General features: G+C 62.8%; 58 protein-coding genes (2 of these 58 running past the window's edge). 35 read left to right on the forward strand and 23 right to left on the reverse strand.

Annotated elements, in window-relative coordinates:
* From NKI95_RS10690 to add, 4 genes are all read right to left on the reverse strand, one after another.
* On the reverse strand, positions 1–398 hold the beginning of the coding sequence (locus tag NKI95_RS10690) for an ABC transporter permease (RefSeq protein WP_502909145.1). The gene continues 655 nt to the left of window position 1, outside the view; 398 of the gene's 1,053 nt are visible here — the first part of the coding sequence; the start codon lies at positions 396–398; its stop codon lies off the left edge, out of view.
* Positions 399–400: 2 nt separating this feature from the next.
* On the reverse strand, positions 401–2,005 hold the full coding sequence (locus tag NKI95_RS10695; RefSeq protein ID WP_352716760.1) for an ABC transporter ATP-binding protein: 1,605 nt from the start codon (positions 2,003–2,005) through the stop codon (positions 401–403).
* A gap of 115 nt (positions 2,006–2,120) precedes the next feature.
* The gene (locus NKI95_RS10700) at positions 2,121–3,242 is read right to left on the reverse strand and encodes a BMP family ABC transporter substrate-binding protein (RefSeq protein WP_352716550.1); all 1,122 of its coding nucleotides are present in this window, start codon (positions 3,240–3,242) and stop codon (positions 2,121–2,123) included.
* Positions 3,243–3,269: 27 nt separating this feature from the next.
* The gene (add, locus tag NKI95_RS10705) at positions 3,270–4,310 is read right to left on the reverse strand and encodes an adenosine deaminase (protein WP_352716551.1); all 1,041 of its coding nucleotides are present in this window, start codon (positions 4,308–4,310) and stop codon (positions 3,270–3,272) included.
* A 223-nt stretch (positions 4,311–4,533) separates the two neighbouring features.
* On the opposite strand from add, the gene NKI95_RS10710 reads away from it, so the two are divergent.
* From NKI95_RS10710 to NKI95_RS10810, 21 genes are all read left to right on the forward strand, one after another.
* The gene (locus NKI95_RS10710; RefSeq protein WP_352716553.1) at positions 4,534–4,836 is read left to right on the forward strand and encodes a hypothetical protein; all 303 of its coding nucleotides are present in this window, start codon (positions 4,534–4,536) and stop codon (positions 4,834–4,836) included.
* A complete protein-coding gene (locus tag NKI95_RS10715; RefSeq protein ID WP_352716555.1) occupies positions 4,833–5,555 on the forward strand; it encodes a Rieske 2Fe-2S domain-containing protein in 723 nt (240 codons plus the stop codon). The genes NKI95_RS10710 and NKI95_RS10715 overlap by 4 nt, the downstream gene beginning before the upstream one ends.
* Entirely contained in the window at positions 5,552–6,187 is a 636-nt protein-coding gene (locus NKI95_RS10720) for a glutathione S-transferase family protein (RefSeq protein ID WP_352716557.1), read from the forward strand. The genes NKI95_RS10715 and NKI95_RS10720 overlap by 4 nt, the downstream gene beginning before the upstream one ends.
* Before the next feature lie 36 nt (positions 6,188–6,223).
* Positions 6,224–8,026, forward strand: a complete 1,803-nt coding sequence (locus NKI95_RS10725; RefSeq protein ID WP_352716559.1) for an adenine deaminase — start codon at positions 6,224–6,226, stop codon at positions 8,024–8,026.
* The gene (locus NKI95_RS10730) at positions 8,027–8,947 is read left to right on the forward strand and encodes a LysR family transcriptional regulator (protein ID WP_352716561.1); all 921 of its coding nucleotides are present in this window, start codon (positions 8,027–8,029) and stop codon (positions 8,945–8,947) included. It begins immediately after the preceding gene.
* A gap of 90 nt (positions 8,948–9,037) precedes the next feature.
* Positions 9,038–9,538, forward strand: coding sequence for a thiamine pyrophosphate-binding protein (locus NKI95_RS10735; protein ID WP_352716563.1), 501 nt, complete (start codon positions 9,038–9,040; stop codon positions 9,536–9,538).
* Positions 9,535–10,143, forward strand: a complete 609-nt coding sequence (locus NKI95_RS10740; protein ID WP_352716564.1) for a thiamine pyrophosphate-dependent enzyme — start codon at positions 9,535–9,537, stop codon at positions 10,141–10,143. Before NKI95_RS10735 ends, NKI95_RS10740 begins: the two co-directional genes overlap by 4 nt.
* 7 nt (positions 10,144–10,150) lie before the next feature.
* Positions 10,151–11,719, forward strand: a complete 1,569-nt coding sequence (locus tag NKI95_RS10745; protein ID WP_352716566.1) for a GMC family oxidoreductase — start codon at positions 10,151–10,153, stop codon at positions 11,717–11,719.
* Positions 11,720–11,758: 39 nt separating this feature from the next.
* Entirely contained in the window at positions 11,759–13,132 is a 1,374-nt protein-coding gene (locus tag NKI95_RS10750) for an amidohydrolase family protein (RefSeq protein ID WP_352716568.1), read from the forward strand.
* A 14-nt stretch (positions 13,133–13,146) separates the two neighbouring features.
* A complete protein-coding gene (locus NKI95_RS10755; RefSeq protein WP_352716762.1) occupies positions 13,147–14,013 on the forward strand; it encodes an aromatic ring-hydroxylating dioxygenase subunit alpha in 867 nt (288 codons plus the stop codon).
* The gene (locus NKI95_RS10760; protein WP_352716570.1) at positions 14,010–17,159 is read left to right on the forward strand and encodes a molybdopterin cofactor-binding domain-containing protein; all 3,150 of its coding nucleotides are present in this window, start codon (positions 14,010–14,012) and stop codon (positions 17,157–17,159) included. Before NKI95_RS10755 ends, NKI95_RS10760 begins: the two co-directional genes overlap by 4 nt.
* On the forward strand, positions 17,156–17,644 hold the full coding sequence (locus NKI95_RS10765) for a (2Fe-2S)-binding protein (protein ID WP_352716572.1): 489 nt from the start codon (positions 17,156–17,158) through the stop codon (positions 17,642–17,644). The genes NKI95_RS10760 and NKI95_RS10765 overlap by 4 nt, the downstream gene beginning before the upstream one ends.
* Positions 17,641–19,146, forward strand: a complete 1,506-nt coding sequence (locus NKI95_RS10770; RefSeq protein ID WP_352716573.1) for an aldehyde dehydrogenase family protein — start codon at positions 17,641–17,643, stop codon at positions 19,144–19,146. Before NKI95_RS10765 ends, NKI95_RS10770 begins: the two co-directional genes overlap by 4 nt.
* A gap of 207 nt (positions 19,147–19,353) precedes the next feature.
* Complete coding sequence (dgoD, locus tag NKI95_RS10775; RefSeq protein ID WP_352716575.1) at positions 19,354–20,526, forward strand: galactonate dehydratase; 1,173 nt, start codon at positions 19,354–19,356, stop codon at positions 20,524–20,526.
* A gap of 5 nt (positions 20,527–20,531) precedes the next feature.
* On the forward strand, positions 20,532–21,308 hold the full coding sequence (locus NKI95_RS10780; RefSeq protein ID WP_352716577.1) for an SDR family oxidoreductase: 777 nt from the start codon (positions 20,532–20,534) through the stop codon (positions 21,306–21,308).
* A 51-nt stretch (positions 21,309–21,359) separates the two neighbouring features.
* The gene (locus NKI95_RS10785; RefSeq protein WP_352716579.1) at positions 21,360–22,322 is read left to right on the forward strand and encodes a substrate-binding domain-containing protein; all 963 of its coding nucleotides are present in this window, start codon (positions 21,360–21,362) and stop codon (positions 22,320–22,322) included.
* A 95-nt stretch (positions 22,323–22,417) separates the two neighbouring features.
* Entirely contained in the window at positions 22,418–23,938 is a 1,521-nt protein-coding gene (locus tag NKI95_RS10790; RefSeq protein ID WP_352716581.1) for a sugar ABC transporter ATP-binding protein, read from the forward strand.
* Entirely contained in the window at positions 23,935–24,936 is a 1,002-nt protein-coding gene (locus NKI95_RS10795) for an ABC transporter permease (RefSeq protein ID WP_352716582.1), read from the forward strand. The genes NKI95_RS10790 and NKI95_RS10795 overlap by 4 nt, the downstream gene beginning before the upstream one ends.
* 2 nt (positions 24,937–24,938) lie before the next feature.
* Complete coding sequence (locus tag NKI95_RS10800; protein ID WP_352716583.1) at positions 24,939–25,739, forward strand: FadR/GntR family transcriptional regulator; 801 nt, start codon at positions 24,939–24,941, stop codon at positions 25,737–25,739.
* A 5-nt stretch (positions 25,740–25,744) separates the two neighbouring features.
* Positions 25,745–26,620, forward strand: coding sequence for an aldose 1-epimerase (locus NKI95_RS10805; protein ID WP_352716585.1), 876 nt, complete (start codon positions 25,745–25,747; stop codon positions 26,618–26,620).
* Positions 26,621–26,829: 209 nt separating this feature from the next.
* Complete coding sequence (locus tag NKI95_RS10810) at positions 26,830–27,294, forward strand: cupin domain-containing protein (protein WP_352716586.1); 465 nt, start codon at positions 26,830–26,832, stop codon at positions 27,292–27,294.
* Positions 27,295–27,355: 61 nt separating this feature from the next.
* On the opposite strand, the gene NKI95_RS10815 is transcribed toward NKI95_RS10810, so the two are convergent.
* The 6 genes from NKI95_RS10815 to NKI95_RS10840 all read right to left on the reverse strand — a co-directional run bounded on the left by NKI95_RS10815 (position 27,356) and on the right by NKI95_RS10840 (position 34,793).
* Positions 27,356–27,859: a sarcosine oxidase subunit gamma gene (locus tag NKI95_RS10815; RefSeq protein WP_352716587.1), complete on the reverse strand. Its 504-nt coding sequence runs from the start codon at positions 27,857–27,859 to the stop codon at positions 27,356–27,358.
* The gene (locus NKI95_RS10820) at positions 27,852–30,806 is read right to left on the reverse strand and encodes a sarcosine oxidase subunit alpha family protein (RefSeq protein ID WP_352716588.1); all 2,955 of its coding nucleotides are present in this window, start codon (positions 30,804–30,806) and stop codon (positions 27,852–27,854) included. The genes NKI95_RS10815 and NKI95_RS10820 overlap by 8 nt, the downstream gene beginning before the upstream one ends.
* Complete coding sequence (locus NKI95_RS10825) at positions 30,803–31,099, reverse strand: sarcosine oxidase subunit delta (protein WP_352716590.1); 297 nt, start codon at positions 31,097–31,099, stop codon at positions 30,803–30,805. Before NKI95_RS10825 ends, NKI95_RS10820 begins: the two co-directional genes overlap by 4 nt.
* A gap of 13 nt (positions 31,100–31,112) precedes the next feature.
* Positions 31,113–32,369, reverse strand: coding sequence for a sarcosine oxidase subunit beta family protein (locus tag NKI95_RS10830; protein WP_352716592.1), 1,257 nt, complete (start codon positions 32,367–32,369; stop codon positions 31,113–31,115).
* Positions 32,370–32,379: 10 nt separating this feature from the next.
* Positions 32,380–33,528 (reverse strand): M24 family metallopeptidase, encoded by a 1,149-nt coding sequence (locus NKI95_RS10835; RefSeq protein WP_352716594.1) that lies wholly within the window; start codon positions 33,526–33,528, stop codon positions 32,380–32,382.
* A 74-nt stretch (positions 33,529–33,602) separates the two neighbouring features.
* Positions 33,603–34,793 carry a M24 family metallopeptidase gene (locus tag NKI95_RS10840; RefSeq protein WP_352716595.1) on the reverse strand — a complete coding sequence of 397 codons (1,191 nt, stop codon included), beginning with the start codon at positions 34,791–34,793 and terminating at the stop codon, positions 33,603–33,605.
* A 240-nt stretch (positions 34,794–35,033) separates the two neighbouring features.
* Here NKI95_RS10840 and ehuB point away from each other — a divergent pair, with 240 nt between their 5' ends.
* From ehuB to NKI95_RS10865, 5 genes are read left to right on the forward strand one after another with little or no spacing between them, the layout of a single operon-like run.
* Complete coding sequence (gene ehuB / locus NKI95_RS10845; protein WP_352716596.1) at positions 35,034–35,903, forward strand: ectoine/hydroxyectoine ABC transporter substrate-binding protein EhuB; 870 nt, start codon at positions 35,034–35,036, stop codon at positions 35,901–35,903.
* A 55-nt stretch (positions 35,904–35,958) separates the two neighbouring features.
* On the forward strand, positions 35,959–36,687 hold the full coding sequence (gene ehuC, locus NKI95_RS10850) for an ectoine/hydroxyectoine ABC transporter permease subunit EhuC (protein ID WP_352716598.1): 729 nt from the start codon (positions 35,959–35,961) through the stop codon (positions 36,685–36,687).
* Positions 36,684–37,343 (forward strand): ectoine/hydroxyectoine ABC transporter permease subunit EhuD, encoded by a 660-nt coding sequence (gene ehuD / locus NKI95_RS10855; protein WP_095495147.1) that lies wholly within the window; start codon positions 36,684–36,686, stop codon positions 37,341–37,343. Before ehuC ends, ehuD begins: the two co-directional genes overlap by 4 nt.
* The gene (gene ehuA, locus NKI95_RS10860; protein WP_352716599.1) at positions 37,340–38,119 is read left to right on the forward strand and encodes an ectoine/hydroxyectoine ABC transporter ATP-binding protein EhuA; all 780 of its coding nucleotides are present in this window, start codon (positions 37,340–37,342) and stop codon (positions 38,117–38,119) included. The genes ehuD and ehuA overlap by 4 nt, the downstream gene beginning before the upstream one ends.
* Positions 38,116–38,844 (forward strand): GntR family transcriptional regulator, encoded by a 729-nt coding sequence (locus NKI95_RS10865; RefSeq protein ID WP_352716600.1) that lies wholly within the window; start codon positions 38,116–38,118, stop codon positions 38,842–38,844. Before ehuA ends, NKI95_RS10865 begins: the two co-directional genes overlap by 4 nt.
* Positions 38,845–38,989: 145 nt before the next feature.
* Here the strand turns inward: NKI95_RS10865 and NKI95_RS10870 are convergent, their stop codons facing one another.
* Positions 38,990–39,421 carry a VOC family protein gene (locus NKI95_RS10870; RefSeq protein ID WP_352716601.1) on the reverse strand — a complete coding sequence of 144 codons (432 nt, stop codon included), beginning with the start codon at positions 39,419–39,421 and terminating at the stop codon, positions 38,990–38,992.
* Positions 39,422–39,530: 109 nt separating this feature from the next.
* On the reverse strand, positions 39,531–40,466 hold the full coding sequence (locus NKI95_RS10875; RefSeq protein ID WP_352716603.1) for an AraC family transcriptional regulator: 936 nt from the start codon (positions 40,464–40,466) through the stop codon (positions 39,531–39,533).
* A 107-nt stretch (positions 40,467–40,573) separates the two neighbouring features.
* Here NKI95_RS10875 and NKI95_RS10880 point away from each other — a divergent pair, with 107 nt between their 5' ends.
* Entirely contained in the window at positions 40,574–40,936 is a 363-nt protein-coding gene (locus NKI95_RS10880) for a VOC family protein (protein WP_352716605.1), read from the forward strand.
* Between the two features lie 29 nt (positions 40,937–40,965).
* Positions 40,966–41,298, forward strand: coding sequence for a DoxX family protein (locus tag NKI95_RS10885; protein ID WP_352716607.1), 333 nt, complete (start codon positions 40,966–40,968; stop codon positions 41,296–41,298).
* A gap of 109 nt (positions 41,299–41,407) precedes the next feature.
* On the opposite strand, the gene NKI95_RS10890 is transcribed toward NKI95_RS10885, so the two are convergent.
* Complete coding sequence (locus NKI95_RS10890) at positions 41,408–41,800, reverse strand: GFA family protein (protein WP_352716608.1); 393 nt, start codon at positions 41,798–41,800, stop codon at positions 41,408–41,410.
* 312 nt (positions 41,801–42,112) lie between these two features.
* Between NKI95_RS10890 and NKI95_RS10895 the strand changes: the two genes are divergently transcribed.
* The 6 genes from NKI95_RS10895 to NKI95_RS10920 all read left to right on the forward strand — a co-directional run bounded on the left by NKI95_RS10895 (position 42,113) and on the right by NKI95_RS10920 (position 48,087).
* Complete coding sequence (locus NKI95_RS10895) at positions 42,113–43,021, forward strand: DMT family transporter (protein ID WP_352716609.1); 909 nt, start codon at positions 42,113–42,115, stop codon at positions 43,019–43,021.
* A gap of 147 nt (positions 43,022–43,168) precedes the next feature.
* Positions 43,169–43,888 (forward strand): FadR/GntR family transcriptional regulator, encoded by a 720-nt coding sequence (locus tag NKI95_RS10900; protein WP_352716610.1) that lies wholly within the window; start codon positions 43,169–43,171, stop codon positions 43,886–43,888.
* 51 nt (positions 43,889–43,939) lie between these two features.
* Positions 43,940–44,914 (forward strand): sialic acid TRAP transporter substrate-binding protein SiaP, encoded by a 975-nt coding sequence (locus NKI95_RS10905; protein ID WP_502908384.1) that lies wholly within the window; start codon positions 43,940–43,942, stop codon positions 44,912–44,914.
* Positions 44,915–45,058: 144 nt separating this feature from the next.
* A complete protein-coding gene (locus tag NKI95_RS10910) occupies positions 45,059–45,631 on the forward strand; it encodes a TRAP transporter small permease (RefSeq protein ID WP_352716611.1) in 573 nt (190 codons plus the stop codon).
* 3 nt (positions 45,632–45,634) lie between these two features.
* Complete coding sequence (locus NKI95_RS10915) at positions 45,635–47,041, forward strand: TRAP transporter large permease (protein ID WP_352716612.1); 1,407 nt, start codon at positions 45,635–45,637, stop codon at positions 47,039–47,041.
* The gene (locus NKI95_RS10920) at positions 47,038–48,087 is read left to right on the forward strand and encodes an L-idonate 5-dehydrogenase (RefSeq protein WP_352716613.1); all 1,050 of its coding nucleotides are present in this window, start codon (positions 47,038–47,040) and stop codon (positions 48,085–48,087) included. Before NKI95_RS10915 ends, NKI95_RS10920 begins: the two co-directional genes overlap by 4 nt.
* Positions 48,088–48,208: 121 nt before the next feature.
* On the opposite strand, the gene NKI95_RS10925 is transcribed toward NKI95_RS10920, so the two are convergent.
* From NKI95_RS10925 to NKI95_RS10960, 8 genes are all read right to left on the reverse strand, one after another.
* Positions 48,209–49,948, reverse strand: a complete 1,740-nt coding sequence (locus NKI95_RS10925; RefSeq protein ID WP_352716614.1) for a relaxase/mobilization nuclease domain-containing protein — start codon at positions 49,946–49,948, stop codon at positions 48,209–48,211.
* A 1-nt stretch (position 49,949) separates the two neighbouring features.
* Complete coding sequence (locus NKI95_RS10930) at positions 49,950–50,195, reverse strand: hypothetical protein (protein WP_352716616.1); 246 nt, start codon at positions 50,193–50,195, stop codon at positions 49,950–49,952.
* Complete coding sequence (locus NKI95_RS10935; protein WP_352716618.1) at positions 50,192–50,875, reverse strand: lytic transglycosylase domain-containing protein; 684 nt, start codon at positions 50,873–50,875, stop codon at positions 50,192–50,194. The genes NKI95_RS10930 and NKI95_RS10935 overlap by 4 nt, the downstream gene beginning before the upstream one ends.
* Positions 50,876–51,257: 382 nt before the next feature.
* Positions 51,258–52,178, reverse strand: a complete 921-nt coding sequence (locus NKI95_RS10940; protein ID WP_352716619.1) for a DUF736 family protein — start codon at positions 52,176–52,178, stop codon at positions 51,258–51,260.
* Between the two features lie 446 nt (positions 52,179–52,624).
* Positions 52,625–52,915, reverse strand: coding sequence for a helix-turn-helix transcriptional regulator (locus NKI95_RS10945; protein ID WP_352716621.1), 291 nt, complete (start codon positions 52,913–52,915; stop codon positions 52,625–52,627).
* A 114-nt stretch (positions 52,916–53,029) separates the two neighbouring features.
* Entirely contained in the window at positions 53,030–53,560 is a 531-nt protein-coding gene (locus NKI95_RS10950; protein WP_352716622.1) for a DUF2285 domain-containing protein, read from the reverse strand.
* A 52-nt stretch (positions 53,561–53,612) separates the two neighbouring features.
* Positions 53,613–54,017 (reverse strand): transcriptional regulator domain-containing protein, encoded by a 405-nt coding sequence (locus NKI95_RS10955; protein ID WP_352716623.1) that lies wholly within the window; start codon positions 54,015–54,017, stop codon positions 53,613–53,615.
* Entirely contained in the window at positions 53,963–54,241 is a 279-nt protein-coding gene (locus tag NKI95_RS10960; RefSeq protein ID WP_352716625.1) for a DNA -binding domain-containing protein, read from the reverse strand. Before NKI95_RS10960 ends, NKI95_RS10955 begins: the two co-directional genes overlap by 55 nt.
* Before the next feature lie 77 nt (positions 54,242–54,318).
* On the opposite strand from NKI95_RS10960, the gene NKI95_RS10965 reads away from it, so the two are divergent.
* Positions 54,319–54,546: a helix-turn-helix domain-containing protein gene (locus NKI95_RS10965; protein ID WP_352716766.1), complete on the forward strand. Its 228-nt coding sequence runs from the start codon at positions 54,319–54,321 to the stop codon at positions 54,544–54,546.
* A 120-nt stretch (positions 54,547–54,666) separates the two neighbouring features.
* Here NKI95_RS10965 and NKI95_RS10970 read toward each other — a convergent pair whose 3' ends face one another.
* Both NKI95_RS10970 and NKI95_RS10975 read right to left on the reverse strand, forming a co-directional pair.
* Positions 54,667–54,996: a DUF736 domain-containing protein gene (locus NKI95_RS10970; RefSeq protein WP_352716627.1), complete on the reverse strand. Its 330-nt coding sequence runs from the start codon at positions 54,994–54,996 to the stop codon at positions 54,667–54,669.
* Positions 54,997–55,844: 848 nt separating this feature from the next.
* Positions 55,845–56,307 carry the 3' end of a DUF2493 domain-containing protein gene (locus tag NKI95_RS10975; RefSeq protein ID WP_352716628.1) on the reverse strand. Its footprint extends 473 nt past the window's final position, so the window shows 463 of its 936 coding nt (coding positions 474–936); its start codon lies beyond the right edge, outside the window; the stop codon is at positions 55,845–55,847.

A 56,307-nucleotide genomic window follows, 5' to 3' on the forward strand; every position in this document is an offset into this window, starting at 1 on the left:
ACCAGTATCCAGAGCAGCCCGCCGAGCGCGCCAGCGATGAACATAACAGGCAGGATCAGCCAGGTCGGGCCGGGAATGAACAGCGCGACCGCCGTGGCGCTGAAGGCGCCGGCATAGAATTGGCCCTCCGCGCCGATGTTCCAGGCGCCGATTCTCAGCGCCACCCAGACCGACAGGCCGGTGAGGATCAGGGGAGTGACCAGAAGCCCGACATCTTCCAGCCCGAAGCTCGAGCCAAAAGTCGAGCTGAGCACCTCCCAGGCGAGTTCGATGGGAGCATTGCCGCGATCAGCCAGAACCAGGCCGGCGACCACCAGCGCCAGCACGATCGCCAGGGCACGTGCCGCAAAGGCAACGGAGGGCTGCGCGGATGGAACGCGCTGGAGCTTGATCGCCAAGGTCAGTGCTTCCCGGCAGCGGCCTGGGCGCCAGCGCTGGACCGCATCTGCCCGCCCATCATCAGGCCGATTTCCTCGATGTCGGTGGAGGCAGTCTCCACCGCGCCCATAATCCTGCCATGGAACATCACGGCGATGCGATCCGACAGGTTGAACAGCTCTTCCAGCTCCTCGGAAATGAAGAGCACACCGACGCCGGCATCGCGCAATTCGACGAGGTAGTTCATCATCGTGTTGATCGCTCCGACATCGAGGCCGCGGCTCGGATAGGCGGCGATCAGAACCTTGCTTGCGATGCGCATCTCGCGGCGTGCGACGAGGCGCTGCTGATTACCGCCGGAAAGGTTGCGCATGGGCATGCCGAAATCGGGCACCGCAACGGATGCCGCTTCGGCGATCGTGCGCGCGAGAGCAGCCGCAAGGCGCGGTCGGAACGCGAAGCCCTTTGAAACAGGCGCCGACGCATATTCGCGGATTATGGCGTTGTCGGTGATCGAAAGCGCCGGCGCCAGGCCGCTGTGCAGCCGGTCTTCAGGAATGTGGCCGACGCCGAACTTCGCGTAATCGACCGCGCCGGCGGTCGTGACGTCCTTTCCGCCGAGCAGTATCTGGCCGGAGTGGATCGGCCGTAAGCCGGTGACGACCTGGGTCAGCTCCTTCTGGCCGTTGCCGGCCACACCGGCGATGCCGAGAATCTCGCCGGCATGGATGTCGAGCGAAACCTCGTCGAGAAGGATGCCGCCCACGTCATCACGCGCGACGACGGATTTGAGGCTGAGCACCGGCTCGGCGGAGATGCCGGCCGCGCCCGGCTGCCTGGCACGCAGATTGCTGAGCACGATCTCACGGCCAACCATCAGGCGCGCCAGCATCTTCTCGCTGCAGTCCGCGGTCTTTTCGGTGGCCACCTTGCGGCCGCCGCGCAGCACGGTGATGCGGTCGGATATCTCCAGGACCTCGTCGAGCTTGTGGCTGATGAAGACCACCGCATTGCCCCGGGACACGAACTGCTTGAGCGCCTTGAAGAGCTCGCGCGCCTCCGCCGGAGTAAGCACTGCAGTCGGCTCGTCGAGGATCAGAACGCGGGCGTTGCGCGCGAGCACGCGTAGGATTTCCACGCGCTGCTGCTCCCCGGTCGAAAGATCGGCGACGCGCGCGGATGGCCGCACCGCGAGGTTCAGCTTCTCGGCCAGTGCGGCAGTCCGCGCCTCGAGCACGGACGAGCCAATACGCTGGGGTGTTTCGGACCAGCCGAGATGAATATTCTCGGCGACCGTGAAGGCGGTCACCAGCTTGAAATGCTGGTGGACCATGCCAATACCGGCGGAGATCGCATCGACTGGAGACGCGAAACGTTTGGCATAGCCGTCGACGACGATCTCACCGGCATCCGGCTGATAGATGCCGGTGAGGATGTTCATCAAGGTCGACTTGCCGGCGCCATTCTCGCCGAGCAAGGCGTGGATCTCCCCCGGCATCACGTCCAGGTCGACATCCTGGTTGGCAACGACGCCGGGGAAATATTTGCTGATGCCCTTGAGCAGCACGAGCGGCGGCGCGCCGGAGCCCGGCTCGTAACGCCCAGGGGAGGTGGACGACACCTCCATGCCGCCGTAACGGTGCTCGCTCGAAGCATGATGAACTGGAACAAAATCATTCATCCTGCTTAGCTCTTTGCCTTCTGCCGCATAGTCTATCCGAAAACTCTGCAATCTTTCGGGATCACGCTTGGAGGCCGCTGACGCCTTCGATCGACCAATCCCAGTTGTAGAGTTCCTCTTCGGTCATGCGATGGCCGGCAGCCACCTTGACGTCGCCCTTGGTGTCCTTGATCTCGCCCTCGAACGGGCTCCAGCCGCCGAGAATCTTGTCGCGCACGGCATCGGCCTGCTTTGCGACCTCCGGGGGCACCGTCTCACCCCAGGCATCGCGGTCGATACCGCCGCCCATCGGCAGGATGGTTTGCGAGGGCGTCCACTTGCCTTCGAGGCGCAAGCGCACCTGGTCGACATAGAATTTCTTGAAGTCGATGGCGATCGAGGAGACGTAGGCCTTCGCCCCGTAGCGGCGGATGTCGGTATTCCACATGACAGCCTTCGCGCCGCGCTGCTCGGCCACCTGCAGATAGCCGGCTTCGTCCATGATGCCGAACAGAAGGTCGGCGCCGTTGTCGATTAGCGCGGTGCCGGCCTGGGTGGCAGCCTGCGGATCGAACCACGAGTTGATGACGATGGTCTGCATCGTAGCGTTGGGATTGACCGAACGGGCGCCCATCAGGAAGGCGTTGGTGCCGGAAAAGACCGACGGAACCGGGAAGGAGGCGACGTAGCCGAGCTTGCCGCTCTTGCTCATCAGGCCCGCGGCGACACCGGTGACGTAGGTCGGGTACCAGTGGGCGAGGTAATAGGTCGAGAGATTTTCGAGCGGGTTGCGGCCATCGCATTCATAGAAGGCGACGTCCGGCGAACGCTTGGCCACGTCGTAGAGGAAGTCGCCATAGTTGGAGGTGGCAAACACCATATTGGCACCTTCCGAGACGAACTGGCGGAAGGTGCGGGTCGCGTCGGCCGAATAGGGGATACTTTCGACGAACAGCGTCTTCAGCTTCGGGAACGCTTCCTGCACGGCCTTCATGCCCTGGTCGTGGCTCCAGGTCCAGCCTTCATCGGTCACCGGACCGGTGTGGCCGAAGGCGATGACCGCGTTTTCCTCGGCTACGGCGGCGAGCGGCGTTTGTGCATGCGCAGGCGTGATAAGGCCGGATTTCGGCAGGAGCAGCGAGGCGCCGGCTGCGGCGCCCATGTTCAGGAAGCCTCGGCGGGAGAGATTGTGCAGGTCGATCATGCTTCGGTCCTTTGTTCCGTGTTGTGTTCAGTTCGGGAGAGACAGTTCGGTTTCCATGAAGCGGTCGATTTCTGCCGACCAGTCAGCCAGCCATGCCTGCTTGATGTCGTCGTCGAGCCATGCGGCGGACAGGCCAGCCAGCGCGATCTGCTTCAGTGCCGGCGGCCCGAGCGCAAAATTTTCGACGATCAGCGCGTATTCGCGGTCGAGCGTCGTGCCGAACATGGGCGGATCGTCGGAGTGGATCGTCACGGTAAGCCCGGCCTCGATCATGCTGCGGATCGCATGGTCGGGCGCGGAGAGGTCGCGCCAGACAGTGGTGGCCAGCGTCGTGCTCGGACAGCAGGTGAAGACGATGCCCATCTCCCTGCACTGCTCCATCAGTGTCGGGTCGTCGACCACGTGGTCGCGGTGGTCGACCCGTCTCAGGCCGAGGATGTCGATGGTATCGCGCACGTAGCCCGCCGGGCCGTCCTCGCCCGCATGGTTGGTGACATTGAGCCCGGCCGCCCGCGCCCGCTCGACTATGCGCGCGAACATCGGCGGTGGGTTCGGGCGTTCGTCGTAATCGAAGCCGATGCCGATCACCTCAGCCGGGCGCTCGGCCAGAACCATGTCCAGGAAGCGCTCGCCACCTGCCGCGCCGAGCGGCTTCGCATGCGCCGGTATCAGCTTCGCTACGAGGCCATAGCGCTCCTTCGCACGGTGAAAGCCGTCGAGGATGCCTTCGAGCATTGTCGAATAGGCCACGCCATGAGCCAGATGCGCATGCGGGCTGAAGAACAGTTCGACGTAGCGCGCACCCGCCTTCGCGCAGCGCTCCAGTGCCTCGAAGGTGATGCGAGAGAAATCGTCCGCAGTCCTGATCGAGGCGCAAACCAGATCGTAAATCTTCAGGAAATCCAGCAGGTTGCCGTAGCTGTAGAGCTCCGATGTCGGTCTGCCGTCCGGCAGCGACACCGCGTTCAGCGCCGCCAGCTCGGCGAATGTCTCTGTGGAGACGGCACCCTCGAGGTGCAAGTGCAACTCGACCTTGGGTATAAGCTGAATAAAACTTGACAACGACATCGACGCTCACCCGCCCGGACCGGCAATCCCAAGCCGTACCTGGTTTTCTTGGGCGACGGACGGCTGTCAAGTTGTTCGATAATCGCGGCTTTTTCCAACTGTCCGATCACCTGATACGCAACAGATGTCAGGGAAACGGGGCTTGCACAAGCCAAAAAATGATGCCTAACTAGACACAATCGAAAACTGCTTAAAAAATGTGCAGGCCGGGAGAAATATAGGCATGAAGCACCTACTGGAAGCGCAGAACCTTGCGCCTCCGCCTCAAACAACGCGCCTGCGCTTCGTCGGCCAACTGGTGTCGTCGAGCTTTAGCGAGTTCGCCGACAGGCGTGCCGCTCGGCTCAATCTCGATCTGCTGGTGCACGAAGCCGCGGACGATTTTTTTGTCGTCCAGGTTTCGGGCCAGCCCGATCTCATCGATGCCTTCGAGATGGCATGTAGCCTGGGACCAATCGACTGTCTGGTGATGGACTGCGAACGGGCCGAAATTCGGGGATATTCCAGAGAGGAAGACGCAGAATGACGATACAGGCTGGATGGCACCCAGTGGCGCTGTCGGGGTCGATCGAACCGGGCAGTTCGGCCGGGACCCGCCTTTGTGGAAACGAACTGGTGGTGTGGCGCGACAACAGCGGCGAAGCGCATGTGTGGGAGGATCGCTGCCCGCATCGCGGTATGAAGCTGAGCTTCGGTTTTGTCCGCGGCGATCATATCGCCTGTCTTTATCACGGCTGGCAGTACGATGCGGCCGGCCAGTGCCGATTCATTCCGGCCCACCCCGATCTCAGGGTGCCGGCGTCCATTACCGTGTCTGCCTATAGCTCGGCCGAGGCGGCTGGCATGATCTGGACGGCGCTGGACCCGGCAGCAGCATTGCCCGAACTGCCTGCCTTGCCAGAGGAGGTGGTGCCGGTCCGCAGCCTGTATCTCGACAGTCCCGCCGGGATGGTGATCGATGTCGTGAAGGCCATGCCGCCTACGCCCTTCTCCGGCGGATCCGGGGTGGCTGATCTGAAGGCGCTGAGCGGGATGCTGTTCAGCCTGACGGTCGGCGAAGACACGCTGCTTCTTGGCCTGCAGGAACTAACCGGCAAACGATCGGCCCTGCACGTCGTGATTGACGGACCGGCAGCCAAGTATGCCGGCAAGGGGCAGGAGCATTTCTTCGCTTGGACGAGCGAGCTGCGTCATCATCTCGAGACCGGGCGTACCGGCGCGACCTCGACGACGCGGGCCGCATGATGGCGAGGATCACGCTCTACAACTACGAGCTGGACGAAAACTGCTACAAGGTGCGGCTGGCGCTTTCCATGCTCGGCCTGGAATGGCAGACCGTTGCAGTCGATGCATTTCCGGGGGCGGAGCAGAAGACGCCGCCATTCCTGGCCATGAACCCGACGGGCAGCCTGCCCATTCTCCGCGACGACGAGGTAACGATGTTCGGCGCCGAGTCCATCATCGCCCATCTGGCGCGCAGCCACGATTCAACGGGTGCATGGCTGCCGGCGGATGGTGCGGATTTCGCCAAGGTGATGCAGTGGCTTTTCTTTGCGGCCGGCGGTCTCGGCGTTGCCGGCGCCGCGCGCCGCCATGCCATGTTCGGTGCCGCCGGCGACGAGGCTGCGCTGCGTGCCGGTGCCGCGCACGCGCTCCGCGCCATGGACGACCATATGACCGCGCGGGGTTTCGAGAAGAAAGAATGGTTCGCTGCGGGCCGCCCGACTATCGCCGACATCGCACTTTTTCCGGCTTTTGCGCTGAGCCGCGATTTCGGCGTCGACCATGACGAGTATCCGGCGCTGCGCCGCTGGGCGCGTCGCTTCCGCGCGCTTCCCGGCTTCATGACCATGCCGGGCATCCCCGACTACCATTGACGCCCAACATTCAAGGAGAACGAGGCTGGCAGCAAAATGACCTTTCTCACGCGCTTTTCCGTCCAGCCGCTCTCGTCCATGACCCGGCGACTGGCTGGCGTCGCTTCCGGGCGAGCCGATCCCGATCTGGTCATTGCCGGCGCACGCGTGTTGTCGACCTATTCGGAGCGCGTGCTTCCAGGCCGCGAGATCTGGTTGTCGGGAGGGCGGATCGCCGCTGTGAAGCCGGCCGGCACCTATAAGGGCGGCAGCGCGAGGATATATGACGCCAGGGGCGGCATCGTCGCGCCTGGCCTGGTCGATCCGCACATCCACATCGAATCCTCGATGGTGACGGCCTGCGCCTATGCCGAGGCGGCGCTGCTCAACGGCACCACGACCCTCTTCTGCGACAGCCACGAGATCGGCAACGTCATGGACGTTGCTGGCATCGAGGCGATGCTGGAGGACGCGCGCCTGGCGCCGTTGTCCATCTTCCTGACGGTTCCGAGCACCGTCCCGGCAACTTCGCCGTTGCTGGAAACGGCCGGTGGCGACCTGACAGCCGAGAAGATCGGCGCATTATTCGACAAATGGCCGGAAGCCGTGGCGCTCGGCGAGAAGATGGATTTCGTGCCAGTGGCTATGGGCGATGAACGCAGCCATGCCATCCTCGCTGCGGCGCTGAAACGCGGCCGCCCGGTGTCGGGCCACGTCTATGGACGCGAATTCGTGTCGGCCTATGCGGCGTCCGGCGTCACCGATACCCATGAGGCGATCGACCGCGAGATCGCCGACGACATGCTCGAAGCCGGCATCTGGCTGTTCCTACGCGGCGGTCCGCCGACGACGCCGTGGCACAGCCTGCCCGCAGCGATCAAGACGATCACGGAACTCGGAGCCTCGCACAAGCGCATCGCGGTCTGCACCGACGACCGCGATGCTGACGACCTGATGCTCTTCGGCCTGGACTGGGTGACGCGCGAGGCGATGAAGGCCGGCATGACGCCGGAGCAGGCCTGGTCGATGGGCTCGCTGCATGGCGCGACGCGCTTTGGCATGGAAGGCGAAATCGGAGGCCTCGGTGGTGGCCGCCGTGCCGACCTGGTGCTGCTCGACGACGGCTTCGATCCCGTCAGCACGTGGTATGGCGGCGAACTCGTCGTCGATGATGGCAAGATCACGCCGCTGCTCGACCAGGCCCTCTCGACTCGCTACCGCTATCCGGACGCGGCCTACTACACAGTGAAGCTGCCGAAGCAGATCAAGCTGACGCCGGACCTGCCAACCGGCAAGGTGGTGGCGCATACCATCCGCACCGAACTGCCGGGGATCACGCTCGGCCACCAGAAGATCACGCTCGATCCGGCCAACGACTGGCAGAACCATTTCGACCGCCACGGCCTGTGCTTCGTCACTGTGGTCGAGCGCCATGGCAAGTCGGACGGCAACGTCGCCTACGGGCTGCTCAGCAATTTCACGCTGAAACGCGGCGCCGTCGCATCGTCCGTCGGCCACGACAGCCACAACATCATCATCGCAGGCGTCAACGAGGCCGACATGCAGGTGGCGCTGCGGGCGATCGAGGAAACGCAAGGCGGCGTCTGTGTCGTCGTCGACGGTAAAGTGACTGCCATGGTTGAACTGCCGATCGCCGGCCTTTTGTCCGACAAGCGCGTCACCGAGGTCGCGGAGGAGGTGAAGATCCTCAAACGGGAATGGGAGGCGGCCGGCTGCTGCATTCCCTATATGGGCTTCAACCTCATCCCGCTCTCGGTCATCCCCGAAATCCGCATCACCGACAAAGGTCTCGTGCTGGTGCCGGAAATGGAGATCGTCCCCGCCTTCGAGGCCGCCTGAGTGGATCCCTTCCGACTTGGGCTGGTCTCACCGCGCATCCATTATTTCCAAATGGTCGCGCGGCTGGGCTCGGTTCGCCAGACCGCGCAGGCGCTCAACGTGGCGCCATCCTCCATCAGCCGCGTCATCAAGGGCCTGGAGGACGAACTGGGCACGCCGCTCTTCGAGCGTGTGCGCCAGCGACTGAAACTGACCAGCGCAGGCGAGCTTCTCCTCTACCACGCGCGTCAGAGCATCACCGAGTTGGCGCGCGCCTCGTCCGAGATCAACGATCTCAGTGGCCTCAACCGCGGCTCGTTGTCCGTGGCGATCGTGGAGAGCGCGGCGCGCGGGCTGGTGCCGAACGCGCTGAAGGAATTCTGGAAGCGCCACCCGCAGATATCGGTCGATGTGCATGTCGCCGGGTCGCAGCGCGCCTGCGATGCGGTTGCCGACGGCGAATGCGATCTGGCGCTTGCTTTCGACGTGCGCGTGCCGCGCAACGTGCGCAAGATCGCGAGCACGCCTCTGCCGCTGGGCGTCGTCGCTCATCCGGACAGCCGCCTTGCCGGCCGCAAGGAAGTGAAGCTGTTCGATCTTGCCGGCGAACAGGTCATCGTCTCGGACAACAGCCTTGCTTTGGGCATTTCGATCGACGATGCGATCGGGCGCTCCATGATCGACCTCACGCGACGGTCACGGACCAACTCGATCGGACTGATGACCGAAATGGTGCGCCTCAACCTCGGCGTGGTGCTTCGCACCAAGCTCGGCATCGAACCGGAAGTGGCTGACGGATCGCTCGTTTTCGTGCCGTTGCGCGATTCGCGCATGAACCCGCACCGGCTGATGCTGCTCGCCCGACTGGAACGCGAAATGTCGGATGCGGCCTCCGCATTCGCGGCGCTGCTGGCCCGCATGGTCAAGGCGCTGCATGATTAGTTGTTGCATTTTGCGCATCGATAAAGAGAGAAATTTGTCTCTATCTCGAACAACTGAGCTTTGCGAGACTTCCCGGCCGAAGGGGATGTCATGAAGCAGAGTGCGGTCGACGCGGTCATTCGAGGGCTGAAACGGGCAGGGGTGAGCATCGTCTGCTATCTGCCCGATTCGCTGTTCAAGGAACTCTACCCGGCCCTTGATGCCGATCCGGATATCCGCACGATCCACGTCACCAACGAGGGCGAGGGCGCAGCGATCTGCGGTGGGGTCTTCCTGTCGGGCAAGCGCGCGGCGCTGGTCATGGAAAACTCCGGCTTGCGCGCCTCGGTCGAGCCGCTGGCCCGCATGGGCCTCGGAGCCGGTATCCCGGTCGTGATGCTGATGAGCTACCGCGGCGAGCTTGGCGAGAACAACTGGTGGGCAATCCCGCATGGCATCACCATGGAGCCGGTGCTGAACGCGCTGCGCGTGCCGTACCGGATCGTCACCGAGGAGGCGAGGATCGAGCGCGCCATCGTCGACGCCTATTCCTGGTCCTATGCGTCCTACTACCATTCGGCCGTGGCGCTTGGCGGCGAGGTGGTGCGATGAAACGCTTTGACTGCATGAAGGCGCTTGCCGCGCGGCTGAAGGATGAGCTGGTGATCCTTTCGCTCGGCGGCAGCGTCGATGAGTGGTACAACGCCGCGCCGCATATGCGCGAGGCGAGCCTGTTCCAGCAGCAACTCGGCTGCGTCACGCCGCAGGCCTTCGGGCTCGCCGCCGGGTTGCCGCACCGCCGCGTCGTTTCGCTCGATACGGATGGCGGCCTGCTCTTCAATCTGGGCATCCTGGCCACGCTCGGAAACGAACAACCGAAGAACCTCTTCATCGTGGTCTGGGACAATGAGTGCTACCAGTCGATCGGCGGCCCGCCGACGCATACGGCGCTGGGCCGCGTCGACCTTGCCGCGATCGCGCGCGGCGCCGGCGTCGAGAACGCCCATACAGTGCGCACGGTGGACGAGTTCGACGCGCATTGCGCATGGGGGCTCGCGATGGAGGCACCCTATATAGTGGTCGCCAAGGTCTCGGGAACGGTCCAGCCGGACATCAAGCGCAAACACAGCGACGGCCGCGAGGACAAGTATATCTTCGTCCGCCACGTCGAGGCGAGCGAAGGCATCGTCATCATGGGCCCGAGCGAGCACAACTGACGAGATCATGGGCATCCTCGGACCTGTCGTCCCCCGACGCGCGCTGAAACCCAGCTACGACTACGTGGTGGTTGGCTCGGGTTCCGGTGGCTGTGCGGTGACGCGGCGGCTGGTCGATGCCGGCGCCGACGTGCTCCTGATCGAAGCCGGCCCGACGGGTCTTGGGATCGAAGAGATCGAGGACCCCGGCAAATGGGTGCCGCTTGGCCGCGGCACCTATGACTGGGGCTATGACTATGCTCCGACACCGCGCGTGAACGGCCGTACCATCGGCATCCCGCGTGGTCGCCTGCTGGGCGGCTCAAGCGCTATCAACGCGATGATGTGGTATCGCGGCCATCCGCATGATTACGATGCCTGGGAGGCTGGCGGCGCCAAGGGCTGGAGCTTCGCCGACGTGCTGCCCTATTTCCGGCGTTGCGAGGACTGGCGCGACGGTGCAAGCGAGTTTCGCGGAGCGGGCGGTCCGCTCCGTATCGAGCGGCCGGCGGCACTGTGCCCGGTCGCGCAGGCGCTGATCGATGGCGCGGCCGAGATCGGCATCCCCGTAATCGACGATCCCAACGGCTCCAGCAACGAGGGGACGGCGGCCGCGAATTTCAACATCTTCGACGGCAAGCGCTGGAGTTCGGCGACGGGCTATCTCGTGCCGATCCTGGATCACCCGATGCTGACGGTGCTGACCAGATCCGCGGCCATCGGCCTGACGGTCGAAGGCAGCCGATGCGTCGCGGTCAAGCACCTCGTCGGCGGCGAAATCGGCGAAACACGCGCGCAAGAGAGCATCGTGCTCGCGGCCGGGGCCATCGACACGCCACGCCTGCTGATGCTGTCGGGCATCGGCGATCCGGTCGAACTGAAGCGCCTTGGCATTGCGGTCGTTTGCGCCCTGCCGGGTGTCGGCCGGAACCTTCAGGACCATCCGCTGGCGCAGGCGTGCGTCTTCCGCGCGAAACGGCCGATCGGACCCGTGGTGGGCAATGGCGGTGGCTCGATGGTCAACTGGAAGTCGCGTCCGGACCTGCCGCAGCCCGACCTGCACGCCTTTCCGGTCCAGGGCAACAGCGCCGAACCTGCGATCCGCGCGCGCTACGATGTATCCGGCGATGTCTTTTCCTTCGGTGCGGGTCTGATGCGCTCGAAGAGCGTCGGGCAGCTGAAGCTGCTCGACGGCAAGCCCGGCGGGCCGCTCGAAATCCAGCCGAACTTTCTGGCGGAACCGGAAGACCTCGACGCCATGGTCACCGCAGTCGAGATGGTGATGGAGATGGCGGCTGCAAAAGCGAACGCCGGTCTCTTCGCCAGCTTTGCCGCACCCGACCGCCGACTGACCCGCACCGAGACCATCGACTTCATCCGCGATGCGTGCTCGACTTTCTTCCACGTCTGCGGAACCGCCAAGATGGGCGAGGACGCGATGGCCGTCGTAGACAGCCGTCTCGCCGTGCACGGGCTGGACGGCCTGCATGTCGCCGATGCCTCGGTGATCCCGACGATCCCGACCTGCAACACCCACGCGCCCGCCACGATGATCGGCGAGCGCGCCGCCGATTTCCTGCTCGCGGCGGCAGCTTGAGGATGTCATGACCGACGGAACGCACACGGAGTACCCGCGATGACGCGAAGCCTCATCCTTGCTGCCGACACGCTGCTCACCATGGATGAAGATAACCACGTGTTGCCTGCCGGCGCCGTGCTGGTCGAAGATGGTCGTATCGCCGCGGTCAGCGCACTCGCAGCATTGCGCGCTGCGTATCCGGCCGTGGCCGTGAAGAAGCTCGACAATGCGGTGCTTTTGCCCGGGCTGGTCAATGCGCATGCGCATTCCGGTTTTCTGCGCGGCACGGCGGAGCACCTGCCGGTCTGGGAATGGCTGACGCTCCATATCAATCCGATGCATCGCGTGCTGCAGCCGCACGAGGCCGAGGCGGCATCGTGGCTCTGCTACGCGGAATCCGTGCTCGGCGGCACGACCACCGTCGTCGACATGTGGCGGTTCATGAAAGGCAGCGCCCGGGCGGCCGAGGCGATCGGCAACCGCTTGGTCGCCGTGCCTTACGTCGGCGAGCATCCCGACTACAACTACTTCGACACGCTCGACATGAACGAGGCGATGATCGAGGGCTGGCATCGCAAGGCGGGCGGCCGCATCAATGTGTGGGTCGGGCTGGAGCATCTGTTTTATGCCGACGAAGCCGGCCAGCGTCGGGCGATAGAACTCGCAAGGAAACACGACACCGGCTTCCACACCCATTGCAGCGAGGCCGAGATCGAGATCGCGGAATTTAAGCGGCGCTACGGCAAACGCCCGATGTTCGCGCTGGACGACCTTGGCTTCTTCGAAACGCCGCGCGCCATGATCGCCCACGCCGTCTGGCTCGATCGAGAAGAGATCGAGCTTATTTCCAAGCGCCGCGTTTCGGTGGCCCACAATCCTGTTTCCAACATGAAGCTGGCAAGCGGCATCGCGCTGGTGGCCGAGATGCTGAAGGCCGGCGTGCCTGTCGGGATCGGCACCGACGGCGAGAAGGAGAACAACAATTTCGACATGTTCGAAGAGATGAAGGTGACTTCGCTGCTGGGCAAGCTGAAGGACCTCGACGCCGCCGCCATGGATAGCTGGCAGGTGCTGCGGATGGCCACCATCCTCGGCGCCAGGGCGATCGGGCTCGACCACGAGATCGGCTCGATCGAAGTCGGCAAGCGCGCCGACATCATCGCGGTCCGCACCGATACGCCGCGCATGACGCCGGTCTTCCGCGACGGACCTTATTTCAACTTCCATCACAATCTTGTCCACGCCGTGCGCGGCAGCGACGTGTCGTTGACTATGGTCGATGGCGAAATCCTGGCCGAGGACGGCGCGTTGCGCACCGGCGACCTGCGCGAGATCATCGCCGAAATCCATCGCGTCGCGCCTGGCCTGTTCGCCCGGCGCGCCGCTTTCCTTGCCGAGAATTCCGGCGGCAGCCTGCAATGGACCCAATAGGGCGGGCCTCGGTGATGAAGACGACGGACAGGGCGGCACTGGACGATTGGTACGCGGTGGAGACGGTCGCCGATCTAGATGGCGCGCCGAGCCGCACGCGGCTGCTCGGCCAGGACATCGAACTGGTCCGTGACATCACGGGTGCAATCACGGTTCGGGAGATCCTGGACGACGGCAACCGCGGCCCCGCGCTGCCCGTCCGGCAGCGCTACGGCTGCGTCTGGACGACGCTGGGCCAGCCCGGAAAGGAAATCTTCGAGATCGCCGAGGCATCGGAACCCGACCGCCGCTACGTGCCCTGCGGCTGGGTGACGATGCGGGCTTCGGGTTTGCGTGTCGTAGAGAATTTCCTCGACATGGCGCATTTCCCCTTCGTGCATACCGACATTCTCGGTTCGGAGCCGCACACGGAAGTGCCTGCCTATCTGAGCGAGATACGTCGCGAGGTGGACGAGGTCTGGGCGACCAACTGCACGTTCTTCCAGCCGCGCATTGCCGCAACGGAAAGCTCCGGCGCGTTTGTGCATCTGACCTATCGTGTGCCGAGCCCATTCGTTGTGATGCTATACCGTGTATGCCCCGGAGCGCCCGGTCGGCTCGATGCGATCGCGCTGTTCATCCAGCCCATCGAGGAAGATCTCTGCCGCGCCCAGCCGGTCATGTACCTTGTCGATTCCGCTTCGACGCAGACGGCGTTGCTCAACTTCGAACAGGTCATCTTCCTGCAAGACCGGATCATCGTGGAGAACCAGCGGCCGCTGCGCCTTCCGCTCGAGCCGCGGATGGAAATCCCGACACGCGCCGACGGTTCCTCCATCGCCTACCGCCGCTGGTTGAAGGAAAAAGGCATTCGTTTCGGCACGACCGCGGTAGCCACATGACCGGACCGGATCTCCAGGTACTTCGCCCGGCCTCCGTTGCCGAGGCGCTGTCGTTGGCAGGCGAGGGCGCATCGCAACTGGTCGCCGGAGGCACGGCGCTGCAGCTCGGCTGGGCGAAAGGCCTGCCAAAGCCGGGGTGCCTCATCGACATCGGCCGTATCGCCGGCCTGAAGGGCATCCAACCGGCCGCCGATGGGTTTCGCATCGGCGCACTGACGACCCTGGGTGCCTTGGAGCGTGACCGGGCAATAGGCGAGAATTTGCCTCTGCTCGCAGCCGCCGTCCGCGCCACGGCGGGACCTGCCGTCCGCAATCTCGGAACGCTGGGCGGCAACGTCGCCGGGCGCATGGGTTGCCTTCTGCCGGCCCTGCTCGCGACCGACGCGAAGCTGGAGATCGTCTCACCGGCCGGGCACGCCGTCGTGTCGCTCGCGCAATGGCTGGCCGCCGCGCCGTCCGCGGGCCTCATCAAGGCGGTGATTGTTCGACCGCAACCAACTGCCGCTCGCTGGACCCATCGCAAAGTCGGCCTGCGCGCCGCATTCACCCCAAGCGTGGCCGGTGTCGCCGGGCTGGTCGAGACAGCGCATGATCGCATCATCGTCGCGCGGCTCGCGGCCAGCGGCGGCGGGCAAGCGGCCCGTCTCGACCGCGCTGAAGCGCTGCTTGTCGGCCGGCACCTGCGGGAGATCGATTGGGCCGAGCTGCACGCCGCAATTCTGGAAGAGACGCCGGCGATCGATGATGCATGGCGGTCCGACCGCTATCGGCGCAGTGTCGTGGCGAATGCGCTGGTCTTCGGGCTCGGCGGAAAGTTGTCCCAAGGAGCACATTCGCCGCGCCGGCGGACCGTACCGTCCGGAAACCCACCTGCCGAAATTCTCGTGTCCCGATCGGAGATCGGTGCAAGCTGGCACCAGCGGCCGGACGGTGCGCCGAAAATCGCAGGCAGGCTCGAATACCTGACCGACCATCGCGAGCCCGGCATGCTGGTCGGGCGCATTCGGCGTGCCGGCGTCCCCCATGCAAAGATCGTTTCCATCGATACGAGCGCGGCCGAGGCGCTGCCCGGCGTCGCGGCGGTTGTAACGCACCGCGACATCGCCGGCAGCAATGCCTTCGGCATTGTCGTGCAGGATCAGCCTGCACTGTGCTTCGACAAGGTGCGCTATATCGGCGACGCTGTTGCTGCCGTCGCCGCTGTTGACACGAAGACGGCCGAACGCGCGCTTGCTCTCATCAGGGTCGAATACGAGCCGCTGCCAATTGTGAGCGATCCCCAACAGGCACTCGCCGCTGGAGCGGAGCCGGTCCATGTCTCAGGCAATCTGCAGTGCAGCTTCGAGTTCACGCGTGGCGATGCCGCCACGGCTTTTGCCAAGGCGGCTCATATCGTCGAGGCTGTCTACGAAACGCCGAGCCAGATGCACGGCTTTATGGAGACGGAGGGCGGCTACGCTTTCGTCGGTACGGATGGTACCCTGAACGTCTTTGCCGGTGGGCAGCATGGCCGCCGCGACAGCATGCAGCTCTCGCGCATCCTCGGCATGCCGCAAGAGCAGATACGGGTGGTCACCAGCCCGACTGGCGGCGCTTTCGGCGGCAAGGACGAGCTGACCGTGCAGCCGGCCCTGGCCCTGCTGGCGCTGAAGACCGGACGCGCCGTGCGGCTGCATCTCGACCGGGCGGAATCTGTCATCGCGGGTACCAAGCGCAATGCGTTGTGTATCCATATGCGCACCGCCTGCGACGCCGAGGGTCGTCTGCTCGCCCAGCAGGTGGATGTGATCGCGGATGCCGGCGCCTATGCGTCGCTCGGCCCGGGCGTGCTTGAGACGGCGCTCGAACACGCCTGCGGGCCATATGTCGTTCCCAACGTCCTCAGCTCGGGCAGGCTCGCCTACACCAATAACGGCGTCTGCGGCGCGTTTCGTGGCTTCGGTGCCAACCAGATGGCCTTCGCGGTAGAGTGCCAGCTGGACCGTCTGGCCGAAGCCGCCGGCATCGACATTATCGAGATACGGCGCCGCAATTTGCGCGAGCCTAGCACGCGAGGCCATCTCGGCCAGCAGGTCGCGCCGTCCGAACGTCTGGCCGAGATGCTGCAAGCCGCCGCTGCTGACCCGATCTGGGCCAAGCCGCGCGGCCCGTCGTTCGACGGCTATGAGACGATCGGCGTCGGCATGGCGATGAACTATCAAGGCAACGGACTCGGCACGCTGCCGCCGGACCCGGCCGGAGGCGCGTTGCGCCTGGCTCCGGATGGCGTGATCGAAGCACTCTACGGCCTGGACGAGATGGGACAGGGCCTGCTCACCTCGGTAAAAGCCGCGGTCGCCGGAGCGCTCGGCTGCGGCCGTGACGATGTCCGGCCGGTCACCGGCGATACGGCGGCGACGCCCGAATCCGGTTCCTCTACCGCCTCGCGCGGCACTCACGTAGTCTGGCGCGTCGCGGCAGTCGCCGCACCATCTTTTACGCGCGACCTGCTGGCCGCAGCGGGCCAGGTGCTTTGCCGCGAAGCCGGGAAGCTGGCGCTGGCGCCCGGCGGCATCGTCGAGCGACATTCCAACAGTGGCTCACTGCTCATGAGTTTCGCCGAGCTTGCCGAGGCGTTGCCTCCGGACCGGCTGCCAGTTGCTGCCGTCAGCTTCGAGTTTCCGAAATCGGACTATCTGGAAGGCAATGCACGCCTGATCTTCGCCTTCGGCGCGACACTGGCGCGCGTTGCCGTGAGCCGCATCACCGGGCAGGTACGCGTGCTCGAGCTCCATCAGCACACCGCGGCCGGACCGATGCTCGATGCTGCCGCCTATCTTGGCCAGATCGAAGGCGGCGGCGTCCAGGGGCTGGGCTTCACCCTCACTGAGGACGCGGCGATGCGGGATGGCCGGTATCTTGCCGGCAACCTCGATTTCTACATGCTGCCAGGCATTGCCGACACGCCGGAAAGCCTCGCGACCTTCGCGTTGGAGGATCTGGACGAGGACGACCCGTTCGGTCCGCGCGGAGTTGGTGAGCTTGGCATTGGCGCCGTGACGCCAGCCATCGTCAACGCGATTGCGGACGCCACAGGGGCTTGGCCCGAGCGCATCCCGGTCGATCCTGAATGGGTACTCGACGCCCTGCAGAGGAGTGCAGCGTGAGCGCCGAGATCGAGATTACCTTTAACCTCAACGGCTGCCGCCGGGCGCTGGCCGTGCCTGCCGAGTTACGCCTGATCGACCTGCTGCGCGACCATTTCGGCATGACTGCCGCCAAGGTGGCTTGCGGCATCGGCCGCTGCGGCGCTTGCTTCGTGCTGATGGACGGTCGCGCGATCAATAGTTGTCTGCTCATGTCGTGGCAGCTCGACGGGGCCACCATCATCACCCCGGAAGGTTTCGACGACGTTCCCGAAGCCATTGTCCTGCGCGAGGCTCTGGCGGCCGAAAACGCCTTCCAGTGCGGCTACTGCGCACCCGGCATCACTGTTGCGCTGACCGCCCTGCTGCTGGAGAATCCGGCTCCCGACGAGTCTCAGATCCGCGCTGCACTCGAAGGCAATATCTGCCGCTGTACCGGCTATCATTCCATCATCCGCGGTGCTCTCGCCGCGGTCGAGGCGCTCGCTTGCGGGATACGGACATGACGGTCATCATTCGAAACTGTAAAGCCAGGCATGCAGGCGTCAAGGCGTTCCTGGCCAAACCCAGAATGCGGCACCTGATCGGCGGCGGCTGGCGCGACGCCAGCGATGGCGCAACCTTGCCCGCGACCGATCCTGCGAATGGCGACACGCTCGCGCTGCTGGCGCGAGGCACAGCCGATGACGCCGGGCGCGCCGTTGCTGCGGCGCGTGCTGCTTTCGAAGGCGAGAGCTGGCGCGACATGACACCGTCGGCACGCGGCAACCTGCTATGGCGCATCGCTGACCTGATTGAGCGCCATGCCGATGAGCTTGCAGAACTCGAGACGCTTGACCAGGGAAAGTCGCTGAAGACCTCGCGCTTCGCCGAGATTCCCGCCTCGGCCGAGCAGTTCCGCTATTTTGCCGGTTTTGCCACGAAAATCCTCGGCACGACCATCCCCACCTCCATCAGCTACCAACCGGCGGGCAGCAAGATTTTCGCCTATACGGTGCGCGAGCCGATCGGTGTCGTGGCAGCCATAACGCCATGGAATTCGCCGCTGCTCATGGCCTCGATGAAGCTCGCCCCGGCGCTTGCCGCCGGCTGTACGATCGTGCTCAAGCCGGCTGAGGAAACGTCGCTCACCGCGCTCAGGCTCGGCGAACTGATGATCGAAGCCGGCTTGCCGGACGGCGTCGTCAATATCGTGACCGGTCTCGGTGAAACTGTGGGCGCAGCATTGGCTGCAGATTCCGATGTCGATAAGGTCGCCTTCACCGGCTCGACGGAAGTCGGAAAGATGATCGTCTCCGCAGCGTGCGGCAATCTGAAGAAGCTGACGCTCGAGCTGGGCGGCAAGTCGCCGGCCATCATCATGCCCGATGCGGACATGGGGCTCGCAATCCCCGGAGTGGCCCGGGGGATCTTCGCCAATGCCGGCCAGGTGTGCGTCGCCGGCTCGCGTGTCTATGCGCATCGCTCGATCTACGACCGTCTGGTGGAGGGTCTGGCGGAAGAGGCGCGAAAGCTGCGTCTCGGACACGGGCTTGACCCGGATACCGACCTTGGTCCGCTGGTTAACGGAACCCAGGCTGCGCGCGTCGCCTTCTATGTCGGCGATGGTGCTTCCAGCGGCGCCGAGATCATCGCCGGCGGCCGGCGCTTCGAGAACTTCTTCGAGCCGACCGTGGTTACCGGCGTACGCCCGGACATGCGCATGATGCGCGAGGAAATCTTCGGCCCGGTCGTTGCCGTGACACCGTTCGACGATGTCGCGGAGGCGGTAAGCCATGCGAACGACTCGCCCTACGGCCTCGCCGCAAGCGTCTGGACCCGCGACCTTTCCACTGCGCATCGCCTTGCCGCACGTGTCCGGTCGGGCACCGTCTGGATCAATTGCCATTCCTACTTCTCGCCGGAATTGCCGAAGGGCGGCCACAAGCAATCCGGTTGGGGCTATGAGAACGGCGCACCGGGCCTGGAGAACTATCTCGAGACGAAAACGGTCTGCGCGGTGATTTAGCCACGCCTTTCCCGCGATATTCGTGGATCGGCGGCTGACAGCCCTTCCATCGGCGGACAAGGATTGATCGAAAATTGCTCGGATCCTCCTGAGGACCAGTTCCTTGACGGCGCTGGTCCACATCGATGTTGCGCTTGACTTGTCCATATTATCGGTAATAAGTCATACATATTGCCTCGAAAAAAGACGGCAGGTCTGGGAGGACCAATGAAAATCACGGCCATCAAGGCGCGCGTCTGCAATGCGGAAATGCGCAACTGGGTCTTCGTTCGCGTCGAAACCGACGAGCCCGGCCTGTTTGGCTGGGGTGAGGCAACGCTGGAATGGAAGACCCGAGCCGTCGTTGGGGCGCTTCAGGATCTTGAAGCCCTGCTCATCGGGCAAGATCCGCGCAATGTGGAGCAGTGCTACCAGATACTTACGCGGCACGGCTTTTGGCGTCTCGGCGTTGAGGGAATGTCCGCTGTCAGCGGCATCGAGATCGCGCTCTGGGACATCCTGGGCAAGTCATTGAGCGTCCCCGTCTGGCGCCTTTTGGGCGGCCAGGTTCGCAACTATCTGCGTACCTACACGCATCTCGGCCTCGGGGACATGAAGGCGGTCTATGAGACCGGATCCGCGGATGCGATCGTGGAACGCGGACGCACCGTGACGCAAGCAGGCTACGATGCGGTCAAGGTCGTCTGCATTCCCTACACCCACTACGTATCGCCCGCCAAGGCAGTCGACTCCGTTGCCAATATGGTTGGCTCACTTCGCGAGGCGGTAGGCCCGGATATCGACATCATGGTCGATTTCCACGGACGCCCTGCATCTGTTAACGCGGCGATGGATTACCTCAAAGCAATCGAGCCGGCCCGCATCATGTTCGCGGAAGAGCCCGTTCCACCCGAAGATGTTGCCGGACTGGCGCATATTACGGCGCGATCGGCCGTGCCGATCGCGTCCGGCGAGCGGCTGATCGGGCGCCGCGAATTCACGCACTCGATCGCAGCCCGCGCCTTCAACATTGCCCAGCCTGATATTTGCCACACTGGCGGTCTGCTCGAGACAAAGAAGATCGCGGCCATGGCGGAAACCGCAGGCATCGGCCTTGCGCCGCACAACCCGCTCGGTCCGATCGCCGGTGTGGCTGCTCTTCATTTCGGCATATCGACGCCAAACGTTGTCATTCAGGAGGAGATGTCCGGTGCCGTCGCCTGGTACGACGACGTGGTCACCTGGCCAATTCAGCGTAGACCAGGCCGCTGGGATCTGCCCGAACTGCCGGGCCTTGGCGTCACCGTCAATGAGGACGTGATCGCGCGCCACCCCTTCAAGCAGGAAGTGCTGCATGCCCGCAACGCCGTCATGCCGGACGGCACCGTGGTGGACTGGTGAATGCAATGGCAGGACGGCTGCAAGGAAAGATCGCAATCATCACGGGCGCCGGCCAAGGCATCGGTGCCGCCATTGCACGCGCCTTTGCGATGCAGGAGGCAAAGACCGTCATTGCCGAACTGAATGCGGTAAGCGGAAAAGCGATCGCCGACGAATTGCGTGCCCAGGGCGCGGACGCCCTGTTCATCGAGACGGACGTCACCGGCGCATCCGCGGTCGCGGACATGGTCTCCCGGACGATCACGACCTATGGTGGCGTCGACATTCTGGTCAACAATGCCGGTGCCAACGTCTTCTACGAACCGCTGGCGATGCCGGACGAGGAATGGGACCGCTGTCTCAAGCTCGACCTCCAGGCCGCATGGTTCTGCGCCAAGGCGGTCTTGCCGACGATGCTGGCGAAGGGCTCGGGGTCTATCGTCAACATAGCGAGCTGTCACGCGTTCCAGATCATTCCCCATACATTCCCGTATCCGGTCGCCAAGCATGCACTTTTGGGCCTGACCCGTTCGCTGGCCATCGAATATGCCGCGCGCGGTATCCGGGTGAACGCGATCGCCCCCGGCTATATCGAGACGCCGATCGCGGAAGCCTACTGGAACACATTCCCGAACCCCGCCGAGGAAAAGCGGCGAGCCCACGACCTCCATCCGCCCAAGCGAATTGGCCGGCCGGACGAGGTTGCAATGACGGCGGTTTTCCTCGCTTCGGACGAAGCGCCGTTCATAAATGCCGAGACGATCACCATCGATGGTGGCCGCTCGGTTCTCTACCACGACTAGCAACCACCATTGAGCTCAGGGAGGATCTTCATGAAAACCACAACAAAGGCTTTGGCGACATTTGCGGTACTGGCTGCCGGATTGATGAGTGGCGCAGCAAGCGCGGACGATATCAAGATCGGCTACATCAACAAGATGGGAGACCATCCATGGTTCGTCGCCGAAGTCGGCGGCGCCAAGAAAGCGGCGGAGGCGGCGGGGGCCGCTTTGGTGTCGCAGGACGTCCAGTTCGACGCCAATTTGACGATCACCACCTTCGACACGATGGTCGGCGACGGTGTGAAGGGAATCGCCATCGTCGTCCCCGACAAGGCGCTGGGACCGGTCATCGCGGAGAAAGCAAAGGCCGCAAAAATTCCCTTGGTGGCGGTGGACGACGATATCTACTACCAGGATGGCACCCAGGTCCCCTATGTCGGCATGAATGCCTACAACATCGGTGCGCGGGTGGGCGAAGAGCTTGCCAAGCTCTACAAGGCTGATGGCTGGGCGGGCAAAGAGGTGCGCATCGCCTCGATCGAGGACCGCAAGGCTGATACCTGCATGCAGCGCAACAAGGGCGCGGAAGTGGCGTTCTTGAAGGCGGTGCCCGATTTCAAGCCGGGCAACATTGTTCGCGTCCCCTACGATAACACGATGGTCAACGCCATCGACGTGATGACCACCACACTGACGGCCAATCCTAGCGTCACGAACTGGATATTCTATTCATGCAACGATGATGGTGTGCTGGGTGGTGCGCGAGCATTGGAGAATGCCGGCTATTCCGCAGACCAGGGCATGGGCATTGGCATCGACGGGAGCCGCGCCTGCGACGCCTTCGGATCCGGAAAGCCTTCGGCATTCCGTGGTACGATGTGGCTCAATTCGGCAAATCACGGCGCACTGGCGGTGAAGATCTTGTTGGCCTCCATCAATGATGGAACCAAGCTACCCGTGCAATCCTTCACCGATCCGGAATACATCACTGCCGACAATTTTGCATCGGACTACAAAGCCAAGCTCTGCCACTGAACCAGATATGCGTCATGCGCCGCAGGCGCATGACGCTTTTTGGGCCGGCAGTTCGTCGGCAGGCACACGGGATCGATCCTCGGGAGTGAGCTTTGATGCAATCGGATTTCTTCTCGCTCGATAGGATATCGAAGCGCTTCGGCGTCGTGCAGGCGCTCGACAATGTCTCGATTGCCTTTCGGCCAGGAGAGGTGTTTGCCCTGGTTGGCGAGAATGGCGCCGGCAAGTCGACAATGATGCGAATTCTCGAGGGCGTGTTCGCACCGGACACCGGCATCGTGCTGCATGGCTCCACGCCGATCGTTTTCAGCGAACCGCGCGACAGCCACAGAGCCGGAATACGCGTCATCCATCAGGAGCCGGAGATCGTTCCGAACCTGACCGTGGCCGAGAACATTTTCGTCGGCGAACTGCCGCGGCTGGCAGGCGTCCTGCTCGACTGGCACAGGCTCGAGGACCAGACCGATAAGGTGCTTGCGACCTTCGGCATGCAGCAGGATATGCGGCCGCGTCAACTCTGCAGCACACTCGGTCCGGCACAGCGCCAGATGATCGAAATCATGCGCGCCATACGTGCCGGCGGCCGGCTGATCGCATTCGATGAGCCGACCTCGTCGCTTACCGACGACGAAGCGCGCCGTCTGTTTTCAGTAATTCGCCGGCTGCGCGAAGAGGGCACTTCGATCGTCTACATCTCTCACAGGCTGAACGAGGTCATCGACCTTGCGGATCGCATTGTCGTTTTGCGGGACGGCCGGCTGGTCGATGATTCCCCCGCGGCCGGTGCCAGCGAGCAGACCATAGCCAAGCTCATGGTCGGCCGCGACATTGCCGATCTGTTTACACGCGAGACGTGGCAATCGGGAAAACCGTTGCTTGAGGTGACGGGCCTGACCACCGACCAGGTCACCGATGTGAGCCTCAAGGTCCGCCGTGGCGAGGTGCTCGGCATTGCCGGCCTTATGGGTGCGGGTCGATCCGAACTGGCAAAGGCGATTGTCGGCTATGATAGGCGCGTCGACGGAAGCATAACGATGAACGGCGTGTCCGTTGGCCCTAACAGTCCGCATGCAGCGATCGTGGCGGGCATCGGCTTTGCCCCGGAAGACCGCAAGCACGAAGCCCTGCTGTTGTTCCGAAGCATTCTTGACAATGCCTCGCTGTGCGTGCCCGACAAGACGTCGACCTTCGGTTTCTTCAACCGGCGCAAGGCTCTGGAGATCGTCTCACCGCTTGCAGCAAAGATGTCGATCAAAGCACCCAACCTCGACGAAGAGGTTTCCAAACTGTCGGGTGGCAATCAACAGAAGGTCGTTCTCGCGCGCTGGCTTGCGCGGCAGCCGATGCTTCTCATCCTCGACGAGCCAACCCGCGGCATCGACATCGGCGCCAAGGCGGAAATCTATCGCCTGATCGACGAACTCGCCGCCAGCGGCATCGGCATCATCCTGATTTCCTCAGAAATGCCGGAACTGATCGGGCTCGCGGACAGGGTGCTTGTCATGGCTGGAGGTCGGATCACGGCCGAACTTTCCCGCCCTGACATCGACGAGACCACGATCCTGAAACACGCCATGCCGCAATCTGTAGCATCGCTCGGAGGACAAATTCAGTGAACAGCCTTGAGCTCAGCACAGCAACAACACAAACCGGCAAAAGGCGCGCTTCCTTGCGCATCGCAGAGCGCATCGGCATTCACAACATAAGCCTTCTTGTTGCTCTCGCCATTCTCGTGCTCATTTTCGGCACCCTGAGAGGCGACGTGTTCTTCTCGGGCCGAAACCTGCTGAACATCGGTCTAGGCATTACCATCCTGGGCGTTCTGGCGATGAGCCAGACCGTGGTCATCGTCGCCGGAGGGCTCGATATTGCCGTCGGCGCAATTGTCGGTCTGACCACAGTATCGACGGCAATGGCCATCCAGGCCACCGGATCACCCGCCGCGGGCATTCTTGCCGGCCTGGTCCTGGGCGGTCTTGCCGGCCTCGTGAACGGCATCATCATCACCTATGGGCGGGTCAACGCTGTCATCGCAACTCTCGGTACGATGGCGATCTTCCGCGGCATCGCGTTCATCATATCCGATGGGCAATCGATCGCGATTTTCAGCGACACTTTCCGCTTCATCGGGATCGGACGAATCCTCGGCCTGCCTCTGCTGATCTGGATTCTTTTGCTGACCGCGATCGTCTTCCATCTCTTCCTTGCCCGCTCGATCGTTGGCCGCAACATCTATGCCCTGGGCGGCAATCCCGTTGTCGCACGCTTCTCCGGCATCAATATCAATCGCTACCGCGTCGGCATCTACATCATGAGTGGAGTGGCAGCCGGATTGGCCGGGATTCTGTTGGCTGCCCGTACCGGCTCGGGGCAGCCCGTATCCGGATCCCAAGGTCTGGAACTCGAGGCCATCACAGCGGCCGTGCTGGGTGGCTGCGCCTTGCAGGGCGGGAAGGGTACGATCATCGGCGCGCTGCTGGGCGTCGCCATCATTGGCGTCCTCAACAACGGAATGATACTGACGTCCGTGCCAACCTTCTATCAGTTGCTTGCCAAGGGCTCGCTGCTGATACTTGCTGTGGTAATTGCCGAGTACCACTTGAACAGGACATGACGATGGACGCGGCGATCGCTTCGACTGGCCAAGGCACGCAGGACATTCCTGCCGCAGAGGGCGCCACGTCATCGCTCAAGGATCGCATCGCACGCGATCTCGGACAGCGAATCCTCGCCGGCTCCTACGCGCAGCACTCCGTCCTGCCGACGGAAGCCGAACTTTGCGTCATCTACGGGGCGAGCCGCACCGCGCTTCGCGATGCTCTTCTGACGCTTTCGGCGAAAGGATTGATCGAGGCACGCAAGCGGGCCGGGACGCGTGTGCGCGTGTCGAGCGAATGGAACAGGCTGGATGCACAGGTTTTGGAATGGATGCGCGATATCGAGCCCGATCTCGATTTCGTTCGGGGATTGATCGAGGCGCGGCTGGTCATTGAACCCGCTGCCGCCCAACTTGCGGCCAAGATGGCGACGTCAGGCGATCTCGCAGTCATCGAAGCGGCGTATGAAGCCATGCGCATTGCTCCGCAGGACGATCTTGCTGCGTGTCTCGATGCCGACGTCAGGTTTCATACGGCCATCCTTCGTGCCAGCCGCAACCCGGTATTCGCCAATCTCGGCAATATGCTTGCGGCCGCCCTCAGCTTCTCCTTCCGATTGACCACATCGGCCACCGCTAATTACCAGCAGACACTGAGCGCGCATGGCGACGTGCTGGAGGCAATTAGGATGCGCAGGGCCGACGACGCTCACGATCAGATGAAGGCGCTCATCGGGATCGCGTCGAACGACCTTCTTGCAGTGGCTCGCAAAGGCCGCCATCAACAGCCGATCGCAGCTGCCAAGGTCGACACCGTCTGAAGCTGATGGTCGGGACCATCAAGATCAGAAGCGGAGACCTGTCCGCTGAAATCGTCCCGTCGCTTGGGGCAGGTCTTGCGAGACTGGACTATGGGCGCGTGCCGATCTTCCGGCCTTGGCCAAACGGCGGGAGCAGCAACCCGGTCGATCTTGCCTGCAACCTGCTTTTGCCGTGGTCAAATCGCATCTCAGGCGGCGGATTCACATTCGACTCCAAATTCCACGAACTGCCTGCCAATGTTGCAGGCGAGCCATTTCCCATTCACGGCAATGGATTTTCGCGCGAGTGGGACGTCGACAGCGTAGCGCAAGACAACGCAAAGCTGTCGCTCATCAGCAACGGACCCGGCCCATATCGATATCGCGCCGAGGTGCGCTACGCTCTGACCGGACAGGGGCTCGAGCTGAAACTTCGCATCGTCAATCGGGCCTCGATCAGATTGCCGTTCGGGCTTGGCATCCATCCATGGTTCCCGAGAACGGCACGAACCGCGCTTCATGCGCCGGCCTCGCAGGTTTGTCTCGAACTGCTCAACCATCTCCCCGAACGGTTTGTGGATATCAAAACCCGTCCCGATTGGGATTTCGGCGCCCCAGTCGTGTTGCCGAGTGGATGGATAAACAATCTGTTTGCCGGTTGGGACGGCGTCGCCACGATATCGTGGCCGGAGCACAGTTGCAGCCTGCGGATTGAAGCTTCATCGCCCTTGAATTTTTACCTGGTCTATTCGCCATCGAAGGAGAGCGACTTCTTCTGTTTTGAGCCGCTCAGTCATGCTGTCGATGCTCACAATCGTGGTTCGATCGACAAATGGAATGGACTGTCGGTGCTTGGGCCTGGCGAGAGCCTGGCAGCCCGTTGCAGCTTCGCCGTCAGTTAGGCGGACCTCAGCGGCGCCCTCGAATTGGCGGATGTCGGTGTCGACCAGCAAGTCCGGGAAGAACGAAGCCGGCTTTTCGTCCAAACGGAGCTTGGGAAGAGGGAACTCCAGCGACCGGGAACGCATGAGCCCGTTCGACGTTTGCCGGATGTCGCGGCGCGGTTCGTCCGCTTGACGGCCCTCCAAATGTGCCTGGCAGGATTGGATCAATGACGGATGTTGAACCAAAAGAATTCGTGCTCGCAGGCATCGTCATGAAGCGACTGGTCTCCGGCGAACAGACGGGAGGCTCGTTGAGTCTCTTCGAAAACAGAAGCGACGGGCACACGAAAACGCCAATCCATGTTCATGCGAATGACGACGAGACGGTCTACGTCATCGAAGGGAAGTTGACCGCACTCGTGGACGGTGTGATCCGAACGCTCTCGCCCGGCGAGAGCATGTTTTTGAAGCGTGGCATCCCGCACCAGCTTATGAATCCCGGCAATCAGCTCGTTCGCTATATCCTGATAGACACGCCAAGTGTGTTCGAGCAGTTTCTCGCCGAAGGTGGCCATGAACTCGGCAAGGGAGAAGTGGTCGGGCCGCCAACGCCTGCCGATATCGAGCGGCTCAAAGCAGCCGCGCCGAAGTATGGGATTACGCTTCTGCAAGAATGGCCAGCAAGAGAGTAGATGGCTTCATGATGGCGGCTTGGATCGCCCCTAAAGCCGGTCCTTGCCCGAGGAACCGGTATTAGCCGCCGGCAATCCAATCCGTGAGGCTGCGGGCAAAACTTCGCGGCACGATGAGTTCGCACGCGGTCTCGCCGGTGCGCAGGAAGAGCACGGAGACATGATGGAAGGATGTCAGCACGGCGCGGACCGGAGCGGCGGCCGGCGCGTGCCAGTCGACGGCAATGCAGCCGGACAGAAGCCTTGCGATACCAGGGCCGGCCATTTTCAAACGAACACGACCTTCCCCGAGGGGAACGGAACAGCCGAGATCGGGGTCTACGACAAGGGCTGGCGCTTGCGTGCCTTCGTCGAGAGCCAGCCAAAGGCGGCGAGGTGCAACGCGGATGGTTAAAAGGCCCTTGTGGCGAACCGTCTCTCCGACCGAAGCGGGAAGTTTCTTGCCGAGCGACGCCAAGACGCTCTTTTCGAATTGTCTCAGTGTCGCGTCCCAGCCCTCGATCTGGATAAGCGGACAATCGGCCACGGACAGGCTGAAATCCCGCGAAGAGGTCAAGCTAGCCATGCAGCCGTTCTCCCTGCGGATCGATGAATACCGGCGAGACAACGCGGGCGCGAACCGTTTCGGCCTTCATCGGATAGACCGCCACGACCTCGCTTCCTTCTGCCGCGACATCACCGGCAAGCAGGGCCAGCCCGACATAATGGCCGCGTTCGGGGCTGAAAGTGACGGAGGTGACGCGACCGCGCCCATGGCCATAGGGTTTCTCATCCGGCAGGAACAGGATGGCGCCGCCGCGCAGGCGTTTTCCGTCCTCGATGCATTCCAGTCCGACCAGACGCTGCCGGTTGGGCGCCTGGAGGGCAGGGCGCCATCGCAGGACGTCGCCGACGAAGCTGCTGCGCTTGCCGACCATGCGGCCGAGGCCGAGATCGTCGAGTGTCGTGCGCCCATCGATCTCTGGTCCGGCGACATGGCCCTTTTCGACGCGCAGCGCGCCAAGCGCCTCGACGCCGTAAGGCTTCAGGTCGAACAGTCTGCCGGCTTCGAGCAAGCGACTCCAGAGCTGTTCACCTGCAGTGGCGCCGACATAGACTTCGTAAGCACGCTCGCCGGAATAACTAAGACGCAGGATGCGGAGCCAACGGCCCTCCCACTCGCTTTCGAGTAGCCCCATATGCGGAAGCGCCGCGTCGGAGACGTCGAGACCAGGAAAAGCAGCGCTGAGGATTGCGCGGCTGTTAGGCCCGGCAACCGACATCGCCGCCCATTCATCGCTGACCGAGGTCACGGCCACGCGCAAATCCGGCCAGGCCGTGTCGAGCAGGAATTCGAGACGCGACAGCACATCGGCGGCCTTGGCGGTCGAGGTCGTCATGAAGAACCGGTTTTCCGCCAGCCGCGTCGTGGTGCCGTCGTCGAAGACAATGCCGTCGTCGCGCAGCATGACGCCGTAGCGGGCGCGGCCTACCGCCAGTTTGGCAAAGCCGTTGGCGTAGACGCGATCCAGGAATATCGCCGCATCCGGGCCCTGGACATCGATCTTGCCAAGGGTGGAAATGTCCATAAGGCCCGCCGCCTGACGTACGGTACGCATTTCGGCGACATAGGCCTCGCTCACGTCGCGCCCCGACTGCCGGTAGAAATAGGGCCGCATCCAGAGCCCGACCTCGAGCATCTCGGCGCCGTTCGCCATGTGCCAGTCGTGCATCGGCGTGCGGCGGATCGGCTTGAAATGATGGCCGATGGCGCGCCCGGCAAGCGCCCCGATGGCAACCGGCGTATAGGGCGGGCGGAAGGTCGTGGTGCCGGTCTCAGGAATCGTTGCGTTGCGCAGCGCTGCCATGGCGGCAAGTGCGGGAAAATTGCTGGTCTTGCCCTGATCGGTGCCCATGCCGAGCGTGGTGTAGCGCTTCAGGTGCTCGACCGATTCATAGCCTTCGCGATGGGCGAGTTCGATCTCCTTTGTCGTCACGTCCATCTGGAAATCGACGAAGGCTTTTCCACGATCGACGGAAGGGGCTTCGCGAAGCGAAATCGTGGCGGTCTGGTCCAGATCGAGTTTGGACGGAACGGACACCGGCGCCGACTTGCCACAGGAGGCTGCCGCGTCGATGCCGGCGCGATGACCTTCCTCGATGGCTTCGGCAGTTGCATGGGCCCCCATCATCGCGCCGGCGCCGAACCGGCCGGCCGGAAACGCGCCCAGCACGAAGCCGCCGATGTCGTCGCGATAGACAGGTTTGACACCAAGGTGCGAGGTGAGATGCACGGTTGGCGACCAGCCGCCGGACACGCAGACCAGGTCGCAGGCGGCCGAGGACGGGCCGTCCGGCCCGTTGAGCGTTGTGTCCCTGACGGCATGGCCGCCACGCAGGTCGACGATCCGCGTCCCGGCCCGTATCATTACGCCGAGCCGTGCGGCTTCTGCGGCAAGTGCTGCTGGCGGGACTGCGCGAAGATCCGCAATCGTCACCTTCGCGCCGGCTACGGCATAGTCGAAGGCGGTGCGCCAGGCACCGTCATTGTTGGTGGCGACGACGATTTTTTTGCCCGGCAGGACGGCGAATCGATTGAGATAGGTCCGGGCGGCCGAGGCAAGCATGACACCGGGCCGGTCATTGTTCGAGAACACCATCGGCCGCTCGATGGCGCCGGTGGCGAAAACGATCGAACGGGCGCGCAGCATGGTGACCGTTTGCCGGGCCTCGCCATTCGGCAGCGGATCGGTTGGATCGCGCTGTTCGACCAGTCCAAGGACATTGCCGTCATAGCTGCCGAAAGCGGTCGTCCGCTTCATCAGCGCGACGGTTTCGAAGCCCTCCAACTCGGCCTCGGCCTGCCTCAGCCATGAGGCCGCTGCGCTGTCGGACGGTTCCGCCAGAAGCTGGCCGCCAAGCAGGAAATCCTGCTCGATCAGCGCGACCCGCGCGCCGGCCGCGGCGGCCGCCCGCGCTGCCGACAATCCCGCCGGGCCGCCGCCGACGATGGCGACATCGGCGAAGGCATGACGAACCTCGTAGCGGTCGGGATCAGCGTCGGTGCCGGCCCTACCCAGGCCGGCCGCCTTGCGGATGAAATGTTCGTAGAACATCCAGGCGCGGCGCGTCGGGCCCATGAAGGTCTTGTAGTAGAAGCCGGCGGACAGAAATGGTGCCAACAGCCCGTTGACGCTTTGCACGTCGAAGGCAAGCGATGGCCAGCGGTTCTGACTCTCCACGACCATGCCGTCGGCGAGTTCCAGTGTCGTCGCCGGCAGGTTCGGCTCGCGCCTGCCGGCGCTCCCGAGCGTAACCAGCGCATTCGGCTCTTCGGGCCCGGCGGAAAAAATGCCGCGCGGTCGATGATATTTGAAGCTGCGACCGACCAGGGTGACGCCATTGGCGAGCAGCGCGGAGGCAAGCGTGTCGCCGCGATATCCAGCCAGCTTGCGGCCGTCGAAAGTAAACTCGACCGGCCGCTCGCGGACGATGCGGCCACCCACCGACAGTCGTTTGCGGTTCGAACTCATGCCGGTGATTTCCTGAGAGTTGATTTCGTGGCCCGCAATTTTCTGGCGAAGTCGACGGCTGTGATGGCGTGGTTGCGTGTGTCGCGTTCGACCACCAGCCATTGCCGGCAACCGGTCACGTGTTGCCAGAATTCACGGTGCAGGCCGGCCGGGTTTGTCCTGACATAGACATAACGGTACCAGGCCTCCGGATCGGGATCGTCATGGGCCGGACGCGTGACCGAGGCATCGCCGCCATAGCGGAACTCGTCATGGTCGCGCGGGCCGCAGCAGGGGCATTCGATGAGCAGCATTTTGTTCCGCCTCCTATTGCAGCCAGGCGGAAGGACCGACGCCGGCTTCGTCGAGCGTGTGGCCGGTGCGGAAACGATCGAGCCCGTAGGCCGCGATCAAGGGATGCGGCTTGCCGGTGGCGATCGTGTGGGCGAAGCACCAGCCGGAAGCCGGCGTCGCCTTGAAGCCGCCGTAGCACCAGCCGCCGTTGAGATAGAGGCCGTCGATCGGCGTCGGGCAGATGATCGGGCTGGCATCGGGAGTCATGTCCATGACGCCGCCCCAGTGGCGCAGCAGGCGGACGCGCGAAATGCACGGCATCAGCGCAATCGCCGCCTCCGCCACTTCGCGCACGACGCCGAGATTGCCGCGCTGGGCGTAGGAATTGTAGCCGTCGAGATTGCCGCCGAAGACCAGCCCGCCCTTGTCGGACTGGCTGACGTAGAAATGGTCGGCGCCATAGGCGACGACTTGGTCTACCAACGGCTTCAGCGGTTCGGTGACAAAGGCTTGCAGGACATGGCTTTCGATCGGCAGTTCAAGGCCGGCCTTGGCACCGAGCACGGATGTATGACCGGCAACAGCGAGACCGATCTTGCCGGCGCCGATCCGGCCTTTCGTCGTTTCGACGCCGACGATGCTGTCGCCGTCGCGGACGAAGCCTGTCACTTCGCAGTTCTGGATGATGTCGACGCCATGGCCGTCGGCGGCGCGCGCATAGCCCCAGGCGACGGCGTCGTGGCGCGCCGTGCCCGCCCGGCCCTGGAAGATAGCGCCATGGATCGGAAAGCGGGCGGTGTCGGAAAAATCGAGATAGGGCACCAGCCTGCGCACTTCTTCCCGGTCGAGGATATCGGCATCGATGCCGTTCAGCCGCATGACATTGGCCCGGTGGCTGAAGCTGTCGAGCTGATCGGCGGAATGCGCTGTGACGAGCTGGCCGCGCTGCGAGAACATGACGTTGAAATTCAGCGCCCGCGACATGCCCTCCCAGAGCTTCATCGAGAATTCGTAGAACTGGGTGTTGCCGTCGAGCAGGTAGTTGGAGCGGATGACGGTGGTGTTGCGGCCGACATTGCCGCCGCCGACATAACCCTTTTCGAGCACCGCGACGTTACGGATGCCGTGGTTCTCGGCGAGGTAGAAGGCGGTGGCGAGGCCGTGTCCGCCGCCGCCAATAACGATCACGTCATAGGAAGATTTTGGCTCCGCTGCCCGCCAGGCGCGCTGCCAATTCTTCTGGCCGGACAGCGCGTTGCGTAAAATCGAAAATGCCGAGTAGCGCGCCATGTGTGCAGGCCTATCGAACGATCGGGCCGGCCGGCGTGCGGGTGAGCACTTCGGCACCCGCATCGGTCAAAAGCACCGTGTTGGAGACGAAGTCATTGCCGCGACCCGTTCCCATCAGCCACGACAGGATGTGGAAGCCCATCCCGGTCTCGATCTCGAGGTCGGAATCGTGCCTCAAGCCGGTCACCGAATTGCCGCCGGTCCATGACGGCGGCTGGCCGGCGCCGACAAGGTAACCGCAGTGATGGCGGCGATAGTGGGAAAGACCGGCCTCGTCGGCGACGGCCTGCCAGGCGGCGTAGACATCGCGCGCCTTGGCGCCCGGCCGCAGCGCCTCGATGACCGCGTTGAACGCCTTGGCGGTCACCTCCGCCATTGCGGCGTCTTCGTCGCTGATGTGGCCGATCCGAACAAGCCGGCCGAGCGGGGCGTGGTAGCGCGAGATGCACCCGGACAGTTCGACAAAGACCGGCTCGCCCTTGCGGTAGATCCCGTCGCCCCAGGTCGTGTGCTCTTCACCCAGGCGCGCGGCCGGGCGGATGAACGGTCCGAAGCCCGGCGCATGACCGCCGGCGCGGATCATTGCCGCAACACATTGGGCGGCGACCTCCTGTTCGGAAGCGCCATCGGAGATCGCGGCGATCGCGGCACCGGCGGCGGCGTCCGTCACCTTGGCGGCCCGCCGCATCAGCGCCTGTTCTTCGGCGCTCTTCACCCGCCGCATCTTGTCGATCAGACCGGAGACATCGCTCCACTTTGCATCTGCTTGCATCTGGAGCGCCACGGCAAGTCCATGGCTAAGGCCGGCCGTCCAGTATTCGAGGCCGATCCGCTTGCCGGACAGGCCAAGCTCTGTAAGCACCCGCGCGGCAAGGTCGGCCGCCGTTTCGCTGTCCGAATGGCCACGGAATTCCGCTGCCTTCACCTGATTCTCGATCGTCACCTTTTCCATCGAGCGGGTGACCAGGACGGGGTTTCCCCGGAGCGGGACGATCAGCAGGTGAGGGGCAAAATACCCCCAGTGATCGAGCCCGGTGAGATAGAAGACGTTCTCCGGCGAGGCAAACACCGCCGCGTCGAGCTCGCGTTCGACCAGTGCAGTACGGACCTTTGCCAGGCGGCTGGCGATTTCGGCTTCGGAAAACGGATTGCGGTCCATCGGGCGTCCTCGTGCTTGTTGCCGGCTTGCTGGCGGGCATGGTCTTTTCGGCAGCCGGTTTCCCGGCCGCCATGTCAGTCGATGACGATGAGTTCGCGCGCCACATCGCAGAGGCGTTCGCCGCCACGTTCCGTGACGACGAACGATTCCGAGATGGCGATGCCGAAATCGTCGAGCCAGACGCCGGCCATGAAATGGAAGCACATCCCAGGCTGCATCTCGGTGGTGTCGCCGGGACGAAGACTCGCGGTACGCTCGCCCCAATCGGGCGGGTAGGCGAGTCCGACCGGATAGCCGACGCGGCTGTCTTTCTTCAGCCCGTTCTTCCTCAAGACTGCCTGCCAGGCGGCTTCCACCTGTTCGGCGGTGTTGCCGGGGCGCGCCTTCTCGAGGCCAGCATCGACGCCCTCGACGATCGCCTTGGCCATGTCGAGGATGGCTTGCGGCGGCTTGCCGAAATGTACCGTTCGGGTCAGCGCTGCATGATAGCGGCGCCGCACGCCGGCGATCTCCAGAATGGCGAGGCCGCTGTCCGGCAGCGGCGCGTCGGACCACGTCAGGTGCGGCGTGCTGGTGCCCTCGCCAACGGGCATCAGCGGACAGATCGCGGCATAGTCGCCGCCCGCTCCGGGCACGCCCATAATCTGTGCGTGATAGATTTCCGCAATGACATGGTTCTGAGGCACGCCAGGCCGCATGTTCTCGATGGCGCGGTTCATGGCATGCGTGCAGATCGCACCCGCCTCGCGGATCAGCACCAGCTCGGCTTCGGATTTCACCAGCCGCGCCCAGTTGACGAGATCGTGGTTGTTGGCGAAGTGCGCGTCGGACAGCCCCTCGACAAGGTGGGCGTGGCAGCGCGCAGTGTAATAATGCGCGTCCATCTCGACGCCGATACGGGCCTTTCCCCAACCGCGCGACCGGATCAGTTGGGCGAGTTCGTCATAGGGGTGTTCGACCGGCTGCTGCACCAGCCGTTCCGAGAACGGCACGATGTTTGTCTCGGGCAGGCCGGTGGTCAGGCGTGCGCTCTTGGCATCCTGCGCCCTGCCGAACCAGATCGGCCGGTCCTCCTCCAGATGGACGAGCACGCACTGCGGAACGTAGAACGACCATCCGTTATAGCCGGTCAACCAGCACATGTTGGCTGGATCCTGACAGACGATGAGATCGAAGCCGGCTTTTTGCATGCGTGTCTTCACGCCGGCGAGGCGCTGCCCATACTCCGCTTGCGTGAATGTCCCGAGCCCGTCCGCGGTCGCCACCGAAATCCTGCCTTCCAGGTACGCTGTTTGCCCTTTCGTAAAAAAGCAAACAGGCCAAATTGTGCACAACTCGACATCGATTTATTGGCTAACTACGAATTATCGTCGAATTTTCTTGGTTTCTATATCTCTGCTTGCGAAATGTCTAGGGCAGTTGTATACGTCTTATCAAGCAGGCGTCGACCTCGAAGAAGGCCGCGCCCTGGGAACCATCCATCAGTTGTCCAATGGGAGAAAAGCATGTTCAATTCATCGGTATCGCGCCGTATGGTCGTGAAAGCGGCTGCCTGCATCGCGCTCGCCGCGACGTCATTGACGTCGCTGTCCGCTCACGCGGAAACCACCCTCGAACGGGCCAAGAAGGACGGCTACATCCGCGTCGGTTTCGCCAACGAGGCGCCGTTCGGTTACGCCACGCCAGACGGCAAGCTGACCGGCGAGGCCCCTGAAGTCGCCAAGGCGGTGCTCGCCAAGCTGGGCATCTCGCAGGTCGACGGCGTGCTGACCGAATTCGGCTCGCTCATTCCGGGTCTCAAGGCCGGCCGCTTCGACATCATCGCCGCCGGCATGTTCATCACTCCGAAGCGCTGCGCCGAGATCAACTACTCCGAGCCTTCCTACGGCATCGGCGAGGCTTTGTTGGTGGCAAAAGGCAACCCGAAGGGCTTGAAGGACTTTTCCAGCATCAAGGACAACCCGGATCTCAAGCTTGCCGTGATGGCCGGCGCCGTCGAAGGCGGCTTCGCCAAGGACGCGGGCGTTGCCGATGGGCAGATCGTCTCCTTGCCTGACCAGTCCAGCCTGGTCGCCGCCGTTCAGTCGGGCCGCGCCGATGCTGCCGCGCTGACCGCTCTTTCGATCGCCGACATGGCCAAGAAGGCCGACGGCGTCGAATCGACAAAGCCGTTCGGCGAGGTTGCCGGCAAGTCGGTAAAAGGCCATGGCGGCTTCGGCTTCCGCAAGGAAGATACCGATCTGCTGGAGGCGTTCAACGCCGAGCTGAAGAAGTTCCTCGGTTCGCCGGAGCACATCGCGCTGGTCGAGCCGCTCGGCTTCGGCAAGGATTATCTCCCCAACAAGATCACCGCAGAGCTCTGCGCAGGCAAATAGGTTCCCAACTGCTGGCGGCGCGAAAGCGCCGCCCTTTTTTCCCCGGGGGAATCGCATGGGAATCCGTACGCTCGTTGCCATGCTGGTCATCGCGCTTGTCGTGATCGGCGCCTTGGCAACACAGGAAAGCTATAGAGTGTTCATGCCGGGGCTGCTGCAAGGCGCGGTCCTGACAATCGAGATCGCCGTCCTCGGCAGCCTGCTTGCAATAGTCATGGGCGTGCTTGCAGCACTTGCAAGGATGTACGGCCCGACGCCGCTCAGATGGCTGGCCACGGTTTATGTCGAGATCTTCCGCGGAACGTCGGCGCTGGTGCAATTGTTCTGGCTGTTTTTCGTGCTGCCGCAATTCGGCGTCACGATCAACGCTTTCGTGGTGGCAGTGCTGGCGCTCGGCCTGAATGTCGGCGCCTACGGGTCGGAGGTCGTGCGCGGTGCGATCCTGTCGGTAGCTCGCGGCCAGTGGGAGGCGTGTACGGCATTGAACATGAGCCGCCCACAGATGTTGCGCCGGATCATCCTGCCGCAGGCCTTTGTCGCCATGATCCCACCCTGGGGCAATCTGTTCATCGAGCTTCTGAAATCGACAGCGCTTGTTTCGCTAATCACGCTCTCGGACCTCGCCTTCAAGGCGCAACAAATGAACCAGAACACGTTCAAGACCATTCCGATCTTTACGCTCGTCCTCTTGATGTACCTGGCAATGTCGCTGGTTCTCACCATCGGCATGCGGCTTCTCGAAAGGCGGGCGTCGCTCGGACTGGCGCGGGGGAAGGCAGCATGATCTGGGACTGGGCATTTGCTTTTGAAATCCTGCCGGTGCTCGCCCGCGCTGCCATCGTCTCCATCGAGGCGACGCTGATCGGCTTTGCACTTGCCGCCTCGCTTGGCTTGGTTCTGGCCGTCGTCCGCATCGCCGTGCCATGGACCGGCTGGACAATTTCGGTGTTGGTCGAACTGATCCGTTCGACCCCGCTGCTGATCCAGATATTCTTTCTCTATTTCGTCTTTCCGAAATTCGGTGTCGTGCTCGACGCCTTCACCGCCGGGGTGCTTGCCATCGGCATCCACTACGCTGCCTATTGCTCCGAGGTCTATCGCGCCGGTTTCGACAACATCCATCGCGGCCAGTGGGAAGCCTCGGTCGCACTCAATCTGTCGGCCTGGACGACGTTCCGCGACATCATCATTCCGCAGGCGATCCCGCCGATCGTTCCGGCGCTCGGCAACTATCTGGTTGCCTTGTTCAAGGAGACGCCGTTGCTTTCCGCAATCGCCGTGCTGGAGCTGATGCAGACGGCCAAGATCATCGGCTCCGAAACCTTCCGCTACACCGAGCCGATGACGCTGGTCGGCCTCTTCTTCCTTGCCATGAGCCTGGTTTCTGCCGCGCTCATTCGCTCCCTCGAAGGCCTGCTCAACCGGAGGACCATGCGATGACGGAACAACCGATGGTCCGCTTCGACAATGTATCGAAACGCTACGGCACGTTAACCGTTCTCGACGGGCTTAATCTGGAAATAGCACGCGGCGAAAAGGTCTCCATCATCGGCCCGTCCGGTTCCGGCAAAACGACGGTGCTGCGCATGCTGATGACGCTGGAGACGATCAATGACGGCGTCATCTGGGTCGAAGGCGAGCCGCTCACCCATATGGAGAGGAACGGCAAGCTTGTTCCCGCCGATCTCGCACATATCCGCAAGATCCGCGCCAAGATCGGCATGGTGTTCCAGTCGTTCAACCTGTTTCCGCACATGACGGCGATGCAAAACTGCATAGAGGCACCGATAACCGTGCTCGGCATGAAGCGGGCCGATGCGGAGGCGCGTGCCGCCGAGCTGCTCGACATGGTCGGCTTGTCGGAGAAGAAGGACCACTATCCCTCGCAGCTCTCCGGCGGTCAGCAGCAGCGTGTCGCCATCGCACGCGCTTGCGCCATGCGGCCCAAGATCATGCTGTTCGACGAGGTGACCTCGGCCCTCGACCCCGAACTTGTCGGCGAAGTGCTTGAAGTCATCCGAAAACTTGGTAGGGAGCATGACCTCACCATGCTGATGGTCACCCACCAGATGGGATTTGCCAAGGAATTCTCCGATCGCGTCTGCTTTTTCCACGCGGGCAAGATTTGCGAGCAGGGACCGCCAAGCGAGTTGTTCGGCGCCCCCAAGAACGAGCGGACACGGCAGTTCCTGCACGCTGTCCTGGAGGCTGGGTGACGCTTGAGAAAGATGCCACCCCCATGGCCGTGACCGCCGCGCCGCCGCGCCCGCTCTCGGCGCGGGAACGGTTCGAGCGCATTTACCGGATACTGCGCGACCGCATCTGCCTGCTCGACTATGCACCGGGAAGCCATCTCTCCGAGGAAGAACTTGCCCAGGAGTTCCAGATCAGTCGCACGCCGGTACGACGCGTCCTGGCACGCCTTGAATCCGAAGGTCTGGTTCAGTCCGTCCATGGCGTCGGCACGATCGTCACCGATGTCGATATCGAGGAATTGCAACAGGTCTATCACCTGCGCCTGGAGCTGGCGCTGCTCGTCGGCAAGCTCTCGCCGATCCCGCGCACGGCGGACGATCTCGACCGGATAAGGGCGCTCATCGCGCGCTGCGATTCCGATATACTCAATCCCGACCAGCGCGCTTTCCTGCGCCTCAATATGGATTTTTTCTACGAGCTCACCGCGATGACCGGCAACCAGCCGCTACGCGAGATCAGCGAGCGCCTGTATTTTCAAGTCGCGCGCGTCGTCCTGAAGATGATGCCGCAATTGGGCCTTGTCGAGGAGTTCACCGCGTTCCGCCGCGAAATGGAAGAGGTCCTTGCCGCCGCCGAGATCGGCGACTGGGAGTCCATTGGGCACATAAGGCGGGCGCATATCTCAATGAGCTTTCGCCGCATGATGCGTCATGCAGGCGAGGCGAATCTGGATAGAGCAACATAGTCAGCCCTTAAGATTGTGCTGGTGGCCTGCCGTCACACTGTCCTCGTTGCTTGGGAAAGCATGGCCGCTCGCCGCCCGATGCCGACAGAATTTGCCAGCGCCGGGGATGACTAACGCGGTTCGAGACTGCAGGCCCGCGCCGCCCTTAAAGAGGATCCTCACTCGGTATGTTGGCGGGGTTCCAGACGACCTCCCACAGATGTCCGTTCGGGTCGCGGAAGTATCCGGCATATCCGCCAAAGAACGTGTCCCGGGCAGGCTTGATGATCTCGGCTCCGGCGCGGGCGGCCTCATCCATCACTTGATCGACTTCCTCGCGGCGCACAACGTTGTGGCCGATTGTGAACCAGGTCGAGGTAATCGGCGCCTTGGGCAGGCCGGTGTCGTAGGCGAGGTCGTCCTGAGCCCAGATCGCGAGCTTCAACCCGCCGGACAGCGTGAAGAACGCGACGGCGCCGTGCTCGAACTCGCGGCCGATGATCCCTTCCGTCGGCAAGCCGAGACCGTCGCGGTAGAACGCGAGAGAACTCTCGAGGTCGGCGACAGCGATAGTCAAAACCGAAATGCGCGGTTTCATGGCAGTCTCCTCTGGTTATCGGAGACACCATGAATAAAGTCGGGCGACAGTGAAGACTTGAACAAAACGGCCAACAGCGTGCCGCCAAGTCGAAGGACGCGCCGAGGTTTCACTCGTTGTGCAGCAGGTGATGAATCTGTCGCGGGGTGCTTCCCGTCAGGCGGCGGCTCTCGCGGACAAGATGCGCCTGATCGGAATAGCCCGCCTCGGCTGCCAGCATGGCGGTGGAGCTGCTGGAGTAGCTCGAAAGCCGCAGAAAGCGCTGGTAGCGGAGGATACGGTCAAGCGTCTTGGGACCATAGCCGAAGCTCTCGTCGAAGCGCCGGCGCAACGTCCTTTCGCTCATCTCGAGCGCGCGCATCAACCAAGGGACGAGCGGCGCGTCGGTTGGCGGCCCGCGCTCGATCAAGCGATATGCCGCCTGCATGGGAACGTCTGGCGCGCGGGAAGCCACCTCCTCGGCGACGACCTGTTGAAGCGAGCAGGCCAGATCCTCGAGATTGTCGCTGGCGCGCACGCGGCTGGCGAGGCGGCGAGCGCGCGCCCCCCACAAATCGTCGAGCGACAGCCTCTTGCCGACCAGCTCGACTTGCGGCACGCCCAGCCATGCCGCCGCCGCGGCAGGATGGAAGCGCAAGCCGATCACGACCTCGTCCGCTGCCAGAACCTCGGTCTGCGGCTCCTTGTCGGGGCCAGCAATTCGCAAGCTGCCTCCGATCCATTGCAGATCGATCGTTGCGTCGGGCATGACGACGATTGGCGGTGAGCCCGCCGGGTCCATTCGATGCACCCACACCGAGGCGAAGCTCCCGCGAAGCCGCGCCGACGCTGGACGTTGCTGAAATGAACCCGTTGCCTGCGCTGGGACGGGATCGCTCATCTCGCTCCCCTTCGGATTAGCGGCGGTGAACCTACGGCGCAGCGGCTGCGCCCGGCCGTCGCTCGAGACAACGTCTTCCAATCGAGAACGGTTGCAAGAATCGGTCGTTTTCTTCCGGCCGGAACGAAGAGGGTAGGCGAGGGGTGATGCCACGTGCATCGCCATCGGCAGCGCCGTGTGCGGCTCATACGTCGATGGCCGTTTTGTTCAATCCGGCAAGCGAGATGCGTGCTTATCTTTCGGCGTCGTACATCACATGAGAGGTATGCGTCATGAGCAACAACAACGACCAACGGATCGACTACGTCGAATTCAACGTGAAAGACATTCCGCGGTCACGCGACTTCTACGGAAAGGCGTTCGGCTGGACCTTCACTGACTACGGCCCGCAATATTGCGAGTTCAACGACGGGCGCTTGTCAGGTGGCTTTGCCGCTGGTCCAGCGAGGTCGGGAGGAGGCCCGCTCGTCATTCTCTATGCCGATGATTTGCCGGGAACGGTCAAGCGTGTCGAGCAAGCGGGAGGCAAGATCGTCAGGCCGATCTATGGCTTCCCCGGCGGCCGGCGCTTCCATTTCGCTGACCCGGATGGTTACGAGCTTGCGGTTTACACCCAGGACGGCAGCAAGGAATGATCGCGTTCTTCCACCACCTCGGATTGGTTTTGCTCGGCGGCGTCTTTATCTGGGCGGGCGCCGAGCATTTCCTCAGGTTCCGGGCGATCGCAGCGTCCCTGGCCGAGCGGGGCTTTCCTGCTCCCGGGCCTCTTCTCGCGGCCGGATCGGTGCTGGAGATTGCAGGCGGCTTTTGCCTGGCAACGGGCCTTGGTGGACCCTTTCCCGCCGCGGCCTTGGCCGTATTCACCATTGCGGCGTCTTTCATGGCGCTCAACTTCTGGCGCTACAGCGGCGATGAACGCGAAGCGCTTCGTACCGGCTTCACCATCAATGTTGCCGTCTTGGGCGGGTTGATTGTCGCTGCGACCACTAGCCTGTGATCATCGCTTCGGAGCCATTCCACGACGCTGCGCTGCTTGAGCAGTTCATTGACGGCTTCCGCAAGGCCGATCTTCCGGACTGACGCGCCGGCGCACCGTTCGTGCGACCTTATTCTTCAAAGCGATCCGTGGCGTCACGATCGCGCTCGTATCGTCTGGTGAGCGGAAACGGCGGCAACCAGGACTCGCGACGGATGATCCAGCTTTCGTAGGTTGGCATCAGTTGGTCAGGCGCATCCAGGGACCCCAGGTTTACTTCGATTTCGTCTGCGGTGCGTCCGAAAATGGAGGAGCCGCAGCGGGGACAGAAAAACCTCCCGGCGTAGTCGCGTGTTTCGCCATCGATCGTCACCGCATCCTCAGGAAAAATCGCGGAAGCGTGAAAAAGGGCGCCATGATGCTTGCGGCAGTCGAGACAGTGACAAAGGCCGACCCGGTATGGGCGCCCCGACGCGACAATTCGGACGTTGCCGCACAGGCAACCGCCGGTGAATCGGTCCATGCTGCGTCTCCTCCAAAATCAAGCGGCCGGAATGGTTACAACGACCGGCATTGTTGTTGCAATCGCCGCGCCGCGGGCGGGGACACGTCGTTCTTCCGTGGCTGGCGATAGTGATCATCGCTTCGCGGCGAACGGAGCCTATCAATATCAAACTCCTGCAACATCGGAGCGCCAGCGGCGTACCCCAGCGCAATTATCCTGGTGACCGCTCGGGCCTGCCTCACTTACATGAGGACCACGCAAAAACGGACCATTGCTAGCATGTCAGTAACAAGAGAACCAAACGGCGCCGCGGAACCGGCTAACGCGGAAATGCGCACGACGACGCGCGACCGCCCCTTCGAACCGGTCGACTACGGGCTTTACGCGCTGACGGTCATTGCCTGGAGCGCATCGTGGTTCGCGATCGAACTTCAGGTCGGCAGCGGCGTATCGAACGAGGTCAATCTGGTCTGGCGCTTCGCCATCGCCACGCTGCTGATGTTTTCCTGGGCGGGCTTTTCCGGCCGGCGGCTCCGCTTTCCGATCACCGATCATTTCCGCTTTGCTGTGCTCGGCATCCTCATCTTCTCATCGAACTTCCTGTTTTTCTATTACGGCGCCGGCTATCTCGTCAGCGGCTTGCTCTCGGTCGTCTTCTCACTCGCCTCGGTCATCAACATGGTGCTCGGTGCCTTGGTCATCGGCGAGCGCCCGGCGCCGCGCATTCTCGCCGGCGGCATCATTGGCTTCGCCGGAATAGCGCTGATGTTCTTTCCCGAAATCGCCGCGAACGGGCTTTCCGGCGGCACGTTGGTGGGCCTTCTGCTGTGCCTCTGCGGCACGCTGAGCTTCTGCGCCGGTAATCTCGTCTCCGTCGCAAACCAGCGCCGCGGCCTGCCGCTCGTTTCAACGAGCGCCTGGGGCATGCTTTATGGCACTCTGTGGTCGGCGTTCCTGGCCTTCCTACTCGGTGAGCCGTTCGTGTTCGCGACGACCGCCTCTTATATCGGCTCGCTGGTTTTCCTCGCCGTCATATCGACGGTCATGGCTTTCGCCGCCTACCTGACGCTGCTCGGACGCATTGGCGGCGCCCGCGCCGGCTATGCGACCGTCATATTTCCCGTCTTTGCGCTTTTGATCTCCACAGCGCTGGAAGGCTACGCCTGGACCGCTTACGCGATCATCGGGCTCGTCCTCGTCGCCGCCGGGAACGTCCTGGTCATTCGCGGACGGCGCTGACGCATGGAATGCTTGCGCAATGCCGCCGCGTTCCGGTTGCGCAGGCCGCGGTTCTATCGAGCTTGACTCTCTGCATCCTCTGTCTAAGCTGTGGTCAATGGGTCAGACCAATGTACCAGGGATGGCCCGGGAGGGAACTAAACGCGCATGCCGATCCAGGCAGTTGAACCACGCCGGCTTTACCGACAGGTCGCCGATCAGCTCAGGCAGCTGATCGATGCCGGCGAGTTTTCCGTCGGCGACCGTCTGCCGACCGAGCGGGATCTGGCCGACCAGCTCGGAATTTCACGCCCGACGGTCCGTGAAGCGCTGATAGCGTTGGAGGTCGAAGGCCGCATACGCATCCGCGTCGGCTCGGGTATCTACGTCACCGATCCGCCGAGCGCCGCCGCCTCCGAACCCGAAATGGAGGAAGGTCCGTTCGAGCTGTTGCGCGCGCGCGAATTCGTCGAAGGTGCGATCGCCGCCGAAGCGGCTCTACACGTCCGGCCTGCAGATATCGAACGGCTCGACGACGTGCTGCGCCGGATGGAGGCCATGCGTCACCCCAACAAGATGACCATTGCGCTCGACCGGGAATTCCATACTGCAGTCGCCGGCATTCTCGAGAACGCGGTGCTGGTACGCTTCATCGGCGAGCTTTTCGACCAGCGCATGAACCCGTACTTCGAACGCCTGTCGATCTATTTCGAGACCAGCGATTCCTGGCAGATCGCGGCAAAGGAGCATGGTGCCGTGCGCGATGCGATTGCCGCGCGCGACCCCGAGCGGGCCAAGGCCGCCATGCAGCAGCATCTGCGCCAGTCGCAAATCAGATTCTCACGCAATTTCGATGAGAGAGCCGCAGCCAAGGAGGTTGCGGAATAGCAGTTGGCCGGGGGGAGATCTGGCCGTCAAATTCAACCAGGGAGGAATTAGATGCTGAGAAAATACGCAGTTCTGCTCGGTGCGATCGCCGCAATTGCCATACCCATGGCGTCGGCCTCGGCGGAAACGGTCCTGAAATGGGCACATGTCTACGAGACGACGGAGCCCTTCCATACCGAATCCGTGTGGGCGGCCGACGAGATCAAGAAGCGCACCCAGGGCCGCTACGCCATCGACGTCTATCCGGCCTCGCAGCTTGGCAAGGAAGCAGACATCAACCAGGGCCTGATGCTCGGCACCGTCGACATCATCATTTCCGGATCGAGCTTCGCGGCGCGCGAATATCCACCGATCGGCGTCACCTATTTCCCGTATACTTTCCGCGATGCCGACCATCTGCTGAAATACACCAAGAGCGACGTCTACAAGGCCCTGACCAAGGGTTATGAGGACAAAACCGGCAACCACATCGCCGCCACCACCTATTACGGGACGCGGCAGACCACCTCGAATCGGCCGATCGCCAAGTGCTCCGACATGCAGGGCTTGAAGATGCGCGTTCCCGACGTGCCGGCCTATCTGGCCATGCCGCGCGCCTGCGGCGCCAACACCGCGCCGATTGCCTTCGCCGAGGTCTACCTGGCCCTGCAGAACGGCACGGTGGAGGCCCAGGAGAACCCGCTGACCACCATCGAGGCGAAGAAATTCTACGAGGTGCAGAAGAACATCGTGATGACTGGCCATATCGTCGATCATCTCAACACCATCATATCGGCGTCGCGCTGGGCCTCGCTGTCCGACGAGGACAAGAAGATCTTTACCGAGGTGATGCAGGAGGCTGCCGCCCGCGCCACGGCAAAGATCGTCGCCCGCGAAAAGGAACTGGTGCAGGTATTCAAGGACCGCGGCATCAGCGTAACCGATGTCGACCGTGCCGACTTCGAGAAGAATGTGCTTGAGAAGGTCACCTTCGAGGAGTTCGGCTACAACAAGGCCGATTGGGAAGCGATCCGCGCCATCAAGTAGAGCATCGGCAAATCGGATGCTCAATCAAGAGGATAGGGCGGCAATCGGATTCGCCGCTTTAACCTGCCCATCCGTCCGGCTTCAAAGTGTGCCGGACGGCCTTTCCAATCCTTGACGATCCACCAGCTTCGGGAGCCCGCGCCAATGGCCGAGGAACACCACACCGAGATCACCGTCGAAGAGATCGCCCACGCCTTCGAGGAGGTGCCGGTACACGTCGACCTGTCGGACCACGGCATCGAGGATTGGATCACGCTTGCCGTATTCTGGGGCATGGTCGTCTGTGTCTTCCTGCAGTTCTTCACCCGCTATGCGCTGAACAACAGCCTTGCCTGGACCGAGGAGATCGCCATCAACGCGCTCGTGGTCGTTGTCTTTCTCGGCGCCGCGATGTGCGTGCGCCTGTCGCGCCATATCCATGTCGACGTGCTTTACCACTATCTGCCGGAGCGCGTCGGTCGCTGGCTGGCGCTCGCCGTCGATATTATCCGCGTCGCATTTTTCGCCTACGGAACATGGCTGATGTGGCGCTACGTCACGATCGTGGCGCATGAGCGCATGGTCACCGTGAACCTGCCGCGGCGCTGGTTCTTCTACGCCGTACTGGCCGGCTTCGTGCTGATGCTTCTGCGCTCGATCCAGGTCTTCATCGGCAATTACAGACGCGGCTATTCGGTGCTCGAGCGTCCCGGTGCGTTCGAGACGGCGGGGGTCTGAGCGATGCTGCTTCTGGTCGGGGGCTTTCTTGTCCTGATGCTCATCGGCGTGCCGGTCGCTGTTTCGATGGCGGCCGCCTCGATCCTTTACCTCGTCATCTACGGCGTCGCGCCCGATATCATCGCGGCCCAGCGCATGATCGCCGGGGTGGAGAGCTTTCCGCTGCTCGCCGTTCCCTTCTTCATCCTGGCCGGCAACCTCATGAACATCGCCGGCGTCACCGGGCGAATCTATTCCTTCGCCCTTGCCCTGGTCGGCTGGATGAAGGGCGGCCTGGCGCAGGTCAACATCATCGGATCGGTGATCTTTTCCGGCATGTCGGGCACTGCACTCGCCGACGCCGCCGGTATCGGCACCATCGAAATCAAGGCGATGAAGGACCACGGCTATCCTATCGACGCCGCGGTCGGCGTCACCGCCGCTTCCGCCACGCTCGGGCCGATCTTTCCGCCCTCGCTGCCCTTCGTCATCTACGGCATGATGGCCAATGTCTCGATCGGCGCGCTGTTCATGGCCGGCATCCTGCCAGGCGTGGTCATGACCGTGCTGATGATGATTACGGTCGCCATCTTTGCCTACAGTCGCGGCTGGGGTTCCGACACACCTTTCGAGCTTCGGCGGCTGGCCGAAGCGGCGGGCGAGGTGCTGGTGGTGGCTGCCTTTCCGATTGGCTGTTACGTGCTTGTGCAGCTTGGCCTGTCGATCAACATCGCGGTCGGCATCGCGCTGCTGGTGCTGATCGCGGCGGACTGGTATTTCAATTTCTCCGCGGTCATGGCGCTGATGACGCCGGTCATCCTGATCGGCGGCATGACGATGGGCTGGTTCACGCCGACCGAGGCGGCGATGGCGGCCGTGATCTGGTCGCTTTTCCTCGGGCTGGTGCGCTACCGCACGATGACGCTGCGTTTGCTTGCCAAGGCCAGCTTCGACACGATCGAAACGACCGCGTCGGTGCTGTTCATCGTCACCGCCGCATCGATCTTCGCCTGGCTGCTCACCGTCAGCCAGGCAGCACAGCTGTTCTCGACCTTCATCTTCGCGCTGACCGAAAACAAGTGGGTCTTCCTGATCCTGGTCAACATCCTGATGCTGGTGGTCGGCTGCTTCCTCGATACCATCGCCGCGATCACGATTTTGGTGCCCATCCTGCTGCCGGTCGCCGCCGTCTACGGCATCAACCCGGTGCATTTCGGGCTGATCATGACGCTCAACCTGATGATCGGGCTTTTGCACCCGCCGCTCGGCATGGTGCTGTTCGTGTTGTCACGTGTCGCCAAGCTTTCGGTCGAGCGCACCACCATGGCGATACTGCCGTGGCTGGTGCCGCTTATCGTGGCGCTGCTTCTGATCACCTTCATACCCGCCATCACGCTCTGGCTGCCCACCGAGATGGGCCTGATCCGGTGAGTGGCCAGGTGATTGCGGCGACGCTGTTCGGCCCGCAGGACCTGCGCGTCGTGGAGCATCCGCTCGAACCGCTGGCACCAGGTATGGTGCGGGTGCGCTTCGGGGCAGGGGGCATCTGCGGCTCCGACCTGCATTATTTCCGCCATGCCCGCACCGGCGACTTCGTCGTCACCTCGCCGCTTGTCCTCGGCCATGAAATCGCCGGCGAAATCGTCGAGATCAACGGCGCCGCGCCCGGACTCGGCGTCGGCGACCACGTCGCGGTCAATCCGTCGCGCTGGTGCGGGCATTGCGCGCGATGCCTGGAGGGGCGCGCCAATCTCTGCGAAAACATCTATTTCATGGGCTCGGCATCGAAGACACCGCATATGCCGGGCGGCTTCGCCAGTCTGTTCGACGCCACGCCCGCGCAATGCTTCAAGGTTCCATCTGATGTGGCCTACCAGGCGGCGGCACTTGCCGAACCCCTGGCGGTCAGCCTGCACGCCGTCGCGCGGGCCGGCGACATCAGGGGCCGCAACGTCGTCCTGTTTGGTGCCGGCCCCATCGGTCTCTTGACCATGCTTGCGGCCAGGCTTGCCGGCTGCGCTGAACTGACCGTCGTCGATATCGTCGCCGCGCCGCTCGCCTTCGCCCGCAGGTTGGGCGCTGACAGGACGGTCGACATTTCCAGCGGCGACGCCGAACTCCAGGCGCTCTCGGCCGGCGGTTCGCTTGATGTGGCGTTCGAGATTTCGGGCAGCGCGGCCGGCCTTGCCGCTGCGATCGCCAGCGTCCGGCGTGGCGGCACGGTGGTCCAGGTCGGCAACCTTCCCGGTGGCCAGATCCCACTGCCGGCCAATGCGGTGATGGCCAAGGAGATCGACCTCAAAGGCACCTTCCGCTTCGGCACGGAGTTCGGCCGGGCGGTCGATCTCATCGTGTCGGGTGAGGTGGACGTCCTGAAGCTGGTGACAGCGGAGCGCACGCTTTCTTCCGCCCCCGATGCCTTCCGTCTTGCCGCCGACCGTTCACAGAGTGTCAAGGTCGTGCTGACAGCGGACTGATTGAAGATTTTGCGAGCTTCGTTTTGAAAGAGGCCATGGCGCTCGGGGGGGAAGGTACAGACAGAACGCACGGTGCTGGCTTCCTGTCGCTAGCATCAGATAGAATCTGTGCCTGTACGTTTCACAACCCGATGCCGCGCTTCTTTCCCAAGCTCCAATCCATGCTCCCTGTATCCAGACACGCGACTCCGGAAACCTGATTGCCAAAGCGCTTATCGAGCGAAGGCGACCAGGGCACGAGGCTGAAATCTAGTCCATTGTCGATCATCGCGAACCGGCCGGAAGCCAGCGAGAAACGCCGCCGGTAAATCCCAGCCACATGATCGCCGTTGGCAGTGTTTCTGAATGACAGGCCGGTCTCGATGGCGAGGCGGGCACCGAGCGATTCCACCTCATGATCGTGTAGCGTATCGATCAGATTTCGCACTAGAATAACGCGCTGTCCCTCGCGCCTGGCCAGATCGCGCCTGACAAGCTCGTCGACCCGATCTTCCAGTGCCTGTCTTACGTCCCTGCCAAAGCCGCCGTCGCGGAGTTCGGCCGGCTCGCGCGCAACAAGTTGCCGATCGAGCCAAGTCGCGCCGGAAGCATGCACCTGGTGTTCGATCGAAAGGTCAGAGCGGACGGCGAGACTGACCCTGCCAGAGCCATTTGCACCCGCATCGCGGCACAACTCCACGACCGAGCCTGGGGCAGAGTCCCCGGCCGCATCAGGGTCATAGAAACGAATGTGGTGCGGGCGACCATCGATGCCGTCGACGATGGCGTAGGCCGTGCCGCGCAGTTCGTCGAGGCCGCGTTCGAGCAGTCGTCCGATCACGGGCGCATCAATCTTTTCGGCCGCGAGCACATAGTCGGTTGTCCCCCTTTCTAGCCCCTGCGCGGTGAGGCTGCGGTGCATGCGCTTGATGATGTCGCCGCGTTCGCCGAGGGCGCGCAAAGTCGCCTCAGCTTCTTCGGCCACCATCCATTGGCCCCGATGGATCTCATAAGCGAGGCCTAGGCGTTCCAGTTGCCGGAGCCGGCCGACCTTAGGCCCTAGGAACTCGTCGGGCTGGCCATCAGGATGTGGTGCCACTTCAATGACGCCATGACGGTTGATGTCGCGAGCAAGCTGGCGATCGAGCTGCGTCCAGCGTTCAGTGTCGACCTGCCGCTCGATGGCCTGGCGGATGTCGAGGTCGGTGCGGAGCCCCAGCGTCTGGGTCAGAATGTCGCTCGCCCGATCGCGCATGCCCTGGCGGATGTAGTCGCGAGAGATGACAAGATTCTCGCCATTGTCGGCAACGCCGCGAACGAGGATGTGAACGTGCGGATGTTCGGTGTTCCAGTGATCGACGGCAATCCAGTCGAGCCTCGTGCCGAGGTCGCGCTCCATGTCGACCATCAGTTCACGAGCGAAGTTCTTGAGGTCACCGAGCTCCGTTGCATCGTCCGGCGAGACGATGACACGGAAGTGATGCCGATCGTCCTTGCAGCGGTCGGAGAAGGCGTCATCATCTGCCTCTTCGGTGCCGGGACCGAACATCCTCGCCTTCTCGCCATCACGTGTAACACCTTCGCGGCGAAGGTACTTGAGATAGGTGGCGAGTGGTGGAGACCCCCTGAACTGCCGCACCACACGGGTCTTGACGACGGCGCCTCGTGAGCGCTCAGAGATGAGGTGACTGGTGCGGATGGCCGCCGACCTGCCGCGGCCAAACGTTGAAGCTCGTGGCGAGGTGATCCGGCCTTTGCTTGTAAGGTGACCGCCAGCGCGCTGTGTGGCCGCAAGCGCCTGGAAGATGAAGGGTCGCGCGCGCTGGCCGGCGCGGGAGCGGATGCGACCAGGGCGGACGCGAAAGTTATCGTCACGTTTCATGCTAGGCGGCCAAGAGGTGCGGTTTCCGTTGGAAAAACCGAAAAATAGGAATAGCGCACATCGCCGTTTGTGCCAGCACATCGCGAATTGAGTTGAAACTCACAAGGAAAACAATCGGCCGACCGAGCCGCACCTCGCGGCCCTTTATCCTGCCAATCTCTCCGCCCTCATCTGCGGCCAACCCTTCCGCCGCAATTTCGGCGACGGAGCAGGCCGGAATGCAATCGAGGAGGAATGTGCCGATCATCGCAATGCGGGTGAAGCGCGCTGAGCGAATAGCCCAGGAACAGCGTGGTTCGACCAGAAACGGGTCTCACCTGGCCACGGCTCGATCGCGGTCAGGTCAGCAACAGAATTGCCCATTAGCGACCGCATTGTGGACGAATGAATCGCCGTAAAGGTCGTGTCTGCATAACCATTGCCATTCAATGCAGCGGCGTTCCGAATGTCATTGGTATGCGCAAAAAGCGCGGTTCTGCGTGAGCTGGCTCTGTCTCTTCCTTGCCGTGCACACGTCGGACTGGGAATTGCGCCATTGATCAGCGGCGCGAGTTTCCTGACGTAGTCGACCGTCTCGCGTGGCAGCGGACGGCCGGTTGACAGATGTTCCTTGTACCGTCCAGGGCCGGCATTGTAAGCGGCAAGAAAGCCGCTGCGCCCGAAGCTGTCGAGCATTTCGCGAAGATACGCAGCGCCTGCAAGAATGTTGTCACGAGGCTGATAGGGATCGTCGCCGAGTCGATGCTTAACGCGCAGTTCTTCCCACGTCGCCGGCATTATCTGCATCAGCCCTATTGCGCCCTTTCTTGAACGCGCTCGAACATCGCCGACGCTCTCGACATGCATGACGCCGCTAAGCAAACGCTCCGGAATGGCGAACCGTTTAGCCGCTTCCCGGATATGCCGCGACCACTGGCCAGCCGACAAGATCGTGCTCTCGGAGTGAGCCGGCCGTTCACCATGAGAGCATGCGTCTGCAACAGCTTCCGGAGTCGCGAAGGCGAGCACGACGCATGTGGCAATCCTTGTCACACCTCTGTGGACGGCATCCCGCCGACCCCGGAACCGATGAGCTGCCAGCCCGCTTCGGTGTTCACTTCCGCTAAGCGCGACGCCTCGCTGGCCGGACCAGCTTTGCCAAAACGCTGATGAAATCGGCCTCTGGAGTGAAAAGCAAGTGTCCGGCCGCCTCTGATGTTCGTCGCGTGCTGCTGCCGGACTGGCGATCCTCTCCAAGGGTTTGACCGGCGTCCGCTCGGTCAAAGACGTTGACGAGAGAGATTCATCGAAGGGCTCAAACAACATCTGTTCAGCCTCGCCCCTCGCGCTTCGATGACCGGTTCCAGTGCAGGCTCCAGACGCGGTTCTCGGCGTCGGACCGGAACAGCTTCGCGCGGATCGGCTGCGTAAAGGACGGGTCGTCAATTGAGACGGAGATATAGTCCCCAGCCTTGTCTCCGGTGCGGTCCCACGCCGCGCCGACCGCCATTCCCTCGCAATAGACGAGGTGGTCGGGCGCGTTTTCGGTTTTGGATTTCTCAGCAGGCAGGATGGCAATCTTCGCCTCGATTGTCAGCGTTGAGAGATTGCCGAAGAAGCCGTCATCATTGCGCGTGAAGGTGCCGATCTGGGGCATTGCAGTGCTCCTTTCATGAGTGTTTAGTGGGCGTTGAGGCCGAGACGTGACGGTTCGCCGGGAAACATTGTTGGTGACATCCAGCGCCGGAGCGGCGCGCTCGGTGGTCCAGACGGGAACGGCGCGACCAACAATCAATGAGAGCGGGAGCGGGCCGAAATAGCGGCTGTCAAAACTTTCGGGAGCGTCCGGGTTCATGAGGAAGGCGTCGTCGTCGGCGATCTCGCGGCAGCCCCGCCAGCTGGGCAGGGGGCGACCGCGGCTGTCACGCTCGCGTGCATGTCCATAGGTCCTGCCGTTGACGATGATCGCTGTACCTTTGCGGCAGACGGTCGCGCCCCCGAGTGCCAAAACCTGCTTCAGGAGCGGCACGTTTTTCGGCAGATATCCGCGTCTTGCCATGAAGGCCGCCAATGGCTCGGGCGGCACGATGACGGCGATGCTGGCAGCACGGATTTTGTCGGCCGGCAGAATGCGATAGAGCCCGATGGGGACGCTCGCGGACGCGTTCCAGATGGCCAGCGGCGGATGGCTAATCAGTGCCGGCGCCGCGGCGAGCACTGAGCCGCCAACCATCGCGGCGATGATCTTCATGTGCTTGCTCATGACTCGATCCTGGGGCGCAGCAGGCAAACGTTACGACGCTTGCGCCTGTAGGAACTCGGCTGCTCGCATGCTGCCGTCTGGCTGTGGACGCGTTGACCAGGCCACATGAAGGTCGGCGTTTGGTGCTGTTTCGTCGCGAGCAGGCGCTGTCGCAATTTCCTGGCATTGGCGTGGATGATTTGCGGCGCGGCCCAGACCGATGTCAGCGTTCCAAATCGTTGCCATGCCAGGCATATTCGCCGCCTCAACGCAGGGCGATTCCTTGTCCGCATGAGAGTGGATCGGTGTTAGGCGGCGGGATTTCACCAACGGGGCGAGCAGCCACGCCATAAGATCCCGCGTACCGCGTAGAGCGAAGCCAGATGAGTAGGCATGAGGCAGCGCAAGCTGCTGCTGAATGGTCTCGGGATACTGCATTTTCATTGTGCCACAGATCAGGAGCTGCAGTCGCGCCTGCCGACATAAGCCGGCGCGCGGGCTGCATGTGGTTTTGCCGGCGGAACATTGGTCGCGTTCGCATCGCTGGTGGAGGTGCGTGCGCCGAGCTCTATCCAGGCATGCAAGTCGTCGATGTCGTAGAGGACGCGTCCGCCGATCTTTCGGTATTTTGGCCCGGTGCCATAGGTCCGGTGCTTTTCGAGAGTACGGGCGCAGAGCCCCACGATGGGTGCTGCCTCCTTCGTGCGCAGGTATTTTCGGGGCGCGTCCGCGGGACCCTTCGACATTGCTCGATCTCCATTCGGTTGTGCTGTCATCCTGGCCTGCCGGGACGCGCAAAGCGGACCATGCTCGAAATGGGGAAAAGGGAGGGAGGGCAAAGATCGGGGGGCGTGTTGTTGCTACCCCGAAGAAAGTCTTCGGCGGCCGGACTTCGCGCTGCGACTGTGGGGGTAGAAGAGAAGATCGCGATAGCCGCCAGCGACTAAAAAAGCTGCACGGCGCAAGATGGCCCGGACCTTGTGCCGGAGATGATGATCACGCCAGTCCCGCGGTACAATCGGCTCTCGCGACAACAGCACCTCCGCGATCTGACGATAGGTTGCACCCATGTGGCGACCATCATGCGCGCGCAAATTGAGGATGTGCCTGATCTTGGTCTGTTGCGGTAGCGAGCCGTAGGATGGACTGACAGCTCGGCCATTCAGCGCCCGCCAGAGCCGGCGCGCCGCATCGAGTCGCGTCTCAAATGCAGCGTCGAGCGGCAATAAGATAGCATCGAATTCGCCGGAGCGGTCTTCGCAGACCAGATGGCTCTTCCCGGTTGAAGCAGACCAAAGAATGTGAAGTCCTTCCTTCTGCTGCCAAATGCTGGCTCCGATAAGTCTGGAAGGCCGAATTCTCTGATGAGAGGGGCTGATGGAAGCGGACATCCGCGTGGCCCGCAGCACGCGCGGCGAGGCCTGTTCTGTCCAGACGATATTCTCAGCCTGCGGAAATCCGGCACCGGCAGTTTTGAAATCGCGCACCCCAACGGGCAGCGAAGTCGCGCTGATCGACAGGATCTCCGGAACCTGAGAGCCGCGAGGCGATCTGGCGGCATTCGGCAATGAATTTATTGTTCCGGATCAGATATTCGGCGGCGAACTCCTCAGCTTGGTAGCTGCACATGTGCACGTAGGCCGCCGGTTCGGTCCAATCGCCCTGCACGGTTCCTGTCCTCTCCGCATAACCGCATCTAAGGCCCCGGCACCAACATTCAGAGTGATGAGAGATTTGAATAGTTGGAGAGTCGGCAAATCGTTGCGCGGATTCAGCAAAGCATGACAAGGCGCTCAGTGCGGAGCGCCGCCCGCGAGAAGGTACCGGTAGCCGCTGGTCGTCATCCATCGCGCGCGTGCAAGATGGGTTTCCCAAGACCGGAACGCCCGCTCCGGCTCCTGTTCTGGGTCAATGTGCAGGACGATCCTGGCCACCTCTCGCCAGTCGGCATCTTCCGCCGCCGCGTCGAGCAGGCGAATGTAGGTAAGTAGCCGCTCCTCATCATAGCCGGTCAGGATCGGGGCATCCGGTGCAATGTCGGCGACATCAGGATCGAGCAGTGGCTTGAGCAAGCGATTTCCAATCGTCGAAGTCAATTTGTCGAGAATACTCCGTGGCTGAATACTCGACAAGCATTGCACTCGCGGACATGGAAATACGCGAGGTATTTGCGCACAATCTGAGGCAGCACCGAAAGGCGGCGGCGCTTTCGCAAGAAGAACTTGCCCACCGTGCGGACGTTGATCGCACCTATATCAGTGCATTGGAACGCAGCGTCTACGGCGCGACGATAGACGTTGTCGACAAGTTGGCAAACGTTCTCGGCATCGAGGCCGCAGATCTGCTCAGACGTCCTGCACCGAATATTCAAAGATGATACGGACGATTCTCGGATTGCGATTTTGATGGCCGCTGTGAACTGCAACGGCACTCCACTGCAGCGTCCACAAGCAACGACAGCTCCCGCTCGGTTCGCGGGCGGGAGCTCGCGGCTTTCTCAATCGCCGTTGCGGCGGCCGTTGGGCCGGGACCAGATGAGGCTGTGGCCTTCTCCGTCCTCATCGTCGAAGAGGTTGGCGTAGATCGGAGCGGTGAAGCTTGGATCGTCCAACTTCAGGCCGAGATAGTCGCGGCCCTCACTGGAGCGCTTGGCCCAGGCGGCGCCGATCTCGACCTGCGCTACGAAGACGCGATGGCTGGGGGCGCTGTCGCCGGTGTGGTTTGCCTCGGGCACGATGCGGACGTTTTTGGCCTGAAGCGAGAGGGTGACGATTTCGCCGGTGAACTCGTTGTTGCCGGTCTTTTTGAAGGTTCCGATGGTCGCCATGAACTTTCTCCTTGAACTCTGTTTCGAGCCCGCACCATTGCGGCCTCGATGGCGATCTGCGGGCCGGAGGCGATCGACGCCGCATCGCTTGGGACCGCAGCGTCAGCGGAGGATGGCAGCCAAGCGACTTTGTTGTTTCGCGAGGAATGACGGCGAAGCCGGCAGGGGAAGAAAGTCGATCGGCGCCATTGCGGCTTAGGCGATTGAGGCGAAGCCGACCTTCGGCCAGATCAGCCCGTTGAAGAGGCCGTCTGGAGCGGCAGACCAGATAGAGACATCAACGGAGGATTTCCGGCGAACCATCGCACTGGCGAAATCCTGGTTACCGCGATCACCGCTGTCGATGCCTCCCCCTGAGGAGACTTCCGGAAACCGTAAGCTGGTGCTAGCACCGCGCTTAAGACACGCACGCCATGGCTCAGTTCAAGGCTGCTGACGTGCATCGCCGGATATTCGCCATCTTTGGAACGGGACGGCAGTCGTGGCGAATCCGAAGCGTGCGTCGCGCCATGTCGCGTCAGCGACAACGGAAGCGATGCACAGCCTGGTCAGAAACAGCATCCGATCCCCTCGGTCCTTCGGTGAGTTCGCCCCGATCCACGCCCCGTCCGGTTGAACGGACGTCACTATCTAGCCGATAGTGCCGGCGGCGAAGCAGCTGAAACGTGAAGGTAAGCGTGATAGTGTCGCGCCACCTGCGCATGGACGTGGATTTGACTATCGCAACCGAGGGGCGTCGGCGGGAGCGGAAATCCGGCATCCCGGACCCATCCAATCCAACGAACGGGAGAAAGCCTCCGGCCCGACCGCGGCTGTATCGTGCAACGGACAAAGATAAGAGAGCGGCGCTATGCGCCGCCTCCCTTGGGGCGGAAGTCGAGGACTGGGATGCCGAGCTTCTTTGCCTTGTCGGCAAGATTGTCCTGAATTCCAGTCCCGGGAAAGACGATGACGCCGATCGGCAGCACGTCCAGCATAGCGTCATTGCGCTTGAACGGGGCGGCTTTCGCATGCTTTGTCCAATCGGGGGCAAAGCCGATTTGCGGTACCTTACGATGGTCGGCCCAGCAGGAGGCTGCCTTTTCGCCACCTTTCGGCGATTTCCCGTGCATTAAGACCATATCAGGATGCTTGGCGTGGACCTGGTCGAGCTTGGCCCAGATCAACTGGTGATCATTGAAGTCGAGACCGGCGGTGAAGGCGATTTTCGGACCTGGTGGCAAAAGGACTTCCTGCGAGGCGCGTTTCTTGGCGCTGAGAAAATCGCGGCTGTCGATCACCGCAGAGGTCAGGTTGCGGTGGTTGACCATT

The sequence above is a fragment of the Mesorhizobium sp. M0306 genome (assembly GCF_040321655.1).
Taxonomy (GTDB): domain Bacteria; phylum Pseudomonadota; class Alphaproteobacteria; order Rhizobiales; family Rhizobiaceae; genus Mesorhizobium.

What these genes read in the sequence shown, in the direction of transcription:
- NKI95_RS10945 (WP_352716621.1), bottom strand. Translation starts at nt 52,915, where the DNA reads ATGTCGAAGGGTCCCGCGGACGCGCCCCGAAAATACCTGCGCACGAAG.
- NKI95_RS10710 (WP_352716553.1), top strand. Translation starts at nt 4,534, where the DNA reads ATGAAGCACCTACTGGAAGCGCAGAACCTTGCGCCTCCGCCTCAAACA.
- ehuC (WP_352716598.1), top strand. Translation starts at nt 35,959, where the DNA reads ATGGGAATCCGTACGCTCGTTGCCATGCTGGTCATCGCGCTTGTCGTG.
- ehuD (WP_095495147.1), top strand. Translation starts at nt 36,684, where the DNA reads ATGATCTGGGACTGGGCATTTGCTTTTGAAATCCTGCCGGTGCTCGCC.
- NKI95_RS10915 (WP_352716612.1), top strand. Translation starts at nt 45,635, where the DNA reads ATGCTGCTTCTGGTCGGGGGCTTTCTTGTCCTGATGCTCATCGGCGTG.
- NKI95_RS10895 (WP_352716609.1), top strand. Translation starts at nt 42,113, where the DNA reads ATGCGCACGACGACGCGCGACCGCCCCTTCGAACCGGTCGACTACGGG.
- NKI95_RS10735 (WP_352716563.1), top strand. Translation starts at nt 9,038, where the DNA reads ATGAAGCAGAGTGCGGTCGACGCGGTCATTCGAGGGCTGAAACGGGCA.
- NKI95_RS10930 (WP_352716616.1), bottom strand. Translation starts at nt 50,195, where the DNA reads ATGATCGGCACATTCCTCCTCGATTGCATTCCGGCCTGCTCCGTCGCC.
- NKI95_RS10780 (WP_352716577.1), top strand. Translation starts at nt 20,532, where the DNA reads ATGGCAGGACGGCTGCAAGGAAAGATCGCAATCATCACGGGCGCCGGC.
- NKI95_RS10940 (WP_352716619.1), bottom strand. Translation starts at nt 52,178, where the DNA reads ATGAAGATCATCGCCGCGATGGTTGGCGGCTCAGTGCTCGCCGCGGCG.
- NKI95_RS10925 (WP_352716614.1), bottom strand. Translation starts at nt 49,948, where the DNA reads ATGAAACGTGACGATAACTTTCGCGTCCGCCCTGGTCGCATCCGCTCC.
- NKI95_RS10970 (WP_352716627.1), bottom strand. Translation starts at nt 54,996, where the DNA reads ATGGCGACCATCGGAACCTTCAAAAAGACCGGCAACAACGAGTTCACC.
- NKI95_RS10870 (WP_352716601.1), bottom strand. Translation starts at nt 39,421, where the DNA reads ATGAAACCGCGCATTTCGGTTTTGACTATCGCTGTCGCCGACCTCGAG.
- NKI95_RS10745 (WP_352716566.1), top strand. Translation starts at nt 10,151, where the DNA reads ATGGGCATCCTCGGACCTGTCGTCCCCCGACGCGCGCTGAAACCCAGC.
- NKI95_RS10725 (WP_352716559.1), top strand. Translation starts at nt 6,224, where the DNA reads ATGACCTTTCTCACGCGCTTTTCCGTCCAGCCGCTCTCGTCCATGACC.
- dgoD (WP_352716575.1), top strand. Translation starts at nt 19,354, where the DNA reads ATGAAAATCACGGCCATCAAGGCGCGCGTCTGCAATGCGGAAATGCGC.
- NKI95_RS10810 (WP_352716586.1), top strand. Translation starts at nt 26,830, where the DNA reads ATGACGGATGTTGAACCAAAAGAATTCGTGCTCGCAGGCATCGTCATG.
- NKI95_RS10955 (WP_352716623.1), bottom strand. Translation starts at nt 54,017, where the DNA reads ATGGATGACGACCAGCGGCTACCGGTACCTTCTCGCGGGCGGCGCTCC.
- NKI95_RS10815 (WP_352716587.1), bottom strand. Translation starts at nt 27,859, where the DNA reads ATGGCTAGCTTGACCTCTTCGCGGGATTTCAGCCTGTCCGTGGCCGAT.
- ehuA (WP_352716599.1), top strand. Translation starts at nt 37,340, where the DNA reads ATGACGGAACAACCGATGGTCCGCTTCGACAATGTATCGAAACGCTAC.
- NKI95_RS10965 (WP_352716766.1), top strand. Translation starts at nt 54,319, where the DNA reads ATGGAAATACGCGAGGTATTTGCGCACAATCTGAGGCAGCACCGAAAG.
- NKI95_RS10835 (WP_352716594.1), bottom strand. Translation starts at nt 33,528, where the DNA reads ATGGACCGCAATCCGTTTTCCGAAGCCGAAATCGCCAGCCGCCTGGCA.
- NKI95_RS10770 (WP_352716573.1), top strand. Translation starts at nt 17,641, where the DNA reads ATGACGGTCATCATTCGAAACTGTAAAGCCAGGCATGCAGGCGTCAAG.
- NKI95_RS10695 (WP_352716760.1), bottom strand. Translation starts at nt 2,005, where the DNA reads ATGGAGGTGTCGTCCACCTCCCCTGGGCGTTACGAGCCGGGCTCCGGC.
- NKI95_RS10760 (WP_352716570.1), top strand. Translation starts at nt 14,010, where the DNA reads ATGACCGGACCGGATCTCCAGGTACTTCGCCCGGCCTCCGTTGCCGAG.
- NKI95_RS10890 (WP_352716608.1), bottom strand. Translation starts at nt 41,800, where the DNA reads ATGGACCGATTCACCGGCGGTTGCCTGTGCGGCAACGTCCGAATTGTC.
- NKI95_RS10755 (WP_352716762.1), top strand. Translation starts at nt 13,147, where the DNA reads ATGAAGACGACGGACAGGGCGGCACTGGACGATTGGTACGCGGTGGAG.
- NKI95_RS10720 (WP_352716557.1), top strand. Translation starts at nt 5,552, where the DNA reads ATGATGGCGAGGATCACGCTCTACAACTACGAGCTGGACGAAAACTGC.
- NKI95_RS10700 (WP_352716550.1), bottom strand. Translation starts at nt 3,242, where the DNA reads ATGATCGACCTGCACAATCTCTCCCGCCGAGGCTTCCTGAACATGGGC.
- NKI95_RS10900 (WP_352716610.1), top strand. Translation starts at nt 43,169, where the DNA reads ATGCCGATCCAGGCAGTTGAACCACGCCGGCTTTACCGACAGGTCGCC.
- ehuB (WP_352716596.1), top strand. Translation starts at nt 35,034, where the DNA reads ATGTTCAATTCATCGGTATCGCGCCGTATGGTCGTGAAAGCGGCTGCC.
- NKI95_RS10820 (WP_352716588.1), bottom strand. Translation starts at nt 30,806, where the DNA reads ATGAGTTCGAACCGCAAACGACTGTCGGTGGGTGGCCGCATCGTCCGC.
- NKI95_RS10830 (WP_352716592.1), bottom strand. Translation starts at nt 32,369, where the DNA reads ATGGCGCGCTACTCGGCATTTTCGATTTTACGCAACGCGCTGTCCGGC.
- NKI95_RS10825 (WP_352716590.1), bottom strand. Translation starts at nt 31,099, where the DNA reads ATGCTGCTCATCGAATGCCCCTGCTGCGGCCCGCGCGACCATGACGAG.
- add (WP_352716551.1), bottom strand. Translation starts at nt 4,310, where the DNA reads ATGTCGTTGTCAAGTTTTATTCAGCTTATACCCAAGGTCGAGTTGCAC.
- NKI95_RS10875 (WP_352716603.1), bottom strand. Translation starts at nt 40,466, where the DNA reads ATGGCGATGCACGTGGCATCACCCCTCGCCTACCCTCTTCGTTCCGGC.
- NKI95_RS10800 (WP_352716583.1), top strand. Translation starts at nt 24,939, where the DNA reads ATGGACGCGGCGATCGCTTCGACTGGCCAAGGCACGCAGGACATTCCT.
- NKI95_RS10905 (WP_502908384.1), top strand. Translation starts at nt 43,940, where the DNA reads ATGCTGAGAAAATACGCAGTTCTGCTCGGTGCGATCGCCGCAATTGCC.
- NKI95_RS10715 (WP_352716555.1), top strand. Translation starts at nt 4,833, where the DNA reads ATGACGATACAGGCTGGATGGCACCCAGTGGCGCTGTCGGGGTCGATC.
- NKI95_RS10910 (WP_352716611.1), top strand. Translation starts at nt 45,059, where the DNA reads ATGGCCGAGGAACACCACACCGAGATCACCGTCGAAGAGATCGCCCAC.
- NKI95_RS10950 (WP_352716622.1), bottom strand. Translation starts at nt 53,560, where the DNA reads ATGTCCGCTTCCATCAGCCCCTCTCATCAGAGAATTCGGCCTTCCAGA.
- NKI95_RS10880 (WP_352716605.1), top strand. Translation starts at nt 40,574, where the DNA reads ATGAGCAACAACAACGACCAACGGATCGACTACGTCGAATTCAACGTG.
- NKI95_RS10805 (WP_352716585.1), top strand. Translation starts at nt 25,745, where the DNA reads ATGGTCGGGACCATCAAGATCAGAAGCGGAGACCTGTCCGCTGAAATC.
- NKI95_RS10750 (WP_352716568.1), top strand. Translation starts at nt 11,759, where the DNA reads ATGACGCGAAGCCTCATCCTTGCTGCCGACACGCTGCTCACCATGGAT.
- NKI95_RS10740 (WP_352716564.1), top strand. Translation starts at nt 9,535, where the DNA reads ATGAAACGCTTTGACTGCATGAAGGCGCTTGCCGCGCGGCTGAAGGAT.
- NKI95_RS10790 (WP_352716581.1), top strand. Translation starts at nt 22,418, where the DNA reads ATGCAATCGGATTTCTTCTCGCTCGATAGGATATCGAAGCGCTTCGGC.